Source organism: Bacillus sp. GbtcB10 (assembly GCF_019091365.1).
Lineage (GTDB): Bacteria > Bacillota > Bacilli > Bacillales > Bacillaceae > Bacillus > Bacillus altitudinis.
In genome coordinates this window covers 57672-115342 of record NZ_JAGXJP010000005.1, presented here as the reverse complement: position 1 = coordinate 115342, position 57671 = coordinate 57672, and the positions used below count along the sequence as shown (strand labels likewise).

General features: G+C 42.3%; 55 protein-coding genes (2 of these 55 cut by a window edge). 41 read left to right on the top strand and 14 right to left on the bottom strand.

The window, feature by feature from the left end:
* Window positions 1-132, top strand: partial view of a DUF1700 domain-containing protein gene (locus tag KVT11_RS17000; protein ID WP_017360400.1) — the final stretch only. 456 nt of this gene lie to the left of the window's left edge; 132 of the gene's 588 nt are visible here — the last part of the coding sequence; the start codon falls outside the window, past its left edge; it ends in the stop codon at window positions 130-132.
* Window positions 129-299, top strand: a complete 171-nt coding sequence (locus KVT11_RS16995; RefSeq protein WP_017360401.1) for a hypothetical protein — start codon at window positions 129-131, stop codon at window positions 297-299. Before KVT11_RS17000 ends, KVT11_RS16995 begins: the two co-directional genes overlap by 4 nt.
* Before the next feature lie 13 nt (window positions 300-312).
* On the opposite strand, the gene KVT11_RS16990 is transcribed toward KVT11_RS16995, so the two are convergent.
* Window positions 313-1530, bottom strand: a complete 1218-nt coding sequence (locus KVT11_RS16990) for a multidrug effflux MFS transporter (RefSeq protein ID WP_017358619.1) — start codon at window positions 1528-1530, stop codon at window positions 313-315.
* A 211-nt stretch (window positions 1531-1741) separates the two neighbouring features.
* On the opposite strand from KVT11_RS16990, the gene KVT11_RS16985 reads away from it, so the two are divergent.
* Window positions 1742-2278, top strand: coding sequence for a GNAT family N-acetyltransferase (locus tag KVT11_RS16985; protein WP_008342165.1), 537 nt, complete (start codon window positions 1742-1744; stop codon window positions 2276-2278).
* Window positions 2279-2335: 57 nt separating this feature from the next.
* On the opposite strand, the gene KVT11_RS16980 is transcribed toward KVT11_RS16985, so the two are convergent.
* A complete protein-coding gene (locus KVT11_RS16980) occupies window positions 2336-2542 on the bottom strand; it encodes a hypothetical protein (protein WP_008342164.1) in 207 nt (68 codons plus the stop codon).
* Between the two features lie 114 nt (window positions 2543-2656).
* On the opposite strand from KVT11_RS16980, the gene KVT11_RS16975 reads away from it, so the two are divergent.
* A complete protein-coding gene (locus KVT11_RS16975; protein ID WP_017358618.1) occupies window positions 2657-3193 on the top strand; it encodes a ribonuclease FAU-1 family protein in 537 nt (178 codons plus the stop codon).
* 37 nt (window positions 3194-3230) lie between these two features.
* On the opposite strand, the gene KVT11_RS16970 is transcribed toward KVT11_RS16975, so the two are convergent.
* On the bottom strand, window positions 3231-4844 hold the full coding sequence (locus KVT11_RS16970) for a S8 family peptidase (RefSeq protein ID WP_223255657.1): 1614 nt from the start codon (window positions 4842-4844) through the stop codon (window positions 3231-3233).
* A gap of 188 nt (window positions 4845-5032) precedes the next feature.
* Between KVT11_RS16970 and KVT11_RS16965 the strand changes: the two genes are divergently transcribed.
* The 3 genes from KVT11_RS16965 (at window position 5033) to KVT11_RS16955 (ending at window position 8229) form a co-directional block, all read left to right on the top strand.
* Window positions 5033-6517, top strand: a complete 1485-nt coding sequence (locus KVT11_RS16965) for an amidase (protein WP_116307366.1) — start codon at window positions 5033-5035, stop codon at window positions 6515-6517.
* Between the two features lie 45 nt (window positions 6518-6562).
* Complete coding sequence (locus KVT11_RS16960; RefSeq protein ID WP_079920288.1) at window positions 6563-7126, top strand: TetR/AcrR family transcriptional regulator; 564 nt, start codon at window positions 6563-6565, stop codon at window positions 7124-7126.
* A gap of 80 nt (window positions 7127-7206) precedes the next feature.
* Window positions 7207-8229 carry a quercetin 2,3-dioxygenase gene (locus tag KVT11_RS16955; RefSeq protein WP_035390571.1) on the top strand — a complete coding sequence of 341 codons (1023 nt, stop codon included), beginning with the start codon at window positions 7207-7209 and terminating at the stop codon, window positions 8227-8229.
* 278 nt (window positions 8230-8507) lie between these two features.
* On the opposite strand, the gene KVT11_RS16950 is transcribed toward KVT11_RS16955, so the two are convergent.
* Window positions 8508-8945, bottom strand: a complete 438-nt coding sequence (locus KVT11_RS16950; RefSeq protein ID WP_007498406.1) for a MarR family winged helix-turn-helix transcriptional regulator — start codon at window positions 8943-8945, stop codon at window positions 8508-8510.
* Between the two features lie 262 nt (window positions 8946-9207).
* On the opposite strand from KVT11_RS16950, the gene KVT11_RS16945 reads away from it, so the two are divergent.
* The 4 genes from KVT11_RS16945 (at window position 9208) to KVT11_RS16930 (ending at window position 13605) form a co-directional block, all read left to right on the top strand.
* Window positions 9208-10716 carry a class I adenylate-forming enzyme family protein gene (locus KVT11_RS16945; protein ID WP_116307368.1) on the top strand — a complete coding sequence of 503 codons (1509 nt, stop codon included), beginning with the start codon at window positions 9208-9210 and terminating at the stop codon, window positions 10714-10716.
* Between the two features lie 66 nt (window positions 10717-10782).
* Window positions 10783-12165, top strand: a complete 1383-nt coding sequence (locus KVT11_RS16940; protein ID WP_017358611.1) for an amino acid permease — start codon at window positions 10783-10785, stop codon at window positions 12163-12165.
* Between the two features lie 100 nt (window positions 12166-12265).
* Window positions 12266-12631, top strand: coding sequence for a VOC family protein (locus KVT11_RS16935; protein WP_008342155.1), 366 nt, complete (start codon window positions 12266-12268; stop codon window positions 12629-12631).
* A gap of 113 nt (window positions 12632-12744) precedes the next feature.
* Entirely contained in the window at window positions 12745-13605 is an 861-nt protein-coding gene (locus KVT11_RS16930; RefSeq protein WP_217609090.1) for an alpha/beta fold hydrolase, read from the top strand.
* A 39-nt stretch (window positions 13606-13644) separates the two neighbouring features.
* On the opposite strand, the gene KVT11_RS16925 is transcribed toward KVT11_RS16930, so the two are convergent.
* On the bottom strand, window positions 13645-15072 hold the full coding sequence (locus tag KVT11_RS16925) for an alanine/glycine:cation symporter family protein (RefSeq protein ID WP_046342539.1): 1428 nt from the start codon (window positions 15070-15072) through the stop codon (window positions 13645-13647).
* A 33-nt stretch (window positions 15073-15105) separates the two neighbouring features.
* Entirely contained in the window at window positions 15106-16086 is a 981-nt protein-coding gene (locus tag KVT11_RS16920; RefSeq protein WP_008342152.1) for a glutaminase, read from the bottom strand.
* A gap of 517 nt (window positions 16087-16603) precedes the next feature.
* On the opposite strand from KVT11_RS16920, the gene KVT11_RS16915 reads away from it, so the two are divergent.
* From KVT11_RS16915 to KVT11_RS16905, 3 genes are all read left to right on the top strand, one after another.
* The gene (locus KVT11_RS16915; protein WP_041091203.1) at window positions 16604-17890 is read left to right on the top strand and encodes an ATP-binding protein; all 1287 of its coding nucleotides are present in this window, start codon (window positions 16604-16606) and stop codon (window positions 17888-17890) included.
* A 4-nt stretch (window positions 17891-17894) separates the two neighbouring features.
* A complete protein-coding gene (locus KVT11_RS16910; RefSeq protein WP_217609089.1) occupies window positions 17895-18833 on the top strand; it encodes a response regulator in 939 nt (312 codons plus the stop codon).
* A gap of 193 nt (window positions 18834-19026) precedes the next feature.
* Window positions 19027-20118: an SEC-C metal-binding domain-containing protein gene (locus tag KVT11_RS16905; RefSeq protein ID WP_217609088.1), complete on the top strand. Its 1092-nt coding sequence runs from the start codon at window positions 19027-19029 to the stop codon at window positions 20116-20118.
* Between the two features lie 48 nt (window positions 20119-20166).
* Here KVT11_RS16905 and KVT11_RS16900 read toward each other — a convergent pair whose 3' ends face one another.
* Window positions 20167-21207 carry a DUF4352 domain-containing protein gene (locus KVT11_RS16900; RefSeq protein WP_017366547.1) on the bottom strand — a complete coding sequence of 347 codons (1041 nt, stop codon included), beginning with the start codon at window positions 21205-21207 and terminating at the stop codon, window positions 20167-20169.
* Window positions 21208-21673: 466 nt separating this feature from the next.
* Between KVT11_RS16900 and KVT11_RS16895 the strand changes: the two genes are divergently transcribed.
* A complete protein-coding gene (locus KVT11_RS16895; RefSeq protein WP_008342143.1) occupies window positions 21674-22603 on the top strand; it encodes an aldo/keto reductase in 930 nt (309 codons plus the stop codon).
* A 36-nt stretch (window positions 22604-22639) separates the two neighbouring features.
* Here the strand turns inward: KVT11_RS16895 and KVT11_RS16890 are convergent, their stop codons facing one another.
* Together KVT11_RS16890 and KVT11_RS16885 are read right to left on the bottom strand one after the other, a co-directional pair.
* Window positions 22640-23605, bottom strand: coding sequence for a sensor histidine kinase (locus tag KVT11_RS16890; protein WP_017366548.1), 966 nt, complete (start codon window positions 23603-23605; stop codon window positions 22640-22642).
* Window positions 23606-23616: 11 nt separating this feature from the next.
* Window positions 23617-24318, bottom strand: a complete 702-nt coding sequence (locus KVT11_RS16885; protein WP_017366549.1) for a LytR/AlgR family response regulator transcription factor — start codon at window positions 24316-24318, stop codon at window positions 23617-23619.
* A gap of 160 nt (window positions 24319-24478) precedes the next feature.
* On the opposite strand from KVT11_RS16885, the gene KVT11_RS16880 reads away from it, so the two are divergent.
* From KVT11_RS16880 to KVT11_RS16870, 3 genes are all read left to right on the top strand, one after another.
* Window positions 24479-25219 (top strand): ATP-binding cassette domain-containing protein, encoded by a 741-nt coding sequence (locus KVT11_RS16880; RefSeq protein WP_007498365.1) that lies wholly within the window; start codon window positions 24479-24481, stop codon window positions 25217-25219.
* On the top strand, window positions 25219-26400 hold the full coding sequence (locus tag KVT11_RS16875) for an ABC transporter permease (RefSeq protein WP_017358600.1): 1182 nt from the start codon (window positions 25219-25221) through the stop codon (window positions 26398-26400). Before KVT11_RS16880 ends, KVT11_RS16875 begins: the two co-directional genes overlap by 1 nt.
* Before the next feature lie 99 nt (window positions 26401-26499).
* Window positions 26500-26727 carry a hypothetical protein gene (locus KVT11_RS16870; protein WP_223255658.1) on the top strand — a complete coding sequence of 76 codons (228 nt, stop codon included), beginning with the start codon at window positions 26500-26502 and terminating at the stop codon, window positions 26725-26727.
* Between the two features lie 305 nt (window positions 26728-27032).
* Here the strand turns inward: KVT11_RS16870 and KVT11_RS16865 are convergent, their stop codons facing one another.
* A complete protein-coding gene (locus tag KVT11_RS16865; RefSeq protein ID WP_035390550.1) occupies window positions 27033-28094 on the bottom strand; it encodes a DUF4352 domain-containing protein in 1062 nt (353 codons plus the stop codon).
* A 539-nt stretch (window positions 28095-28633) separates the two neighbouring features.
* Here KVT11_RS16865 and KVT11_RS16860 point away from each other — a divergent pair.
* Both KVT11_RS16860 and KVT11_RS16855 read left to right on the top strand, forming a co-directional pair.
* On the top strand, window positions 28634-29062 hold the full coding sequence (locus KVT11_RS16860) for a cell wall hydrolase (RefSeq protein ID WP_008342138.1): 429 nt from the start codon (window positions 28634-28636) through the stop codon (window positions 29060-29062).
* 112 nt (window positions 29063-29174) lie between these two features.
* Window positions 29175-29957: a glucose 1-dehydrogenase gene (locus KVT11_RS16855; RefSeq protein ID WP_116307372.1), complete on the top strand. Its 783-nt coding sequence runs from the start codon at window positions 29175-29177 to the stop codon at window positions 29955-29957.
* A gap of 19 nt (window positions 29958-29976) precedes the next feature.
* Here KVT11_RS16855 and KVT11_RS16850 read toward each other — a convergent pair whose 3' ends face one another.
* Both KVT11_RS16850 and KVT11_RS16845 read right to left on the bottom strand, forming a co-directional pair.
* Entirely contained in the window at window positions 29977-31017 is a 1041-nt protein-coding gene (locus tag KVT11_RS16850; protein ID WP_017358596.1) for an acyltransferase family protein, read from the bottom strand.
* 213 nt (window positions 31018-31230) lie between these two features.
* On the bottom strand, window positions 31231-32223 hold the full coding sequence (locus KVT11_RS16845; RefSeq protein ID WP_210552294.1) for an LLM class flavin-dependent oxidoreductase: 993 nt from the start codon (window positions 32221-32223) through the stop codon (window positions 31231-31233).
* Between the two features lie 416 nt (window positions 32224-32639).
* Here KVT11_RS16845 and KVT11_RS16840 point away from each other — a divergent pair, with 416 nt between their 5' ends.
* The 15 genes from KVT11_RS16840 (at window position 32640) to KVT11_RS16770 (ending at window position 47811) form a co-directional block, all read left to right on the top strand.
* Window positions 32640-33242 carry a TerD family protein gene (locus KVT11_RS16840; protein ID WP_039166394.1) on the top strand — a complete coding sequence of 201 codons (603 nt, stop codon included), beginning with the start codon at window positions 32640-32642 and terminating at the stop codon, window positions 33240-33242.
* Window positions 33243-33262: 20 nt separating this feature from the next.
* Window positions 33263-33844, top strand: a complete 582-nt coding sequence (locus KVT11_RS16835) for a TerD family protein (RefSeq protein ID WP_008342133.1) — start codon at window positions 33263-33265, stop codon at window positions 33842-33844.
* Between the two features lie 41 nt (window positions 33845-33885).
* On the top strand, window positions 33886-34464 hold the full coding sequence (locus tag KVT11_RS16830; RefSeq protein ID WP_007498343.1) for a TerD family protein: 579 nt from the start codon (window positions 33886-33888) through the stop codon (window positions 34462-34464).
* Window positions 34465-34604: 140 nt separating this feature from the next.
* Entirely contained in the window at window positions 34605-35384 is a 780-nt protein-coding gene (locus tag KVT11_RS16825; RefSeq protein WP_008342130.1) for a TerC family protein, read from the top strand.
* Between the two features lie 82 nt (window positions 35385-35466).
* Window positions 35467-36660, top strand: coding sequence for an HpcH/HpaI aldolase/citrate lyase family protein (locus KVT11_RS16820; RefSeq protein WP_217609087.1), 1194 nt, complete (start codon window positions 35467-35469; stop codon window positions 36658-36660).
* Entirely contained in the window at window positions 36644-37975 is a 1332-nt protein-coding gene (locus KVT11_RS16815) for a phosphoribosyltransferase family protein (protein ID WP_217609101.1), read from the top strand. Before KVT11_RS16820 ends, KVT11_RS16815 begins: the two co-directional genes overlap by 17 nt.
* Window positions 37968-39077 (top strand): cysteine protease StiP family protein, encoded by a 1110-nt coding sequence (locus KVT11_RS16810; RefSeq protein ID WP_007498339.1) that lies wholly within the window; start codon window positions 37968-37970, stop codon window positions 39075-39077. Before KVT11_RS16815 ends, KVT11_RS16810 begins: the two co-directional genes overlap by 8 nt.
* On the top strand, window positions 39074-39889 hold the full coding sequence (locus KVT11_RS16805) for an HAD family hydrolase (protein ID WP_008342126.1): 816 nt from the start codon (window positions 39074-39076) through the stop codon (window positions 39887-39889). The genes KVT11_RS16810 and KVT11_RS16805 overlap by 4 nt, the downstream gene beginning before the upstream one ends.
* 70 nt (window positions 39890-39959) lie before the next feature.
* Window positions 39960-41576, top strand: a complete 1617-nt coding sequence (locus tag KVT11_RS16800; RefSeq protein WP_008342125.1) for a YceG family protein — start codon at window positions 39960-39962, stop codon at window positions 41574-41576.
* A 14-nt stretch (window positions 41577-41590) separates the two neighbouring features.
* Entirely contained in the window at window positions 41591-42685 is a 1095-nt protein-coding gene (locus KVT11_RS16795) for a toxic anion resistance protein (protein WP_007498324.1), read from the top strand.
* 400 nt (window positions 42686-43085) lie between these two features.
* Window positions 43086-44351, top strand: a complete 1266-nt coding sequence (opuAA, locus tag KVT11_RS16790; protein ID WP_017358586.1) for a glycine/proline betaine ABC transporter ATP-binding protein OpuAA — start codon at window positions 43086-43088, stop codon at window positions 44349-44351.
* A 10-nt stretch (window positions 44352-44361) separates the two neighbouring features.
* Window positions 44362-45207: a glycine/proline betaine ABC transporter permease subunit OpuAB gene (opuAB, locus tag KVT11_RS16785; RefSeq protein ID WP_024718999.1), complete on the top strand. Its 846-nt coding sequence runs from the start codon at window positions 44362-44364 to the stop codon at window positions 45205-45207.
* The gene (locus tag KVT11_RS16780; protein WP_008342122.1) at window positions 45207-46088 is read left to right on the top strand and encodes a glycine betaine ABC transporter substrate-binding protein; all 882 of its coding nucleotides are present in this window, start codon (window positions 45207-45209) and stop codon (window positions 46086-46088) included. The genes opuAB and KVT11_RS16780 overlap by 1 nt, the downstream gene beginning before the upstream one ends.
* Window positions 46089-46196: 108 nt before the next feature.
* Window positions 46197-47003, top strand: coding sequence for an alpha/beta fold hydrolase (locus KVT11_RS16775; RefSeq protein WP_254636512.1), 807 nt, complete (start codon window positions 46197-46199; stop codon window positions 47001-47003).
* An 85-nt stretch (window positions 47004-47088) separates the two neighbouring features.
* The gene (locus KVT11_RS16770; protein WP_017358584.1) at window positions 47089-47811 is read left to right on the top strand and encodes an SDR family oxidoreductase; all 723 of its coding nucleotides are present in this window, start codon (window positions 47089-47091) and stop codon (window positions 47809-47811) included.
* Window positions 47812-47858: 47 nt separating this feature from the next.
* On the opposite strand, the gene KVT11_RS16765 is transcribed toward KVT11_RS16770, so the two are convergent.
* Window positions 47859-48986: a M20 peptidase aminoacylase family protein gene (locus tag KVT11_RS16765; protein ID WP_193804039.1), complete on the bottom strand. Its 1128-nt coding sequence runs from the start codon at window positions 48984-48986 to the stop codon at window positions 47859-47861.
* A gap of 153 nt (window positions 48987-49139) precedes the next feature.
* Between KVT11_RS16765 and KVT11_RS16760 the strand changes: the two genes are divergently transcribed.
* From KVT11_RS16760 to KVT11_RS16750, 3 genes are all read left to right on the top strand, one after another.
* Complete coding sequence (locus tag KVT11_RS16760) at window positions 49140-50570, top strand: YfcC family protein (protein WP_007498311.1); 1431 nt, start codon at window positions 49140-49142, stop codon at window positions 50568-50570.
* 217 nt (window positions 50571-50787) lie between these two features.
* Complete coding sequence (locus KVT11_RS16755) at window positions 50788-51735, top strand: L-lactate dehydrogenase (protein ID WP_007498309.1); 948 nt, start codon at window positions 50788-50790, stop codon at window positions 51733-51735.
* 43 nt (window positions 51736-51778) lie between these two features.
* Window positions 51779-53401 (top strand): L-lactate permease, encoded by a 1623-nt coding sequence (locus KVT11_RS16750; RefSeq protein WP_072367519.1) that lies wholly within the window; start codon window positions 51779-51781, stop codon window positions 53399-53401.
* Between the two features lie 249 nt (window positions 53402-53650).
* On the opposite strand, the gene KVT11_RS16745 is transcribed toward KVT11_RS16750, so the two are convergent.
* The gene (locus KVT11_RS16745; protein WP_046342561.1) at window positions 53651-54640 is read right to left on the bottom strand and encodes a LacI family DNA-binding transcriptional regulator; all 990 of its coding nucleotides are present in this window, start codon (window positions 54638-54640) and stop codon (window positions 53651-53653) included.
* Between the two features lie 109 nt (window positions 54641-54749).
* On the opposite strand from KVT11_RS16745, the gene KVT11_RS16740 reads away from it, so the two are divergent.
* The 3 genes in view from KVT11_RS16740 to KVT11_RS16730 are tightly spaced (each overlapping or abutting the next) and all read left to right on the top strand, a layout consistent with a single transcriptional unit that may run on beyond the window.
* On the top strand, window positions 54750-56075 hold the full coding sequence (locus KVT11_RS16740; RefSeq protein ID WP_035703110.1) for a DegT/DnrJ/EryC1/StrS family aminotransferase: 1326 nt from the start codon (window positions 54750-54752) through the stop codon (window positions 56073-56075).
* Window positions 56050-56916 (top strand): HAD-IIB family hydrolase, encoded by an 867-nt coding sequence (locus tag KVT11_RS16735; RefSeq protein WP_024718989.1) that lies wholly within the window; start codon window positions 56050-56052, stop codon window positions 56914-56916. Before KVT11_RS16740 ends, KVT11_RS16735 begins: the two co-directional genes overlap by 26 nt.
* Window positions 56913-57671, top strand: the 5' portion of a protein-coding gene (locus tag KVT11_RS16730; RefSeq protein ID WP_007498302.1) for a Gfo/Idh/MocA family protein. It continues 288 nt past the right edge of the window; the window shows 759 of its 1047 coding nt (coding positions 1-759); the start codon lies at window positions 56913-56915; its stop codon lies beyond the right edge, outside the window. Before KVT11_RS16735 ends, KVT11_RS16730 begins: the two co-directional genes overlap by 4 nt.

Here is a 57671-nt window from a genome sequence, read left to right as displayed (position 1 = left end):
ATTCTTCTATTAGGTGTCGGATTATTAAGCGGCATAGCCACGGCGTATTTAACAAAGCTATTTGTGCAAGGGACTGTTCAAACCACTAAGGCATTCATGGGAATGTTTAAAAAGAAGGTCGTGAGAGTATGAACGTGAATGATTTAAAAAAGCAATGCATCAAATGGGGGATCATCTTCACCGTTGCCGGAGGAATTGTCATGGCAATTGGTTTTGGACTTTCAGGCTTTGACCTAGATGCATATCAAAATAATGACCAGTACAATGTGTTCCGCACGATCAATTGGAGCAAGCCATAAATGAAAGACCCGCTTATGCGGGTCTTTTTTTCGCTCTGGCAACAAAGAAAAAATAACAGCAGAGTGCGCCAAGGTCACAGAGCATAATAATCAGCCCCATTGGAAAGGCTGTTTGGCTTCCAGCTAAGCCGACAAGGGGTGTCATGCATGCGCCAAGAAGCATTTGTGCCACACCGATGAGGGCAGCGGCACTTCCAGCATGCGCACCGTGATGCTGCATCGCAAGAGAAGGAGCAGACGTGCCGACAATCCCAACGCTAGAGACCACAAAAAAGAGCGGAATGAGGATGCCATAAAGCCCTGCATCAATAGAGATCATCACACACAAGGTGACGCCTCCTAAAGCAGCTGTCAGCAGCCCAATGCGAAGGACTTTCTCCTCACCAATTTTCGCAGCAACGCGGGCAAATACTTGTCCGGCTGTGATGATGCCAAGACTATTCACCGCAAAGGCAGCACTGAAGCCCTGCGGAGAAAGGTTGAAAATCTCCTGCAGTACAAACGGTGATCCAGAGATATACGCAAACATGGCGGCGAAGACAAGCCCTTGTGAGAGAGCATATCCGACAAAGAGTCGATCGCTCGCTAGAATTTTCATCGCACCTAGGATCTGTTTGAAGCCTCCAGTCTGTCTGCGTTCCACAGGTAAGCTTTCTTTCAATGAAAACATCGATCTTAGGAGCATGAGTGCCCCGAGGATTCCTAGCAGAACAAACACACCCTGCCACGTCGTGAACCGTAACATTTGTCCGCCCACGATCGGTGCCGCAGCTGGAGCCACTCCGTTGACTAACATGAGCAAAGCAAAGAATTTCGTCATTTCTGAGCCTTCATAATGATCTCGTACGATGGCTCGTGCAATGACAATGCCTGCTGATCCAGCAAGTCCTTGAATCAGCCTTAAAAGAATGAATGTCCAAATTGATGTGACCACTATGCATAAAAGAGAGGCCGCAATAAAAATGATTAATCCAATCATGAGCGGCTTTCTTCTGCCGACTGTATCACTGATTGGACCTGCAATCAGCTGTCCAAGCGCAAGTCCAATCAAACAAGCCATGAGACTTAACTGAGACAGCGCCGTGCTTGCTTCAAAGTCACGGGCGATATTAGGTAAAGCAGGTAAATACATATCCATTGCCAGCGGTGCAAGGGCTGTTAAAGAGCCAAGAAGCGCGGCAAGGAGGAATCGATTTTTTTTCGATTCTTGGGGATAAGATAAAGAATTCATATGATGCCACTCCTTGTATACGTCCTCAAATCAGCATAATGAATCAAGCTTTCCATTTCAATCAAAATTTTCAAAGAAAATTTCGTGCAAAATAATTGATCTTTAAAAGAAGACTCTTTACATTGAATGAGTAGAGAAAAGAATCAGATCATAGGCATGCAGTGATTGCATGATACGTATATCCATTCATAGACAAACAGGAGGTGCTGGCATGGAGCAGCAAGAGTTGATCATTCGTCAAGCAGTGAGTGAAGATCATGAGGCGATCACACATGTGCTGATCAAATCATACGCACAGTATGAGCCTCAATTTACAGAGGAAGGCTGGCAAAATTATTCTGCAGCCTTGCGAGCGGCTGTAGATAACCCAAACATGGAGTTGATGCTTGTGGCCGAGCTTGAGGGCAAGGTCGTGGGGACCCTTCAAATGTTCCGATCATCAGAACAGGCATATGACAAGCCGGAGATGGGCATTACTTCAGCGATTGTCCGGTTTTTAGGGGTAGATCCTGATGTGAGAGGAAAAGGTATTGCAGAGTCATTGTTGCGTAAAAGTATAGAACTGACGCAATCGTGGGGCGAGAACGTCCTGTACCTTCATACGTCGGATAAAATGCAGGCCGCCATTCGTTTATATGAAAGAATGGGCTTTGAACGGGCACTTGATAAAGAATTTGTGAATCAAAATGGGACGCATGTGAAGAGCTATCAGTATGTGATCAAAAAAGAACAGCCGGCTGGCTCATAACACGCTGCATAAGAAGAGGAAGAGCATGTCCTGCATGGACGGGGCTCTTCCTCTTTCTCATGATACCCATACGTTCAGTGCCATATATGAAAAGCACCATGAGATTAATCCGAACATGACAAAGAATTTCAACACATGTTCATAAGGGGTCAGCTTTCGATCTCTTTTCGTTTTCACCAGCCGCCAGTAAAGGGCATAGCCACAAAAAACCAAGATGATTTGTCCGAGTTCTGCTACGGTTTCGATGATTGTGATTCCGTTCATTTGTTTTCACCTCACCATATGTCTTCCATAGGCAGCAGCAGTGAACCTTTATTTCTTCAAAAGAAAGCAGTGTATACTAGAATAAGAAGTAGATGCAGAAGGGGTTGTGACCGATTGTTTCCGCTATATGCAAATTCTTGGGATGACGTCATTGAGAGAAAAATCAAATACGATGATCAGGTTGTGGAACATACGTGTCAGCTGTTAGACGCACAGGAGCAGCAAGTCGTGTTGTTTCATAAAATTCAAGAACCATTTACAATGGTTGCTGGTGATGGCACTGTCACGATTCCAAAAGGGAGTTATACGACCGCCTATTATTGGACGGATCGGCCTTACAATGTCTATTTTTGGCGGGATGATCAAGGCAATGAACTTGGCTCTTATGTGAATATCGTCAGACATACATGGTTTGAAGAACGGACGGTTGTTTTTGAAGATTTATTGATTGATCTACTCGTTCTTCCGAATGGTGATTTCTTTGTTTTGGATGAAGATGAACTGCCGGAGAGTTTAGCTTCCTTTGAACACGGCTCGGTTCATCGAGCACTCCGTGATGTCATCCATTCGTTAGCGCACATCCTCGATCAAGTGAGGCTGGATGCGAAAGGGAAATATCATCACACCCTGTTTCAGAAGATGTTGAAATAGAAAAAACGATTCCTTGCTGAAAGGAATCGTTTTTTTATCAAACCTTGATCCGGTTGATTCGTTTTTGTAAATCAGTTTTTGTTTTAGATGCTTTTAGTTGTTTGACCGCACTTTGAGCGGTTGCTTTTGTTTTCTTTGTTCGTTTGGCTTCGGCTTTTTTGACTTTTTGTTTGGCATCTGTCACTTTCTTTTGATAGGCGACTTGTTTTTTGACTTTGTCGAGCCGGTTTTGCAGGCTTGTTTTTTCTTTGCCTTTGGATAGCTTTTTAATGGCCGTTTGGGCACTTTTAATCGAGCCTTGGGTTTTACTTTTTTCAGCTGATTTGACCTTCGCTCGTGCGTCACGAATATCAATGGCTGTTTGGACTTTTTTGACTCGGTCAGTGAGTGCGGTTTTTTGCTTGCTGGCAGTGAGTCTGCCAATTTTCGTTTTGGCTTGATCAACATCTGTCTGTTTTTTAGATGTTTCGGCTGTCTTGACTGCGCTTGTCGCAGCCTTTAAAAAGGTTGACTGCGGCACATATTGCACGCGGCCATAGCCGAATTGTGGATCTTTTCCTTTTGCACCAAGATCCACTGTATAGCTGCGCAATAAAGTGCGGAGCTGAACATTTGTTTTCTTAGGATGTAGCTGTTTTAAGAGCGCCAGCATCCCTGTGACATGCGGTGCCGCTTGTGATGTACCCGTGGCATACCAATATTCATTTTTCAAATAGGTACTGATGACGTTCTCGCCGGGAGCGGAAAATTCAATTCCTTTCCCCGTATTAGAGATGGAGGCGAGTTTGTCTTTGTCTGTCGTTGCGGAAACAGCAATGACGCTATTGTATGCGGCAGGATAACTAATCCCATTCTTCTTTCCATCATTTCCACTTGCAGCAACGACCAGCAGTCCTTTTTTGTATGCTTCATCAACTGCTGAACGTAAAATCGGAATGTTATCTTCAAAAGCTAGACTTAGGTTGATGATGTCCATCTTATTGCTAATCGCCCAATCAATGCCTCGGAGCAGACTGTATAAGTCGCCCTCTCCTTTTTTATCTAATACTTTTACAGCATACAGCTTCACACCAGAAGCGACGCCGACCGTACCGTAATCATTATTGAGCGCCCCAATTGTACCGGCGACATGTGTTCCATGTCCTTCATCATCTTTGTAAGAAGACGTGTAATCGACGAATGATTTACCGCCGGCTACCTTTAAATCTTCATGTGGGAAAATACCAGTATCGAGAACGGCTACTTTCACATTTTTCCCTGTCACGCCTTCTTTGATTGCTTGCTTTACATTGAGCTTCTGCAAGTTATAAGATTTTTGTACCAAAGCATCCTGACCAGTAGCAGCAGCCGTTTTTTTCACGGTAGAAGCAGCGAGTTTGACCCTGACGTTTTTTGAAACATAAGCGATGTTCGGGTCTTTTTTAAGTGAGGTGACAGCTTGCTCATCTGCTGTCACTGCTACAGCTGGAAGGTGTATGTATTGAGCGTTCACTTTTTCACTTTCTTGAATAGCCGTCTGTTTTCCTTTTTGATTTTTATAGACGATGATGACATCTGTTTCTTTTGGTGGTGCAACTGCCTGCGAATGGAAGGGCAAAGCAGTTGTCAAAGCAAGAAGAAACGCGATGACCACGACGATTTTCTTTTTCAAGGCAATGGCTCCTTGCATATGAGGTGACCTCCGTCTTTTTTTCTTTATTATATCGGAGAAATAAGATAGATGGTTAGAAGAATCATAGTCTAGAAAGAAAGTTTTTTTCACACGTATCCCGAAATTGAATTTCATAGAATTCTAGTAGACAATAGAGAGATCATAATATGAGAAAGAAGGACATGCCGATGAATGTAAAAGAGTATATGACGTATGATGCGACGGGACTGGCGTCACTTGTGCAGAAAAAGCAGGTCACGCCCGAAGAGCTTGTACAAGCTGCATTTGCTAGATTGGAAGAAGTGAATCCAGTACTAAATGCGGTGATTCAGACAAGGCGAGATCAAGTGTTCAAAGACATGAAGTCACTAGATGCGGATCAGCCGTTTGCTGGTGTTCCGTTTGTGTTGAAAAATATATCGCAGGGGCTGGAGCATGAACCTTTGACGGCGGGTGCTTTGCTGTTGAAGGATGTAAAGGCGCAAACAGATTCCCACTTTGTCCGTCGATTGAAGCAGGCTGGGCTCCTCATGATCGGTCATACGAACACACCTGAATTCGGATTGAGAAATGTGACAGAACCCTTTTTATATGGTCCGACGAGAAACCCTTGGAATGCTGACTATTCTCCGGGCGGTTCAAGCGGCGGGACGGCAGCAGCTGTGGCAAGCGGCATCGTACCGGCGGGTGGAGCGAGTGATGGCGGAGGGTCTATTCGGATTCCGGCATCCTTTACTGGTTTATTTGGACTCAAGCCAACAAGGGGGAGAACACCGGTCGGCCCGGGTGCAGGAAGGCAGTGGCAAGGAGCTTCCATTGACTTTACGCTCACAAAAACAGTTCGAGACAGTGCAGCCCTGCTTGATTTGCTTCAAGTCATTCAGCCAGAGGCTGCGTTCCAAACGCCATTATATGACGGTAGCTATCAGGAGGATTTGGTGAAACGAACCTCTTCTATGCGAATTGCTTACAGTGTAGACTCTCCAGTAGGCACGAAGGTGAGTGAGGAAGCAAAGCAGGCAGTCTTGAACACTGTGAAATGGCTGAGTGAACAAGGGCATCAAATAGAGGAAGCGAAGCCGGACATTGATGGTGTCCATCTGATGCAGCAATATTATGTCATGAACAGCGGTGAAATGTCTGCCTTATTTACCTCTCTGGCTCGTTCATTCGGGCGTCCGGTGAAGCCTGAGGAGACAGATATTGTGGCATGGGTACTGGCGGAAGCAGGAAAAAATGTGACAGCTGCTGCTTATACAGAAAGTCTTGATGCATGGGATATGGCCGCTGCAAAAATGGCCGCATTTCATCAAACCTACGATCTATATGTGACCCCAGCTACTGCCTATTCGGCTCCAAAGGTTGGCGAGCTGATGCATAACGATCAAGAAATTGCTGCATTGTTACGTGTGTCATCCCTTTCAATGCAAGCACAGCAGGATCTGATTTATGAAATGTTCCTCAAGAGTTTGATCTACACACCATTTACACAGCTGGCTAACCTAACCGGCCAGCCATCTATGAGTGTGCCAGTTCATCTCACAGAAGCAGGCATGCCTTTAGGCGTACAGGTGACAGCACCGAAAGGAAAAGAGGACTGGCTGCTCAGACTGGCGTCAGAAATAGAATCATCCTCATTATGGAAAGGAACGCATCCATTACTGAATCAATAATACAATGGCATCGACGTTGGTCTATGGAGGAAAGGAGTGTCACACGTGAGTACGAAGGACAAAATCATTCAAACGGCCGCACTTCTTTTACGTAAACAGGGGTATCATGCGACAGGGTTGAATCAAATCATTCGAGAGAGCGGCACGCCGAAAGGATCTCTTTATTATTACTTTCCAAATGGAAAAGAAGAGCTAGCCATAGCAGCCGTTGAATATATTAGTCAAAGGGTCATCGATCAAATTGAAGCAAGCTTTGCCTATTCTGATGACCCATATGTCGCCGTCGATCATTTTATGACAAATATTATTCGGGGTTTTATGGAGCAAGAAAGTGAAAGAGGGATACCGATTGTCTTACTGGCGGCAGAGTCAAAACCTGAACATACAAAACTTCATGCTGCATGCAAACAAGAAATGATCCGCTGGCAAGAGCTTGTCAAAAAAAAGCTGATGAATAGCGGATATGATGAAATAAAAGCGGATGAGCGGGCATCTCTCCTTCATTCAATGGTCATCGGCGGATTATCAATGACTACTGCATTAAAGCAAACGACACCTTTAGAGCACGTAAAATGTTACCTTAGACACTTATTTATGCGAGAAGAGTAAAATCTCTCGCATATTGCCTATCTATTATATCAATTGGTCTATATAATAAAGATAGTCAATTAGTCATGAGGAGTGATGGGATGTCGGAGCAACCACAATCGATCAAGCAATCCGAAGATACCTCTTTTTATACCGTGTCCGGTTCGGGGGAGCTGTATGGTTTGGAAAATCAGCTTGTACATGTGCTGGCAGAAGCAAATCAAACAAATCAACTGTTTGAGCTTGTCTTAATCACAGGTGGGAAAGGTGCTTACTTTCCGCTGCATTGTCATGAGACGCTATTTGAAACCATCTTTGTGCTGGAAGGGAAGCTGGAAGTGATACTGGACGGTAAAAAGTATATGGTGACGGCCTGCGATTATATTCATATTCCGCCCAAAACAATTCATGGCTATAGAATGCATAGTCACAAAACAAGGTTTATTTCTTATACACTGGGCGGACAAATGACAGATGTCTATCAGCAAATCGGAAAGAGGCTGTTGCAGAATGAATGGCCGATGACTGATCACCCATTTGATGCAGACAGCTTTCATCAGGCTGAAAAAGAAAGCGATATCATATTGATGCACGGCATTAGGGAGCTATCCAATACAACCAAGCCAGCTGTTTTGTTTCATAGTCAGCTCCCGCGCGCAGTGCAGCCATATGTGCTGGAGGCTGGTGAAGGAAAGCAATACATGGTCGAAGGTCAGCTTCATGAGCTGATTGCGACAACGGAAACAACAGGAGACGGATTTAGTTATTTTGTGATTGAAGGGACAAAGGGAAAAGGATTACGTTCGCATTATCATGAAATGCATACAGAAGCACTTTATTGTGTTGAAGGCAGAATCAATCTTCAGTTAAACGGAGAAAATATTTGCTTGATGCCAGGGGATTTTGCCTATATTCCTCCGAATACCGTTCACTTGTATGAATTCGTGTCTCATTCAAATAAAATGTTGGTTTTGCTGCTGCCTGGCTATATTGAGCAAGTGTTTGAACAATTTGAAGAAGCACAAAGTCCAGGTATGTGCCCTTATTTTATACAGGAAGGGAACATGATGGAGGGTGGGGAGACCTCTGCTCAGTATGATTTGGTGTTTGTCGAAGATAAATAGCTGTGTAACGCGTTACACAGCTTTGAATAAACAGCCTGTCGAATCAATCGGCGGGTTATTTTGTTTTCCCTTGTGGAACAGCATCCCTATTTACATGCATGAACCCTCGCATTCGGTGTCAGTCCTGCGTGCTGGTGCTCATTAATGTCACATTCACTCCGCGCCAGTACGTGTCCTTCCTAGACTGCAAAGGTTTTCTATCACGCTAAAAGAAAACAAAGGGCTAAAATAAAGTTCATTTTAGCCCTTTGTCAAAAATCTGAGGCTTAGGATAATTCCTAAGCCTTTAATGTGCGCTCGTCCATCATTTTTTCGATTAATTCAAAAAATGTTTTTTTATCTTCTTCTGATAGGTGATTGAACAGTTGATTGACAAGCAGCTGACGATTGTCGATCATTTGTCTGGCGATTTGTTCACCTGATTCAGAGAGTGTAATCCATACCGTACGGCGGTCATTGTTATTTCTAGAGCGGATAATCAGCCCTTCATCTTCTAAGTGATTGAGAGCGGTTGTTGTTGCGGAGGGAGATAATGAAACTTCCTGCAGAATATTTTTCACAGTACATGATTGATGGCGGTAGATGATGCGTAAAATAAACCCTTTTACATTCGTGACGTTTTTCGGGATATTCTCTTCATCTATTCGTTTCGTCGCCTTTAAATACTTTGTCAGTGCATGGTCTAACAAACTTGCCTCTAGCTCGAAATGTTGCATTCTCCATACCTCTTTTCCTATTGCATTCGCATTTTCCGATCAATTACTAGGTCTATCTTATCATAATAAGCATCATCATTTAAACCAAAATGGAAGACGGCTATAAAATTACCTATATTATCAATTAATAAAAGGAACAATTCCAAAATGAAATGATTTTACTTTCACCTCTTTTTATTTTAGAATGTGAATGAGATAAAATCTGCCAATCCAATTCACTGGAAATTGGCTATTGGACATCAAACGTTTGGAGATGAAGATATTGAATACTTTACAGGCATTACTAAACGACAGAATGGAACGCTCTTCACAAATTGAAGCGGTAACTGGCGGAGGTGTGTCTTATACATTTGAAGAATATGCAAAACGCATTGATCAGCTGGCGCATTACTTACATCGTAAAGGAATTCGAAAAGGTGACCGGGTGTGCTTTATTTGTCAAAACCATCATCACTTTTCTACGATTATGCTGGCAGCCATTAAAGCAGGTGCAGTCGCCGTACCGCTTAGCTGGCAACTTACCTCTTTTGAGCTAGAAGGTATCTTGAAAAAAGCAGAGCCAAAGGCTTTATTTTTTGACCGTGAATTCCGCGACATCATTGCGGCAGTGAATGTGTCTTTAGAAGATTGTCTCATGGTGGAATCTGGTGTCAATGCGAAAACAACACAGCTGTTTGAAGACATATTGGCGTCTAATGATGGCATTGATCTTGCTGAAGAGGTATCAGAAGAAGATTTGGCCATGATTTTATTCACCTCAGGTACAACAGGCAATCCAAAAGGCTGTATGGTCGGACATGGACGAATCTATCAATTTTTAACACGACGTGGGAATCGAGGATTTGATCTGAAAGGAAAACGGTACTTGGCAAGTCATCCGCTGTATCATATGAGTTCTATTAATCACTTGATTGCAGCTGCAATTGAAGGGTATACGTTAGTCTTCTTACATGATGCAACACCGAAACGCATTTTAGAAACGATTGAGAAAGAAAGAATTACGTTTATGATGGCTTTCCCATCAGCTTATACGTACATGCTAGAAGAAATGAAGCGCGGTTCGTACGATCTCTCATCTTTTGAAATTGCGATTTCTGGTGGTACGAAGGTACCGGTACGCTTAATTAAAGATTACAAAGAAGTAGGCATTCAGATGATGCATGGCTATGGAAGTACAGAAGCGTGGGTTGTGAGTGCGTGGCATCCAGCGATGGGCGAGGATAAGATGGGCTCTGCTGGTAAAGTGGATCCGGATGTAGAAGTCAAAATCGTGCATCCTGAGACAGAGGAGGCGCTCCCAGCTGGAGAAATTGGTGAGGTCGTCATGAGAAGCCCATTTTATTTCTTAGGCTACTATCATCAACCTGAAGCGACAGAGAAAGTGCTCAAAGATGGCTGGTTCCATATGGGGGATGCAGGCTATCTGGATGAAGACGGTTTTCTTTATATCACAGGGAGATACAAAGATGTGATTCTATACGGTGGGGATAATATTTATCCTGACCAAGTGGAAGAGGTCATTGATCAAATTCCAGGTGTAATTGAATCTGCTGTCATTGGGGTACCAGATGACTTATATGGTGAAGTACCAAGTGCGTATATCGTAAAAGACGAATCTGTCGATTTCTGCGAAGAAGATGTGGTGAATTACTGCAAGGAACGTTTAGCAGATTACAAAGTGCCATCCATTCATTTCACGCAGGATCTGCCAAAGAATAAACTTGGTAAAATCATGAAGAAAGATTTACGTGAATTGGTTGTGAATGCGTAGGACCTATTCTGCTATAATGAAATTTGAATGATTTTTTGTTTTTCTAACGTTTTGGAGGGAAAGGGTTTGCGACATATACTTCGTAAGAAACACATTCACGATTTGTTAGAACAGAGCAGACAGCAAAAGGTAAAGAAAACACTAGGCGGGCTCGATCTCACGCTCCTTGGCATAGGGGCTGTGATTGGGACGGGGGTCATGGTGTTAACCGGAATTACAGCAGCTAAAGATGCAGGACCGGCTGTTATTTTCTCCTTTGCGATCGCAGCGATTGTGTGCAGTTTAGCAGCACTTTGTTATGCAGAAATGGCTTCCGCGCTGCCTGTGTTCGGCAGTGCGTACATTTATTCATATACCACAATGGGTGAACTCGTAGGTCATCTCATGGGATGGACGTTATTATCTGTTTATATGCTGACTGCTTCAGCTGTAGCGAGTGGCTGGTCGAGTTATTTTAACAGTCTGCTGGAGGGGTTTGGAATCTCAATTCCACATCAATTTTTAGCTGGTCCAGAACAAGGCGGATATATGAATTTGCCAGCAATTATCATTGCTTTACTCATTGCGTGGATCCTATCTAGAGGAACGAAAGAAAGTAAAAAATTCAATAATATCATGGTGTTTGTGAAACTTGGCATTATTGTTCTTTTCATTGTAGTAGGTGGTTTTTATGTAGAGCCAGCCAATTGGCAGCCGTTCATGCCGTTTGGTACGGAAGGGATTATTGCTGGAGCCGCTGCTGTGTTTTTTGCCTTTTTAGGATTCGATGCCATTTCGGCTTCTGCAGAAGAGGTGAAAAATCCACAGCGGAACCTGCCAATTGGCATTATTGGTTCATTGCTCATTTGTACGATCATTTATATTGTCGTTTGTTTGGTCATGACAGGCATGGTGCACTATACGAAGTTGAATGTGACAGAGGCAATGTCTTATGTATTGCAAAGTGTCCATCAACATAGCGTGGCTGGTATTATTTCTGTCGGTGCTGTGATTGGATTGATGGCTGTGATTTTCGCCAATAATTATGCGGCAACTCGAATTGCTTTTGCGATGGGGCGGGACGGGCTCTTGCCTAAAGTGTTTTCAAAAACAAACAAAAGTGATACACCTGTTGCCAGTATATGGGTGATTGGCGGGATGACAGCTGTTATTTCAGGGTTTATTGATTTGAAGGATCTGTCCAACCTAGCCAATATCGGTGCATTATTAACGTTTGCGATGGTGAGCTTATCCGTACTCATTTTGAGAAAGACACATAAACAGCTGGAAAGGGGATTCCGGGTTCCGTTTGTACCGGTTTTGCCAATTATCTCGATGGGCTGTTGTGTGTTCCTGATGCTCAATTTACCAGGCCGGACATGGCTGTACTTCGGGGTTTGGCTGATGATCGGTGTCGTCATGTACGCAGCATATTCTAACAAACATAGTGAATTAGCGAAATCTGCTTGAGAAAAAGGTGCAAATCCGTTGACGATTTGTGCCTTTTTTCATACGATTTGGGATAAGCTATATAAGAGATAATGAACGGAACAAGAGGAGGATGAGGGAAATGATCAGCGTTAGTCCTTATATTGTCGTAGAAGACGTCAAAGAATCTCTTCAATATTATCAAGGAATTTTTGGCGGAGATATTCGTATCTTAAATGAACATCAAGACCGTGTATTGCATGCTGAGCTACACCTTGGAGAATCACTGCTCCACTTTTCAGATACATTTGGCCGCACACCAAAACCGGAGAATCTTCGATTGATCATGCAGTTTGACAATGAGGAAGAGTTAAAGGCTGTATACGAGGCGCTTGAAGCTGACGGAGATGTCCTTGTAGAATTACAGGATACGTTTTTTGGCGCACTTCATGGACAAGTACAAGATCGGAAGAATGGTCTGATATGGGTGCTGAATTATATGAAATAAATAAAGACCTTCACCCTTGTGAAGGTTTTTTTGTGAGTGTTTTTATTTTCTGAAAAATGGAAAATATGCTATGTTGGAAGAATGATAAGACATGGGGAAAGGGTGGAAAAGGAATGGATCAAGTTGAGTTTCAATATATTCAAACAAACGGCATAAAGCTCCATACAGCAATGGCTGGTCCTGAAGATGGCCCACTGCTGGTTCTGCTGCATGGATTTCCTGAGTTTTGGTATGGTTGGAAAAATCAAATCCTCCCCCTGGCTGAGGCGGGGTATCGTGTCGTTGTTCCTGATCAAAGGGGATACCATCTGAGTGACAAACCAGAAGGAGTCGAATCATACGTCTTAGACAAATTAAGAGATGATATCGTGGGATTAATTAAGGCGCTGAGCCCAAATCAAAAGGCTATTGTCGGGGGACATGATTGGGGCGGAGCGGTTGCTTGGCACCTTGCTTCAACCCGTTCTCAATATGTAGAGAAATTAATCATCGTCAACATGCCGCATCCGCGTGTGATGATGAAGGTTCTTCCGTTTTATCCGCCGCAGTGGAAGAAGAGCTCTTATATCGCATTCTTTCAGCTTCCAAATGTACCGGAGGCAGCCCTTCAAGAAAATCACTTTCAAAGACTGGATGAAGCCATTGGAATATCTGCTAGACCTCATTTGTTTACAAAAGAAGATGTCTCAAGCTATAAGTTGGCATGGACGCAACCTGGAGCCATTACGTCCATGTTGAATTGGTATCGAGCGATTAAAAAAGGCGGCTTTGAAAAACCGATTTCCAAACGAATTCTCGTTCCTGTCCGCATGATCTGGGGAATGGAGGACAAGTTTTTAAGCAGAAAGCTCGCAAAAGAAACGATTAAAATTTGCCCAAATGGACAGCTGATTTTTGTCGATGATGCCACTCATTGGATCAATCATGAGAAACCAGATGTCGTGAATAAGCTCATACTCGAATTTTTGACATAAAGAAATAAGCTCTGATCATATGACCAGAGCTTATTTGTTTTATCCGATTTGATTCTTTTTCAAGGAAACAGGTTCGTCGTCCCAGCATTCAATCTGTTCATTGTTCGGAACGGCGTTTTTATAGAAAACAGGATCTTTGCCTTCTTTTTTCTGTCGCATGTAATCCTTCAGTGCTGCAAAGGCGACTTTAGACAGCATGGTAATGGCAATGAGGTTGACGATGACCATGAGACCCATGAATAAGTCGGCCAGACCCCAAACGAGAGGAACAGTGGCAATGGCTCCGAATAGAACCATGCCAATGACAGCCACACGATAGATGTTGAGCCAAATTTTATTCGCTCCCAAGAATTCAATGTTCGTTTCACCATAGTAATAGTTACCGATTAACGTACTAAAAGCGAATAAGAAAATCATGATCGCTAGGAATCCAGAAGCCCAAGGCCCAATGTGCTGACTTAATGAAGCCTGAGTTAGCTCAATTCCTTGCAGATTGGTTGTTTTATACGCATCAGAGAACAGGACAAGAAAGGCTGTGCTTGTACATATAATTAACGTATCTGTTAACACACCAAATGCTTGGATTAACCCTTGTTTGACGGGGTGGCTCGTGACAGCAGTTGCTGCTGCGTTAGGGGCGCTACCCATACCGGCTTCGTTTGAGAAGAGACCGCGTTTAATCCCTTGTAACAATGCTCCACCTAGTGTACCGCCGGCAAACTGTTCAAATCCGAAAGCGTGCTTCACAATCGTACTGATGACACCTGGCAGTTCAGTAATATTTGTGACAATCACAAAGAAAGCAATCCCGATGTAAGCAACGGCAAGAACCACGACAATATATTCAGATGCTTTTGCAATCGCTTTGATCCCTTTGAAAATAATCGCTGCAAAAATAACAGCCATAACGATTCCGACAGTTAAGCGATCTAGACCAAAAGAGTTTTGAAAAGCGACGGTGATTGTATTTGATTGCACTGCGTTAAAGACAATCCCAAAAGAGATCGTGATCAGGATGGCAAATAAAATTCCCATCCAGCGCTTGTTTAACCCTTTTTCCATATAATAAGCAGGTCCACCGCGGAATCCTGTTTTATCTTTTACTTTATACACCTGAGCTAGTGTACTTTCAACAAAGCTCGAAGCAGAACCGATAATCGCTACGATCCACATCCAGAAGATTGCGCCAGGTCCACCGATCGCAATAGCGATAGCAATCCCTGTGATATTCCCTGTTCCGACACGTGCTGCCATACTGATGGCAAATGCTTGGAACGGTGAGATTCCCTCTTTTTCTTTTCTTCCTTCTTTTAGAACACGCAGCATTTCTTTCAGCATTCTGACTTGCAAGAAGCGTGATCTATATGTGAAGTAGACCCCTACTCCAAGTAACAGAGCAATGACAAGATAAGTCCAAATAAAATCATTTGTAGTTGTTAAATAAGATAGCAAAGCTTTTTCGTTCATAACATCACCTCTTCGAATTCATCACTGTTCTTTTTAAAAAATACTGAGATCCCACTCTTTGGCGAGTTTCTTCAGCATCATGACACCGGTAATACTATTTCCACAATCGTCAATGGCAGGACCATAAATGCCGATACCGCAGCCTGTCTGAAATGGGAATTCTCTTCTTGCGCTTGGCGGAACGCAAGCCATGATTCCTCCAGACACACCACTTTTGGCTGGAACGCCTACGAAAGCGGCAAAATTACCAGACGCATTGTACATGCCGCATGTCAGCATCAATGCCTTTGTTAGTCTTGCGATATCTTTTGGGATGACTTGGACTTGTTTAAAGGGATGGTAGCCATCACTTGAAATAATCAGTCCAATCAAGGCGATGTCCTCTGTTGTGACCTCAATGGAACATTGCTTTAAATACACTTCTAACGTGTCCTCGACATCTGATTCTAAGTAATTGGTTTCTTTTAAATAATAAGCAAGTGCCCGGTTGCGGTGTGCAGTTGCCCATTCTGATTGATAAACCTCTTCATTAACAGAAGGACGCTTCCCTATTAAGTTTTCGATTAAATCGAAAATATATGCTAGCTTTTCTGTAGAAGTCTTTCCAGGAAGGATGGAGGATACGGTAATAGCTCCAGCATTAATCATTGGATTAAAGGGCTTCCCTGGTTTATGCATCTCAAGGCGGTAGATGGAATTAAATGCATCACCAGTTGGCTCTACATCTACCCGATCCAAGACGTACGGAACGCCTCTTCCTAAACAGGCAGCTATAAAGCTGATGACTTTTGAGATACTTTGCAGGGTAAAGGGAACGTCCCAATCACCATAACGTACAGATGATCCATCTGGGCCTATCACGCTGATACCAAGTTGAGAGGAATTTACTTTTCCGAGTGCTGGAATGTAGCCAGCGTTCTGCCCGTTTTTGTAATACGGACGTATTTCTTCTGCCCATTGATCAACAGAAGACTGGCATGCGTGTTGTGTATTATTAGAAATTGCTGTTTTCATACGATTCCTCCAATCAAAAATCAAAAAGTACCCTATTGAATTGGCGGATGACAAAAAATGCGATCAAATAGGCACGAAAACATGTTACACATCTTCAAAGAACTTGTCATGCGCTGCTTGTACCACTCCTTTACACCTAAATATATGTTCAAATGAAGGCTTTGGCGGCGAAACAACAAAAAGGGTTTTTAGTGAAAATTCAGAAAACGCTTACATATAGTTTCACTAAAATTGTTCATTCAATTTATCTTGGAAACTACACAATCTGACGAAAATCTACAGAAAAACTTACAAATAAAAATCAGTCTGCTTGTAATTGTCTAAACAATTCCCATTATTGTAGACAATATCCAAATCGTAGAATAGCTGAAAGGTCACCATGCCTTCTCGGAGAATAGTCATAAAAAATGATTTTGAAGAGAGAAGTAGCCGTGAAAATAATTTTTTTGCTCATTGTGAAGCAAAGAGTCTCCTTGTATACTGTGGCTATGTAAACAGGGGAAGGGATGTCAGTCATTTGAGTTTAAACCAGCTTGTCAAAAAAGACGCATTTATTTTGATTTTTATGATCGTCATTGTGCCGCTTGCGGGAGAGCTGAAGTTTTATCCTGTGAATGAAACATTTCGTATTAGTTTTGGGGCACCTGCGTTTTTCTTTTGCTTATTACTTTTAAGAAAATCAAGACCATTGCTGCCAGGGTTTTTAACAGGCGCAGCCATTGTCCTATTTCGAGTAGGTTTAGATCTTATTCAGCAAAAAGCTGATCTGGCTCTGTCATTTTATCAGCAGTTTCCGAGCTTCTTTTTTTACTTTACTTATGCTTTTCTTTTCTTTGTTGTCCGTACAGGACGTTTCAAGCAGCGTTCCATTTTTATTGGGCTGATCGGACTGATGATTGAACTGCTTGCTGATTTTGTTGAGCTGTTTGTACAATTTTTAGTGTTTGATACAACCATGACTTTCTCAAAGCTGAGTGATATGATCCTCATTGCATTTGCTCACAGCTTCGTGGTCATCAGCTTTTTTAATATGATGAGGCTGTATGAGGCACAATCAAGAGAGAAACAAATCATGAAGCAAAATGAGCATATGATGATGGTCATTTCAAATCTATATGAGGAAACAGTTCATTTAAAGAAAACGTTAAATCATACAGAGCACATAACGCAAGAATCCTATCGGCTCTATCGTCTGCTGAATGAACATGAGGCAGGAAGGAAAGTGAGTCAAGAGCTGCTCAAGCTTGCAGGGGAAATACATGAAGTCAAAAAGGACAATCAGCGTATTTACGCTGGGCTTTCAAAGCTAATTTCCAAGGAGAATATGCAAGATTATATGAGGGCAGAGGATCTTGTTCAAATCGTGATTCGCATTCAAGAGAAATATGCGCTATCTCTCGGGAAGAACATTTCCTTTACATCTGATATAAAAGGCATTCACTTGCATGAGTATCATGTGTTCATTTTCTTATCGCTGATTAATAATTTAATGGCAAATGCAGTTGAAGCAATCAAGGATGATGGAGCCATCTCACTCGTATTAAAAGGGAGTCATGATAAAATAGAGATTCGGGTTGAGGATGATGGACCGGGTATTCCTGAGAAATTGAGAGAGATTGTATTTGATCCTGGATATACCTCAAAATTTGATGCATATGGAACACCGTCAACTGGGATTGGCTTATCCTATGTGAGAGAGCTGGTTCAAGAGCTGGACGGTCAAATCCAGATTGAGCAGAAAGAAACGAAGGGAACAGCTTTTCAGCTTGTCCTTCCGATAAAAAATTTAATACAGAGAGGGTGAGTGTATGCGATTTTTCATTGCAGATGATGATCGTGCAATACGCTCGATTTTAGGTCAGATCATTGAGGATGAGGATCTAGGAGAGGTCGTGGATGAAGCTGATGACGGCATTGGATTAGAAGCGCATTCATTGAACCTGAAAAAAGTAGACATCCTTCTGATTGATCTTTTAATGCCAGCTAGAGACGGCATTCAAACCATACGTCATATTCACCCTGAATTCAAAGGAAAGGTCATCATGATATCTCAAGTAGAAGCAAAAGAGATGATGGCAGAAGCCTATGAACTTGGAATTGAATATTATATTCATAAACCCGTCAATCGAATTGAGATTGTCAGTGTCATTCGAAAGGTCATGGAGCGGATCAAGCTCGAAAAATCAATTTACGATATTCAAGCTTCTCTTCGGCATGTGCTGCCATTAGAGCCAGTGATTGCTCATGAGACAGGTACTGGATCAAAGCGAAGAACGATGAAAGAGGCAGGGGAATTCCTCCTATCTGAATTAGGAATTGTCGGAGAGAGTGGCTCTAAGGATTTACTAGAGATATTGATCTACTTACATGAAACGCAGACAGCCAATTCTCATGAGGTGAATTTTCCACCATTAAAGCAGCTATTTATCAAAACGGCGGAACGAAAGCTTGGTCGTGGTGCGGTGGATGTGGAAGTGATGCGGGAAGTGAAAGCAGCAGAGCAGCGAATTAGACGAGCCATCCATCATTCCTTAAATCATTTCGCATCACTTGGGCTCACAGATTTTTCAAATCCTAAATTTGAGCACTATGCGTCGAAGTTTTTTGATTTCACTGATGTCAGCCAAAGGATGAAAGAAATGCAGAAGACTTCTTCATCTGCAGGGTCAACAGGCAGAGTCAATACGAAAAAGTTTGTGCAAATCTTTTATTTTGAAGCAAAACAGCTATTCGAAGGGATGAGCTGAGGGAAATCTATTGGAATGATTGGAGAAAATAAACAGAGACAGAGTGCTTTTGACTATGAGCCGCCTTGCTCTTTTAGACGTCTTTGTTATTTATCTGATCATTCTGATTTTTCTTTTTTCTTGAAAATAAAACTCTCCTGTGCAATCGTTTGTTAAAATAGTGAGGTTAGACTAGAATGTCGGAGGTTTTATTTTGGGAAAAATTAAACGAAATGCGCTCTGCCCATGCGGAAGCGGAAAAAAATATAAACATTGCTGTGGTCAAAAGTCAGGCGGAGAACAAACGTCTGAGCTTGTGTTTAAGGAAGCTGTACAAGTTCAAAAGGATTTAATGAATTATGCGTTCTCTAAGCATCAGAGAGCGATCAATCAATTCATTAATGAGTTTTCTTTCCTAGCAGATATGGATAAAGAAACGCAACAAATCTCAGTCTTTCATTTGAGTGTATGGGGCATTTTCTTCCGCCCATTAACAGATAAGAAAGAGACTATCTTCCAAGAATTCCTGACAAAAAAAGCAGAAGATATTACCCGTCCTAAAACAAGACAAGTGGTTGAATCTTGGACAGACATGGAGCCATCTTTGCTTTTATTAAATGAAAAAACGGACGAGTCTCTTTACTTTGAGAATATGGTGACAGCTGAGAAGGTTGAAGTTGATGTGAAGCCGGATCAAACAGTGCTCCCTGAGAAAGGTAGTCTTGTTCTAGGTTTCCCTGTTCAGTTTGAAGAAAAGGCAGAGTTTTTCATTCAATATACGATGTTTGCGAAAGAGTTTACTGATACGCTTCTTCTTCAAGTTCGCCAGCTCGTTGAAGCACATGAGGCAAACGGTGGAGCACGCAGCACATTTATGAGAGAAGCCTTCCCTGAAGTGCTGAAGTGTATGTTTGCGAAGCAAGAAGTTGAAGAAACAGAAGCGCCTGCTCAAACAGAAGGAAGTACAGTAGGACTATCAGCAGATCGGATGGACTGGGCTAGTGACGTTCAGATGGAAACAGCCAAGCTGATTGAAGACGGGATGAAAGAGCACGGTGACCAAAGCCTGACAGATGGCGCTTTAACAGTTTGGAAAGCTTACTGTGATCAGAAAGCACCTGTGATCCGTAAAGCGGCGTCATTTGCTGCGGGAATCGAATATTATATTCATTCACTTGCAAGCGATGCCCCGCTTTCTCAAGCACAAGTTGCTAAAAAGTATGGCATTAGTGCGTCCACTGTATCGAGCCGATTTAAAGACATTGAAAAAGCGGTCAAAGAAGAGCAAGAGACGACTGTATCATAGCATGAAAAAAGACGCGGCACCTTTCAAGGAGCCAGCGTCTTTTTTTCATCATCTTGTTTTAATAAAACCACTCATGTATTGCTCTGTATTATAATCATTGAGGTCAATTTTCCACTGACCATCTCCGTTACGTTTCATTTTCACTTCATACTCAGCAGGGCTTGAGACTGGAGGAAGCTTTTCAAACTCAGATGCGTACATATTCAAGCTTTTCTTATACAATTCTTCTTTCGAACGGATTTTGCCGTTGTAAAACTCATCTCTTTGTTTGTCTAGTTTGTCTTTTAAGTTAGAAGCATCAATACCGGTTACTTGAGCGACAACCTTCGCTTCGTCATCTGAGATGGTTTTCACACTTGTTTCCACTTTCGCTTTATCCTTCATTGTATTTTGCATGCGTTTGTACATGGATAAAATATCGCGGTCACTGACTTCGTTTCCGTATATGCCTGCACTTCTCTTGAAGTCTTTCACAAACATTTCGTGATATTTATTAACGACATCTGATTGATTGTCACCTGTTAATTCTGAGAATTGATCATTCTTTTTGTCAAAAACAATGATATCTGTATAAGCAGATAGTGCTTTTGCTGGGTTATCTAGCTTTTTCGCTGTATCCAGTATCTTTTCGCCATCTAGTTCAATTTCGATCGAATCGCTGTTTTTCTTGATGCTATCTTGGTACACGAACTGATATTTTTTGCCTTTATCTACTAGGAAATAAAGAGCTCCTGATAGTGATTTCCCTTTGTTCAATGACCCAAGATCAAGGCGGTCTTTACTGCCGTAGAATTTTAAATCAGAGACTTTGGCATCGTCCTGATAAAGGGTGAAATCAGAGTTATATAATGAAAGGGCTTTGTCACCTTTGTTCGTGATCGTCAGGTTGACTTTTAACACCAATTCATTGTCCCGCAGGGTAGTTGTTGAGTCTTCTGGTAACGTATATTCGTAGCTATTCACTTTTACCTCTGCTGTTTTTGTTGATTTTTGGTCAGCCTTTGTTGATTTTGCTGAGCTCTGGCAGGCTGCAGAGATGATCATCACGAATGAAATCATGAGGAGTGCACTTATTTTTTTAAGATTCACAGTTGATGCTCCTTTGCTTTTCTTTCGTCATTTTCTTCCCGCTATCTGACTAAGAAAAAAGAAACAGATAGAATGGTATATTCGGGTGTTAAAGGGGAAAATCTCCTAATGACGATTTGCACTATTCATTCTATCGAATTTCATTCGTGATGAGGAATAGGTTTTAGTCCCTATCTTTAATAGATTTTTACACAAATACCTATAAAAAACGGAATTTAATAAGTAAAATATACTAGTTAATAAGAATTAATTTATCTATTTATCATGGGTTTTAAATGTTTTTTGTATAAAATTCTTGAAATGGAGGTAGTTTTCATTTCAAAAGATGTGTTAGAATTCACATCGCAAAACTTTTTTCTTTCAAAGCGTCCACCTCCAGATTGATTTTCAGAGAGCAGAATACTTGAATGTTGAAAATGATTCATGGGAAAATAAGGATGATTAAGCAGATAAGGGAGATGAGCTTTTGAAAAAAGTAACGCTTGGACGAACTGATTTACAGGTGAATCCGATAGGGCTTGGAACAAATGCAGTAGGCGGGCATAATTTATTCCCGAATCTGAGTGAAGATGCAGGGCGGGAGCTAGTAGAAACAGCTCTTGATCATGGTGTCAATTTCTTAGATTCTGCTTTTATTTATGGGCTGGGCCGTTCAGAAGAATTGATTGGCGAGATCATTGCCAAAAGAGGCGGCAGAAAAGAACTGGTTCTTGCGACAAAAGGGGCTCATAAAGAAGTAAACGGACAAATTGAACTGGATAATAGCCGAGATTTCTTAAGACAGCAGGTCGAAGACAGCCTGAAGAGGCTGCAAACCGATTATATTGATTTGTACTATATGCATTTCCCAGACGGTCGCACGCCGCTGGATGAAGTAGCCGGTACTTTAAAGGAATTGAAGGATGAGGGGAAAATCCGGGCAATTGGGGCATCAAACCTTGATTTTGAACAGCTTCAAACCTTTAATCGAGATGGATACCTAGACGTGCTTCAATCAGAGTATTCTCTGCTGAAACGTCAGGCCGAGCAAGACCTTCTCCCATACTGCGTGGAGCATGGGATTTCCTTTATCCCTTATTTTCCATTGGCGTCAGGCCTGTTGACCGGGAAGTTTACAAAGGATGCGACATTTGATGATATTCGAGCAAAGGACCCGCTTTTCCAAGGTGATGCTTTCCTTCAAAACCTCGAAAAAGTAGACAAGCTGAAGGCCATTGCGCAATCAAAACATGCCGAAACAGCTCATGTAGCGCTGGCGTGGCTATTGGCGCAGGATGGCATTGATGCCATAATTCCGGGTGCAAAACGAGCCGAGCAAGTCTTACAAAACTTGAAAACAAACGATGTTCAGTTAACAAAAGAAGAAATCAACGAAATCGATCAGATCTTTTCATAATATAAAAAATAAGGTGCCAAGCAGCACCTTATTTTTTTATGCCATTGTGAGAGGAATCTTGATCACGAGCCTCAGGTTTGGAGAACGATACGTAAAATCAAGCGTGCCGTCTGCCTTTTCAACAAGCTGATGAATGATATAAGTACCCATACCTTGATGATCACCGCCTTTTGTCGAGCGGCCAAACGTCTTAAACAGATGATCTAATACGTGTTTTTCCATTCCCTTCGTACTGTTTTCACAATGAATCAAAAAGAGCCCGCTCCGTATGGAAGTCGTGATCGAGATGCTTCCCTCGTTCCCAGCTTGCTTCGCTTCAATGGCGGCGTCTAATGCGTTATCAAGCAGGTTGCCAGTAAAACTCACCTGATCCGCCTTAGAAAAAGGCAGAGAAGAAAAGGGTGCTTGAAGATCTAGTGAAAGGGCGATGTCCTCTTTTTCAGCCCGCTGGAAAAAGGAATGAAGGGTTGAGGCCAAATAAGCATTTTCCCCTTTGATCCAAGGGAAATGTTTCACATATTGCTGAATCAAATCTTTGATCTCATGCTCGTCATTCGATGCGGAAAAGGCATTTAAATGTCTAGCTGTTTCATGGTGTTTACTTCGCAGCTCAAGCAGCAAGTCATTGGTTCTCGACTCAGCATGAATCAGCTCTTGAAGCCGTCCATTTAATCGTTGCTCCGTTTGCATTATCTTGAAGGAAAGGAGATCGGCTGTCAAAATGATGATGACAGTTAAAAGATGGCTGAGCCCATTTCCGTGATTGAGAAAAAGTGAAATTCCTGAACAGGTGATGAGCACAAAAGCGCCTAATATCACGTAACCACTCATACCTAGCCAAAACCTTTTGTAAATGAAAAAGGTGTAAAGGCACATGATGCAAAAGGTCAGAAGCCACACCATGCTTGATGACAAAGGCAGAACAGCTTTAGCAGCAGCATGAACTGCAAGACCCAGCCAGATGAGCGTATATATGCGAAATCCAAGATAAAAAGCGTTCACGTTCGTTCTCCTTAAAAGTAGTATTTCTTAAAGTATTCTAATTGCTGCTTCGTCATCATGGCTTTTTTATCAGTCCCTTCAAAAGACACGATAAATGAATTTTTGGCATACGCCGAAAAGTTCTTAATGTAATGAATATTGATGATAAACGACCGGTGGGAGCGGATAAAGTCTTTCTCAGCTAAATCACCTTTTAACTCGTTGAGAGTTTGGTATGTTTGAATATCTCCTGTTGTTGTGACAATGGTCGTCGACCTGCCAGTACGTTCAACAAAGATGACATCCTTTTTTTGCAGTACATGGATATCTGATTGCTGCTTGATGAGAAGCCGTCCGTGAATGCTTTTCTCCTGCTTGGTGGACATGTAGCGCTCTAAAGATTTGGCAATTCGATCAGCTTGATAGGGCTTCATAATATAATCATGGACATTCAAATCAAAGGCATGAACAGCATACCCACTGTTTCCCGTCACAAATACAACATCTACATTCAGTGCATGAGAGTGAATAAGGTCTGCTAATTCATAGCCTGACATGCCAGGCATCTCAATGTCTGCAAACAATAGATCAATGTCGCCCTGTTTGACCTTCTCATATGCATCCTCCGCTGACTGTGTCACAAAAACGATGTCAACGGTATCCATTCTGCCGACAATGGCATGCAGCTTTTCTAAATCCACTCGGTAATCATCGACAAGACCTACTTTTATCATAAAAATCACCTATGACTCTTCTTATTATTTGTCTATTTTACCATTTGTTTTTTAAAATGGATCATTTCAAGACATAAAAAGGACGTTTCACGACATTTTTATGTCAGACAGGCGGTATTTTTTCTATCATAGACGTAGATAGTCGAAAGGGGCGAACCAAATGATTACTCTCAGCGATTGCAGTTGCTGGTTTACAGATAAGAAAAAAGTCGTAAAGGCGATGAAACATATGACGTTCTCCGTGAAGGAAGGAGAAGTTGTCGGCATCTTAGGAGAAAATGGTGCGGGGAAAACCACATTATTACGCGCCGTTGCGACATTATTGGAGCCTACTCATGGAACAGTCAATGTTGCAGGCTTTGATACAGTCAAAGAAGCAACTGAAGTGAAGAAGCGAATTGGGGTCTTATTTGGCGGCGAGACGGGACTTTATGACCGTTTGACGGCTCGTGAAAACCTTGAATACTTTGGGAAATTATATGGCTTAGATCAGCATGAAATCAAAGCAAGAATTGAGGATTTAGCAAAGCGCTTCGGGATGAGGCAGTACATGGATCGCAAGGTAAAAGGATTTTCAAGAGGGATGAAACAAAAGGTGGCGATTGCCAGAACATTGATTCATGACCCTGACATTATTTTGTTTGACGAACCGACAACAGGTTTAGATATCACATCGAGTAATATTTTCAGAGAGTTTATTCATCAGTTGAAACAGCAAAATAAAACGATTCTATTTTCAAGCCACATCATGGAAGAAGTCAGCCTGCTTTGTGACAGTGTCATGATGATTCATCAAGGGGAGCTCGTGTACAAAGGAACGCTTCCAGAATTATATGCACAGGAACAAAGTGAAGACTTGAATTACATCTTTATGTCGAAGCTCGCAAGGGGGAATGCATAATGTGGAAAACCGTCTTTTTAAAAGAAATGACAGATTCGCTCAGAGACAGGAAAACGTTGCTCTTAACAGTGTTGATCCCTCTTTTGACAATGCTCGGACTCGTGTTTTTCTACGAAAGCATGATCGCTGATCCAGGCGATAAAACGTATACAGTCGCAATCAATGAAAAGCTTCCGTCCGATATGAATGACATGATCAAAGAAGTGAAAAACCTGAAACTTGAAACATTTGATGACCCGCAGCAAGCCGTTAAAGACGGTGAGGCAAATGCTTATCTAGAAATGCCAAAAGATGCAGGCGATATGCTTCAGCATCAAACATCGTTTGCCATTAAAGTCCATGGGTATCCAACAGATGATGATTCAGTGATTGCGGTTCAAATGCTGCAATCATTGCTTGAACAGTATCAAAACCAAGTCGTAGAAAAGCGTTTGGCACAGGATCAGATCAAATCGTCAGTGATTCATCCATTTGAGGTGCAATCGGTTGATGTGCAAGAAGGAGAGGACGGGGATGGAGAAAACGGTGTGACCACCATGCTGCTGTCGATTCTCCTTCCAATGATTTTAGTGACCTCTGTGATCTCAGGTGCTTTGCCAGCTGCGCTTGATATCGTAGCAGGTGAAAAGGATAGAAAGTCAATTGAAGCTTTATTCCTGACACCGGCCAGCAGACTTCAGCTATTAATTGGAAAATGGCTAGCTGTTTCTATGTTTGGTATATTAAGTGGCATTGTGGCGATTGGCATGCTGCTGCTCTCTACATTGCTCTTTACAGAAAAACTGAAACAAGCGCTGAACTTCGGAGATCAAGTGTGGAGCATCATCGGTGTTATGTTTGCGGCATTAATTATTTTCTCATTCATGGTATCCATGATTGAACTGCTGCTCAGTGTCGTTTCAAGCTCAGTGAAAGAAGCACAGTCGTACATGTCCATGATTATTACACTAGGTGTGATTCCGATGTTTTTCACCATGAGAGCAGGCGCTACGCAGCTAGATACGTATTACTTTGCGATCCCATTCCTTAATATTCACGCACTATGCAAGCAATTGATGTTTGGCATCGTTGACCCAATGTCGATTGCCCTGACGCTCGGCTCCTCGGCGCTGACAGTGATGATTTTGTTTGTCATCGTGAGAAGTTTGTTTATGAAAGAGAAATGGATGCTTGCGAAATAGAAAGAACATTTCATTGATAGAAATGAAGAACTTGTAGATTTTTTCTACAAGTTTTTTGTTTTGTATGTTTAAGTGAGTGATAAAAAAGGACTGATAGAATTGAGAAATGCAATTGATAGAGCTTTAGAAACAGGTAGTTCTGTTGCACATTTATTCCAATCTGACTATGAAGGCGATGAAACTTATATTGCTTTAGTAGACGATGAGCAAAGGTTCGAGAAATTAATCACTCCTTATGTAGAGGAATACATACAAGAAGATGATGCAGTTGATCCGATTGACATCATAAAAGGATATGATGCTGAAAAGGGGAATTTATCTTCATAGTATGTTGTATCCTTTTGTCAGTATACGCCTTACAATAAGGAGGTGCGAAAATTGCCCGCAGCTTTCAGTTATGGAATCACCTGTTTCATCGCTTTTCTACTAATCATTTTCGTTCTCACCCATAAAAAACTAGAAAAAAAATTAGATCTCACAATTTTGATTGTAGTAGCCACCACATTATTGATGGTGAATGTCTTGTGGGTGTGGGTCACCATTTTCTTCCTTACTTGCTTGTATGTCGGAATCAAATATAGACATCAATCGAAAAAAGACTAAAGAAAACCCCCGGGAACCGGGGGTTTTCTTTAGTTCTTGATGAACTTTTCAACCAATGAGCTTGTTTTGTAGTCGTTCAAATCAAGTTTCCATTGGTCGATATCGTTTTTCTTCATGTTCACTTCTACTGTTTCTTCAGAAGATGATGGTCCTAATTTTTTAAATTCATCTGGATAGATAGAAAGTAGATATTTCTGTGCATCATCATAAGATGCTGTACGGTTTTTGCTGTAGAATTCAGTTGCTTTTTCTTTTAAACGATCGACAAGCGGGCTTGCATCAATTGGTGTAAGTGTCACAGTCACGACAGCTTTATCACCGCTGATTGATTTTGTTTTCGTTGATACTTTTGATTTTTCAGCTAATGTTTCTTTCACAGCTTTTAGAAGCTTATCAAGGTTTTCGTCTTTTGCTGAGCTAGATGAAATACCAGAAGAAGAAATGTAGCCTTGTTTGAATGATTTATCAAATTCGTTTACGACAGTTGATTTGTTATCACCTGTTAGTTTTTCGAAATCGTCATTTTTCTTACCAAAAATCATGACATCAATATAAGAAGAAAGGGCTTTTGCAGACGCTTGAAGTGTATCTGCCTTTTTCATCAAGTCTTTTCCTTTAATATCGAATTCTAGTGTTTTGTCATCTTTTTTCGATCCAGAACCAGGCTCTGTGTAGACAAGTTGATAGTCTTTTTCTTTATCAACTACATAGAAAAGACCACCTTTTGATACTTTACCTGCATTTAGAGAGCTTGAAGATAATACTTCGTTGTAGTCATCAGGAGAGATGGTAGACACCTGAGCGTCATCTTGGTAAAGCGTAAAGTTGCTTTTATCCACATTCAATGGTTCTTTGCTGATGTTTTTTACAGATACATTCACTTTTAGGACATATTGATCATCCTGAACAGATGTATCGTATTGAGGTGGTAAAGTGTACTCAGCACTTTCTACTTTTACTTCAGCTGCATCAAGGGATTTTTTTGTATCGCTTTCTTTCGCAGCAGTTTTGTCTTTTCCACCACTACAAGCAGCAGCGACAACAGTTACACACAAAATCAGAAGAAACAGGGATAATTTCTTTTTAAACATGAGATGTTTTCCTCCTCGGGTTTTATGGTGAATTTCATTGGAAAGCTTTAGTTCATATCATTCTTTTTGCACAAAAAGAAAAATACTGTATGTTTTTTACTGTAGAATGAAGCGAAAGTACTGTCAATACCTCAGTGCGTTCGAAAGGTTCATCCACTTCAAGTAGTAAAAATGACACTATGTTGAGAGGAGAAATGTGTATTTTATTGTTTGAAATCTCCTGTAAAAACTCAACATTTTATATTTTAAGGTTTTGAGTCGGATTATTGAATAGGTTCAAATGACTGTTTTTGAAGAAGATGTAGCAAATAGAAGGATTTTTATGACTTGTAAATGAGTCGTTAGTAATGAATATTTTTTCCTGTGATGTGTATGATCACTAGGTTTGTGTGTTGTTGACATAGAGACACTTGTCCAGCGAAATGTTGAGGTATTTAGACAGGCTCTCGACACGGAATGTGTCTTTTCCCTTCAAAATGGCAGTCATCTACACAGAAACCCTACATAAAATAAAAGAGAAATGAATGGGAGGTGGATGTATGGCAGTGGTAAGAGCGACAAGCTCTGATATTGATTTAATGGCCAGACTGCTGAGAGCCGAAGCGGAAGGTGAAGGGAAACAAGGGATGCTGCTTGTAGGAAATGTAGGCATCAATCGTTTGCGTGCCAACTGTTCTGACTTTAAAGGGCTGCGTACGATTCCACAAATGATTTATCAGGAGCATGCGTTTGAGGCGGTCACGCATGGCTATTTTTATCAGCGAGCACGAGAAAGTGAAAAGACACTTGCACGGAGGAACATTAATGGTGAACGATTTTGGCCTGCGAAATTCAGTCTTTGGTATTTCAAACCGCCTGGAAATTGTCCATCCACTTGGTACAATCAGCCGTTTGTGGCAAGGTATAAGTCACATTGCTTTTACCAGCCCACAGCTGAAACTTGCGAGAATGTTTATAACACCTTTTAGTTTGATGAACAGCACAATCCTTTGTATTCAAGAGGATTGTGTTTTTCTTTTTTTCAAAATGGGTAACCATTGTGTATCAACAAGATGAAGCACGTGATTGGAGGAAATGAAGATGTATCAAGATTTAAAAGGGAAAACAGCCATTGTGACAGGTTCTTCTAAAGGGATTGGACAAGCCATCGCCTTGAGGTTTGGACAAGAACAAATGAACGTGGTTGTGAATTATAAAGGCGATGAAGAGGGTGCTGAAGAAACAGTACAAGCCATTCAGCAGCATGGAGGTCAAGCGGTGAAAGTACACGCAGATGTCTCCAAAGAGGAAGGGATTCAGGCGTTAATGGATGCAGCGCTGGAGAATTTTAACGCACTAGATGTGTTCGTCAATAATTCGGGATTTAATGGTGAAGAAGCAATGCCGCATGAAATGACGTTGGAACAATGGCAAAAGGTCATTGATGTGAATATCACAGGCTCATTTTTAGGAGCAAAGGCAGCGATCGCCTATATGATGGAACATGATGTGAAAGGGTCAATCTTGAATATATCCAGTGTCCATCAAGAGATCCCGCGTCCGTTTAATGTTCATTACTCTACTTCTAAAGGAGGAATGAATATGATGACGAAGACGCTGGCTCTTGATTATGCCGTAGCGGGTATTCGGGTCAATGCGATTGCACCAGGTACAATGGCAACGGAATCAAATGACGACCTTCAAGACGAACAGAAAAAACAAAAGCAGCTTGAGAAAATTCCAATGAGAACGTTTGGCGATCCGAAAGAGATTGGGTCTGCCGCTGCATTTCTCGTATCGAAAGAAGCTGCCTATATTACAGGTACTACATTATTTGTTGATGGAGGAATGACACTTTATCCATCTCAATTAAATGATGAATAATAGAAAAACATCCGCCCCATTAGCCGGCGGATGTTTTTTCTTTGTAGCGGTGTGCTGACTTTGCTGGTTTGCCGAGCAGCATAGGATACTTGCTCAAGAAAGAGATACATGGCACCATGAGCAGCAATGTACCGATCGTATAAAAGAGCGTCCAAGAAAGCTGCGCTGTATCAGAGATATTGATGCCTAGTCCGTAATAAACAAATGCCTTCATGATATCGATACCGGCAAATTGCAGGACGAGAATCACAATGGAATGACGTCCGAGATACGTCAATATCGTGGACGTTTTCAATTTGAAGCTTAAATAAATAACAGCAGCTGAACCGAGCAGTGCACAAGCATAAAAAATGAATAGATCCCCATAGTCATTGACCCGCATATCAATTCGTGAATTAAAGCTTTGCATATATGCAGTCAGTACAAGCAGACCTGTACATAACAGAAGGGTAGGATCTGTTTTTAATTCCACAAACCATTGTTTTGCTAAAAATCCGATTGAATAAAACACAACAGCCGTTAACGCAACGTTGGCATTCCAAGGGAGACTCTGGTTTAACAATAGCGTGGAAGCATATCCGGCTCCACCGCAAAGGACGGTCAGTAAAATCAATACAGCTGGTTTTCCTTTTGTCAGACGATGCATCAAGAAAAACAACATTTCCACTAAAAAGAGCGTCGTTAAAAACCAGATGGCTGGGTTATGCGTCAGTCTTGCTTCATCGGCATTTGAAATGAAAATCCCTGTAAAAGGAACGAAGGGATCAATATCTGTTTGCCCCTTAAAGGCGAAAAATCGGGTCACCGTGAACCAGAAAACGTACGTAATAATGGAGAAATAGAGATAAGGTAAGAGCAAGCTTTTTGCTTTTTTCTGTATAAATGACATAGCAGGTTGTGAGGATGATCGAAACATCATACCTGATAGTAAAAAGAAGAGTGGCATATGAAAAGAGTATATAAATTGCTTGAATGAATCAGGAATGGGTACATGTGCCATAACGACGAGCAGAATGCCGATTCCTTTAGCCGCATCCACCCAGTCGAGTCGTTTATTCATGGCCAGTCATCTCCTTCCTTCTCAGCATTGTAAACCGTTACTTCATATGTACCTCTACTATATAAAAGGTACACCTACCATGCGTTTACAGTTCGCTAACGATTAGAAGACACATTTGCGATCAGATGACAGAAGGAAGCTTTTTGACATCTCGATGTTACATTTCCCATTTTTTATGACAATGTAAAAAAAGAAGCCAATGAAAGGTTGGCTTCAAAATAGTTCTGCGATTCGTTCAAAGGAACGCTGTTTTTCCATTGGATCAAATGAATTGTTTAATATCATGATCTCGTCCGTTTGATAGCGGTCCATTAAGATTTGTAGCTGTTCTTTCACTGTTTGCTTTGAGCCAACAATCATTCGCTGGCGGTTTTGTAACACTTTTTTCTTTTCTTGCTCAGTGTAATGATAGTTCTCTGCTTCTTCTATAGAAGGAACGCGACTGTCCAGCCCTTTTTCAACCTGAAGTAGCCATAAATCTGTACTGGTGGCAATGCGGCTTGCTTCCTCGTCTGTGTCTGCGCAGATCACAAAGACAGCAAACATAGACTGAGGCTGACGTGAGAAAACGGATGGAGAAAAGTGTGACCGATACGCTTCAAAAGCTTGCCGGCCTCGTGCAGGATGAATAAAATGTCCGAAAATATAGTTGATTCCAAGTGATGCCGCCTGGATGGCACTGTTTTCCCCGAGTCCAAGCAACCAGACTGGCGGATAAGAATCAACGAGCGGAGCCGCTTTCACTCCTGCATGCCGATGACCAGAAGGCAGGCTGTCAGATAAGTAAAAAAGTAGGTCCTCCAGCTGGCGGTCAAATTGAGATAGTTCTTTCTTCACGCCGTCTGTCAAAGCGAGTCTCGTCCGTTCAATTCCGCCTGGGGATTTACCAACCCCGATCTCAATCCGCCCAGGGTAAAGGGCTTCAAGCTGGCGGGTGACTTCTGCTACTTTAAAAGGGCTGTACTGCGGGAGTAAAATACCCCCAGAGCCTGTGCGCAAAGTCGATGTGTGTGAAGCAATATGTGCCATTAATATTTCAGGCGCTGTACTCGCGAGTCCTCTCGTGCTGTGGTGTTCAGCAAACCAATACCGCTCATACCCCAGTGTTTCCGCAAGCTTGGCCAGCTCTGTCGTATGAACCAATGTTTCTTGTGCGGATTGGCCTTTAGGGATGGCGACTTGATCTAATATATGAAGTGATGGCATCATCAACACCCTTTCATCAATACGTTGAATTCTATCCATAAGTATAAGGAAAGTCATGAACGGAAGGAAATGAAAGGGTTTATCACAGCTATGTAATGAATTTTCTATATCAACATATGAAGTGGATGCGCGCCCTGTTTTTAAGCGAGAGGCTGTGTAACGGGAACATTCGACAATGTTTCACATGAAACACTTCTTTTACGACATGAATCATTTTTGTCATGGATCTTTCTTTAAAAAAATATCATCATATTGAAACCTCTTTTATACATAGATCGTATATACTAGTAAATAGAAAAAAGAGTAAGAGGCTCCAATGTCATTTCATGAATTTTGTCGAATTTTCATGTATGATGATTTTAATAGGGTCCATCGCTTAATAAATAGATTTTTATTATGCTGGAGGAGTGATTGATTTGGCGATTACATTAGAAAAAGGTCAACGTATTGATTTAACAAAAGGAAAAGCAGGACTAACCAATATTCTAGTTGGACTTGGCTGGGACCCTGTGTCACAAGGCGGCGGTTTTTTTGGAAAGCTGTTTGGCGGCGGAGGCGGCGCTGATATTGATTGTGACGCTTCAGTGCTGATGCTGAAAAATGATAAGTTTGTTGAAAATAAAGATTTGATTTACTTTGGTAACTTGAAAAGCAAATGCGGAAGTGTTGAGCATACAGGTGACAACCTGACAGGTGAAGGAGACGGAGATGATGAACAAGTCCTCGTCAACTTAAGCAAGGTGCCAGGCAATGTGAATAAATTGGTGTTCGTTGTGAACATTTATGATGCACTTAGAAGAAACCAACACTTTGGTATGATTCAAAATGCTTACATCCGAATTGTTGACCGTTCAAACAATCAAGAATTAGTGAAATATAATTTGAAAGATGAATATGCAGGTAAAACATCATTAATCGTTGGAGAGCTTTATCGCCACGAGAATGAGTGGAAGTTTGTAGCTGTAGGAAATGGTACAAACGATGCGAAGCTTGCCGATATTACGAGAAACTACATTTAATTAGAAGGGAGAGGTTCCTAGTGGGAATTTCTTTAGCGAAAGGTCAAAAAATTGATTTAACAAAAACGAATCCAGGTTTAACAAAAGTAGTCGTAGGTCTTGGCTGGGATGTAAACAAGTATGATGGCGGACATGACTTTGATCTAGACGCAAGCGTATTCCTTTTAGATGCAGCAGGGAAAGCAAACTCTCCATCTGACTTTGTCTTCTACAATCAAACAACTGGCGGTGGCGGAAGTATCGTACATACAGGCGATAACCGTACAGGTGAAGGAGACGGAGATGACGAGCAGGTCAATGTTGATCTTTCAACTGTACCAGCAAGTATTGAGAAAATCTCCTTCGTCATTACAATCCATGATGCAGAAGCACGCAGCCAAAACTTTGGACAGGTGTCTAACGCTTACGTCCGTATTTTAAATGCGGCATCAAATGAAGAGCTCATTCGCTATGATTTGGCAGAAGACTTTTCAATTGAAACAGCGATTATTGTAGGTGAATTATACCGTCACGGCGGAGAGTGGAAATTCTCAGCTGTTGGATCAGGCTATCAAGGCGGACTTGCCCGCATTGCAACAGACTTCGGCTTAGATATCGGGTAACGCCCGTTTTCATATTTTCAGGAGATAGGAGAGATACGAATATGGCGATTCAGCTTTCAAAAGGACAACGTGTCGATTTAACGAAAACCAACCCAGGGCTGACAAAAGTGATGATCGGACTTGGCTGGGATACGAATAAATATTCAGGCGGAGCCGAATTTGATTTGGACGCTTCGGCTTTCTTAGTAGATGCAAACAATCGTTGTCAACAAGACACAGACTTTGTGTTCTATAATAATCTGCAGCATCCAAGCGGCAGTGTCACTCACACCGGTGATAACCGTACGGGTGAAGGAGATGGAGATGACGAGCAAATTCTCGTTGATTTCTCGAAAATTCCTGCTAACATTGATCGTATCGGAATTACAGTTACGATTCATGATGCAGAGGCGCGCAGCCAGAATTTTGGACAAGTCTCTAATGCATTTGTTCGTGTTGTAAATGAAGAGGGCGGGGAAGAATTGATTCGTTTTGATTTAGGGGAGGACTTCTCAATTGAAACAGCTGTCGTCGTATGCGAACTATATAGACACGGCAGCGATTGGAAGTTTAACGCAATCGGAAGCGGATTCTCTGGCGGACTTGCAGCTCTTTGTCAAAATTATGGGTTAGAAGTGTAAATAGAAGAAACAACTTCATTCAAGAGGCGCTGCCAATGACTCATATGAGGGTATTTTCCAAAGTGAGAAAGAAACAGCGATCAAGAATAACAGCAGGCGAAAGCCTGCTGATGCTTCTACACTTATAGGAGGAAAACCAGTTGGACATTTTGAAACATATGTTGGACACGTATGCCTCGTTTTTTGATTGGCATATGTGGGCAGAGGTATTAACAGACCCTGTCTCTTGGGGGCTTATTGGGACCCTTGTCGTGCTTGAAGGTTTGTTGTCAGCGGATAACGCACTTGTATTAGCTGTTATGGTGAAACATTTACCTGAAAAGCAGCGTAAAAAGGCATTAACCTACGGATTAATTGGCGCTTATTTCTTCCGTTTTCTATTTATTGGCGTAGGGATGTTGCTTATTAAGTTTTGGTGGATTAAGGTTCTAGGCGCTGCATACTTAGCTTGGCTGGTCATTAAGCACTTCTGGTTAGGTGACGGAGATGACGAAGCGAAGGAATTGAAAAAAGAAGGCTGGATGATTCGTGTATTTGGCGTCTTCTGGGCAACTGTTATTTCTGTAGAAATTATGGACCTTGCCTTCTCGGTAGACAGTATTCTTGCTGCATTTGCTGTATCTGAGGAAGTATGGATTCTTCTTTTAGGTGGAATGCTTGGAATTCTCATGATGCGTACAGTGGCACAATTATTCCTTGTGCTCATCGACCGTATACCAGAGCTTGAGAATACGGCATTTATTCTCATTGGAATTATTGCCATCAAAATGGGCTTAAGTGCTGCTCATATTGAAATCCCGCATCTTGCATTCTTTGCGATTATTATCCTAGCGTTTATCGGAACGTTTATTGTTCATAAAATCAATAAGAAGAAGCATCAAGGTGTAACAAACGAAGCTGCGGCTTCAAAAGAAGAATAGGACGATCAAAAAGGAATGGAGTTGACTAGCGGCTCCATCCTTTTTTGAATCATCAAGTCATTACAACAGGAGGTGGCACTGCATGCGATATTTTCGTTTTTTATCAGAGACGAGGCAGCACGATATTTTTTTTAAGCGGCCGGCGGCAGTTCATTCATTGACGCCAAGGCATGTACTTGCGCATGCATTAGGTGCTACTTTGTATATGCCTGCGACAAGACAGGATGTAGCAGACATGCTGCTTTCGCAGAAATATGAAGCGCTTTGCTCTGTTGTGTTTTGCTTGGAGGACGCCATTGGTGATCAGGAAGTGGACATGGCTGAACAGAATATAGTGGCACAATTGACCTGCCTTTCTGAGACAATTCATCACTCTCCAGAAATGGCTGAGCAATTGCCGCTTTTATTTATTCGGGTTCGTTCGCCCAAACAGCTGCTCAAAATGGCAGATTTGCTCGGTTCCTCTCTTCATTTACTGACTGGTTTTGTGTTTCCAAAGTGCTCCGTTCACAATGCAAAGGAATATGTAGACAGTTTGAAACGAGCTTCAGCACAAACTCAGAAAACACTATACGGAATGCCCATTTTAGAAACACCAGATTTATTAGAAAAAGAAACGAGATATCAGGTGTTGTCTGAGTTAAAGCAGATCATGCTGAATGATGAGGAATATATTTTGAATATTCGCATTGGGGCAACGGATCTGTGTGGATTATACGGCATTCGCCGTGATCGCGAGACCACTATTTATGAGATCAGAGTCATTGCTGAGTTGATCACAGATATCATCAATTATTTTGGTCGTTCATTTGTGATATCAGGTGCTGTATGGGAGCATTTTGGACCGGCACGAAAAGAACAAAATCCATTCATCCGTGCAATTTCTAAGAGCGGTGAGTTTTCCTCATCTGAACTCGATCATATGCAAGGTCTGCTCAAAGAGACAAGGCTGGATGTGGTAAATGGTATTCATGGCAAGACAGTCATCCATCCAACACATCTCAAGCCAGTTCAAAGCATGTACGTTGTCACAAAAGAAGAGTACATGGATGCATTAAGTATTTTAGAGCATGCAGATGGTACAGTCGGCGTGATGAAGAGTACCTTCTCTAATAAAATGAACGAAACGAAGCCGCACTATCGCTGGGCGGAAAACATTTTAATGAAGTCAGACATTTACGGGGTGTTTCATGAAAATAGAAGCTATATCGACATACTCACAGAAGCAGAAGCCGCATACGCTGAACATCTTGGAACATATGGAGGTGGAGCTTAACCTCAAAGAGGGTACGCTTCAGCTTGAAAAAGAACATCTTTTTGACATGGCGGCACGGGTGAACAAAAAGAGAGCCTTTTTATTTGTTAGTAAGGTGCTCGGGAAACATATGCCTGTTCACCCGTTGAAACCACTCCTCGTCTCAGGTCTTTTGGGAATGGCTTATGCAAAAGAACAAACAGGCAAGACGCCCCCGCACCAAGACTGTGTAGTAGATGCTCTAAAAACGGATGATCATGTTAAGTTAACTGAAGCCTATGCTGCGCTCAAAAAAGAGAAGCTTTCGGCGGTAAACGAGCCGATTGTGATCGGCTTTGCTGAAACGGCAACTGCGCTTGGTCATGGTGTGTATGACGTCATAGAAGGAGCATCTTACATTCATACGACACGTGAACAGCTGTTGGATCTTGATCCTTCACTCGTATTTGAAGAGGAACATTCTCATGCGACAGATCAGCTTTGCTACGCAGATGACGCCTTACTTCGGACGGATCGCCCGATTGTGCTAGTAGATGATGAGGTCACGACAGGCCGGACAAATATGAATATCATTCGGGATCTGCACGCAAAGCACCCTAGATCCTCTTATACGATTCTATCCATTTTAGATTGGAGAACAGAGGAGCACGAGGAAGCGATGCTTCAGCTGCAAGAGGAGCTAGGGGTAAATATCACATCATTATCTTTATTAAAAGGGCAGATGATGTTTCGGGGGACAACGCTGGATGAACCTGCTTATTCGTATGAAATTGCTGCGCAAGAGAAAAGACCTGAACTCTCTTTTCATTCTCTTCAATCCTTCTTTAAGCAAGTGCCATATTCACTTTCCCATGCAGTCAATCCGGCGGGGCATTCGCCGTATATCCATGAAACAGGTCGTTTCGGTTTAAGCACAGCGGAAACGGACACCATTGATCAAGCAGCTGCTGAGGCTGGGCTGAAGCTCCAGCAAGAGCGAAAAGGAAAACAGACACTCTGCTTAGGAACAGGAGAATTGATGTATGTGCCGATGAGACTTGCAGCTCATATGGGCGAAGGTGTCCTTTTTCATTCGACGACAAGAAGTCCGATTCATCCGGTTGAAAAGGAAGGGTACGCCGTTCAAAACGGATTCGCATTTTTGAGTCCAGAGGATGCCCGCATTCAGCACTACGTGTACAATATCCCTAAAGATCAGTACGATGATGTCTTTTTGTTTTTTGAGAAAAAGGTGTCTCAAGAAGCTTTGATGCCGCTGATCCACTTATTTGCTGAGCGGCATGTGAAGCATGTGCATATTGTGACTTTATCAGATGAGGTGAAGGTGAATGGCTAACGTGTATACAAAGATGGGAAGCTATCCAGAGCAGGACGTAACCTTCTTACTCAAGGATTTATCGTCGATTGAGATGGAGAAAAGTACTGAGGAGCGGGAGCGCTCTATTCAAAGCGGTGCCCATTACTCAGAAATGCTGCCAATTGAATATAAGCCGACGGCATCTTATATGGACTTATTCTATCAATCTCTTGAAGAAAGTAAGCAAAAGGTAGCGGAAGCCGTAGCGGTTGTCGCAGAACAAATTGTGAAAAAGCGAGGATTTCAAACCGTTCTGTGCAGCTTGGCACGGGCCGGGACACCAATCGGGGTGCTCATTAAACGGTATATCAGAAAGACGTATGGTCTCGATTTGCCGCATTATAGCATCTCTATTATTCGTGACCGTGGAATAGATGAAAATGCGCTGCATTATATCCTCAAAGAACATCCCGGTTTTGAGATTGCCTTTATTGACGGCTGGACCGGAAAGGGTGCTATTTCTAAAGAGCTTCAACAAGCGGTGCTTGATTTTGAACAGAAATATGGAATTCGTCTTTCGAGTGAGCTAGCTGTGCTTGCTGATCCTGGTTATTGTACGAGTGTTTACGGAACGAGAGAGGATTTCCTCATTCCAAGTGCCTGCTTGAATTCAACGGTATCTGGCCTAGTTAGTCGAACGGTGCTAAACAACCGCTGGATCCATGCCGATGATTTCCATGGGGCCAAGTATTATGAAGAGCTCATTGATGAGGATGTCTCTAATCTGTACGTTAATACAATTGAAGAAGCATTTTCTGAACTTAATGCAAATGTACAAGAGAAAGCAGAGACCCTGCTCGCACAAGGAACGCCTCCTGACTGGCGGGGGATGACCTCCATTGAAGCAATTGGTCAGGAGTTCCAAATTGACAATACGCATTTGATTAAGCCGGGCGTCGGTGAGACGACCCGTGTGCTGCTCAGAAGAGTTCCTTGGAAAATACTCATTCAGCCAGGATCTCGGGAAAAGCTCAAGCACATTTTACTACTCGCAGAGGACAGAGGCGTGCCCGTGATTGAATATGCCAACATGTCCTACACATGCTGTGGGCTCATCCGCCCGTTGGAGCAATCGTCATGAAGAACATGGCATTTGCCAGTGACTTAGACCGGACACTGATATACTCACATCGAATGCTGGAGCAGTATGCATACAAGGGAGCATACGAATTAATTGAGGTGCTGGACGACCGGCCGCTTTCCTATGTGTCGATTGAAACGAAAGCATCCTTACAGGCAATTCATCAAGCAGGCTGGTTTATCCCAGTGACGACAAGAACGACAGCACAATTTGAACGAATCACTCTCTTTCAGCAAGAGATCAAACCAGAGTATGCCGTCACGACAAACGGCGGCTGTATCCTTCATCATGGCAAGCCGCTTGAGGAGTGGCAGGCGATTGTAGATGAGAGACTGCAAGAGTGTATGCCGGTGAGAGATATGCTGAGGGCGATCTCTGAACTTCCGGTTGCCGCTTGGGTGAAACGTACTCGAACAGCTGAGGGAAGATTTCTTTATTTAATTATGAAAGACGAGTTTCTTTCTCATATTCCGCTTGCTGAATTAAGGCTGTGGGGTGAGGAGAGAGGCTGGCAGGTTTCCCTTCAGGGCCGGAAGCTATATTTTATTCCAAAGCCGCTCAATAAGTGGGCTGCTGTTGCTTTTCTAAAAGAAAGGCTACACCTTGAATATGTTTATGGAGCGGGCGACTCCTTGTTAGATGCTGATCTCATACGTCAAGCAGATAAAGGCTTCGCTCCGAGTCATGGGGAAGTCTTAGATGCTGAGCTATCGTTTGAACCGACGACAGCCTCTGGCATGGCGGCGGCAGACGAAATCGCCGCTTCTGTCGCAAAGAAGATGAACACGGCAAAAAAGCCTTCGATTCGATAGCAGAAGTAGAAGGCTGAATGATATGATAGTAGTAGCTTTCGAGAAAATATAGGAGAAAGGAAGGAGCGGCGTGAACTATAAAGAAATCAATGTAACCCAGACACGGGCGAAACAGGAAGCCTGGAAAAACCTGCTGAAAAAGCCGCTCCCTGAACGAGACGGCTACGTCAAGGACGAGCACACCTTATCCTTGCCGCGTCTCGCTGCCCGCGTCCTTGGAACTCCGCATGATGCAACCGATTATTTTATTTATTTACATGAATTATACGAAACTGACGGCATGCATATTTTAAGTGAAACCCTCAACCGGCATATTGAGCCGGAGCACTTTCAAGCGCTCCAGCGGATTCATATGATCAATCAGGAAGAAAAGGGATTGTCCGTGAATCGATTTGTGGCTTTCTTAGACGGTGAACAGCTCATTGTCCGTCATCCAAACCCAGTGATGAACCGGCATATTCGCCTTTCGTTAATCCAGGTGTTTGAACATTTCAAGCAGCTGCATGAAGGGGGATTCCAGCATCCTGATTTCCGCCGTGTGCTGCTAGATGTAGTGAAGTTTTCAAATAATCATCTAGGACCATGGCTGAAGGAAGGAAATTTGGAAGAAAAAATGCCAGCTGTCATTTGGTATGGAGAGGCGAATAAAAGTCAGCTTTATTTTCTTTACTATGTCATGCTGATTGGCTGTGATGTGGTGCTGTTTCATCCAGAAGGCAAGGATCAATTTCGTGAATTAGATCCAGAAGAAAAGCTGACTTTTATTGATCAGTATCCAGGGACGTCAAAGCTTGAACCGTTCCCTACTGAAAAGCCTGAGAGGAAATCAACGGTGGCGTACCGTTCGACAAGAGAGCTTGAAGAGGTACTTCACACAGAAGATTCCATGCTGTATAAGCCATGGCAATTCAGAGATCATACTCCTCATTCTATTACGCTAAAGACAACGTATGATGAGCTGTTTTTAATTGCGAAGGAACGGTCGTTTATCCGCCCGAATTTCAAAGCAGACCGTGACACCATACAGATTCCGAATCTTTTTGCGAAGATGATGGGGGTGACGAGAGACAAGCGAGAATATTGGGACCGTATCCACACGCTAATGGAGGGGAAAGAAACGAAAACGATCCGTCATTTCCCTTTCACACAAGAAGTGTCTTCGAATTATCAATTTCATTATCAGCATGCACTTTCTAAAGCAGGAGAGGTTGACCCTGATTTGTTAATGAAAAGCAATGTGTGGCAGTTCTCGCATTTGTATGAGGGCACGCAGCGTGCGATCGCAGAGGCCATTTCTCGCATATGTCAGCATCCGAAGCTGTTAAAAGAAGGCCATGAGACCGAATTAGATGTGCGTATTTATTTATTCAAGCAGCTTTTGCATATGAACCAAGATGTAATTGAACTCATTCAAACCTTTGATTATGCCCAGACTGTGCCGAAAGTGATTTTATACCATACGGAATATAATGGTGAGCTGACTCGTTCTGATGCGGCTGCCCTGATTTTCCTAAATGAAATGGGTGTGGATCTCTTCGTCTATCATCCCGCCGGCTATCAGTGTATAGAGCGGTATATAGACGATCAATTATTTGATACACATTGGCTTGATGAAATGGTCATGAACCAAGAGTTTAAAGAGCCGTCCATTGTGAGAAAGTTATTTCAATCCATTAAAAACCGATAAGGAGATCAAAGCTTATGACAAATACAAACGGAAATGACATCATTTCAATTGATAAAGAGGAAATCACGATTGAAAAGGCAGACGATATTCGCGTTCAGCTGCGCAATGAACCAGAAGTCCAAAACATTGCGAGACAGATTGATGCCAAAAATCAGCTTGAACTGCTTGAATACGGGAAACAGCCGGCTGTCGAAATCTCTAAGTTTTCTGACCGTATTCTCTCTATGATGCGTTCAACAAGTGTCACAGACTCAGGAACGATGCTTACACAGCTTGGAAAAATTATGGATCGTTTTGATAAAAATGATTTTGACGAGCCAAAGGGCGGTTTGTTATCAAAAATCTTTAAACGCGGCGGCAGCATGATCGAAAAGATTTTCAGCAAATATCAAACGCTCGGTGCAGAAATTGAAAAAATCAATGTGGAAATCAGTAAATACAAAGATGAAATGACCAAATCGACGGTTACGCTTGAAGAAATGTATGAGCATAACATTCAATACTATATGGAGCTTGAAAAGTATGTCGTCGCAGGGCAAATGAAGATCGAAGAATTAAAACAATTGGTTCCTTCTTATGAAGAAAAAGCGGCGGGGGGAAACCAGCTGGCACAAATGGAGCTGGATACGCTTCGTAATGGGATTCAAGCGCTTGAAGAGCGTGTATATGATCTTGATATGGCACGGATGGTGGCACTTCAAACGGCACCGCAAATCCGTTTGCTGCAGCGTGGTAATACGAAATTAATCGGGAAAATTAACTCTGCCTTCATCATTACGATTCCGATTTTCAAAAATGGAATCATTCAAGCGGTAACAGCGAAGAGACAAAAGCTTGTGGCTGATTCCATGAGTGAACTGGACAGAAGAACGAATGAAATGCTGAAACGAAATGCTGAAAATATCTCAAGTCAAAGTGTTGAGATTGCTAAATTATCAGGTCGTCCAAGCATCGACATTGAAACGATCGAATCATCCTTCAATACGATTGTACAAGGGATGAAAGAGACGAAGCAGATTGAAGAAGAAAACAAACGATTACGTGAGGACGGAACAAAACGTATGCTTGAGCTTCAAGATAATATTAAGAAAGCTGCCCTAGAGTCCTAAAAAAACAGGCTGTCTGTAACGAAAGTTGCAGGCAGTTTTTTCATGAATTTGATTAAAATTTGAGGAAAAAGGTTTTTATGTGACCTTTTTCGGGTAAATCCTGTTCAGGGGCACGGTTCACCCATGAAAGAAAAAGTCCGCTATCACAAGGATTCGACTTATTTTTTAGCACAATAAGGAATTTCCAGTAAAATATTGTCTGGTGAGAGAAAATACCCCGTAAAATATGTAGTTTATGAAGCATTCTATAGGATTTACGAGTAATACGGCGTATAAACTGTAATCACCAGACCTCTATATGGAATTCATACATATTGTACGGAAATAAGCGAATTCTAAAGATTGTTCGCATCATAACGCTTATGTTACGGTTATAAAGATGCTAATTTGGAGGGAAAAAATGAATTCTGAAGAGAGAAAGATCAAAATCAAGATAAATAATGTATCTAAAATTTTCGGTAAAAATGCTAAAAAAGCATCTCAAATGCTTGAAAAAGGGAAGACAAAAAGAGAAATCCTAAAAGAGACCGGCGCAACAGTTGGTGTCAATCGAGCAAATTTTGATGTGTATGACGGCGAGATATTTGTCATCATGGGGCTATCAGGGAGCGGAAAGTCCACACTTGTGCGGCTGCTAAATAGGTTAATCGAACCAACCTCCGGAGAAATTTATATTGATGGGGATATGATAACAAATATGTCAAAGGATCAATTGCGTGAAGTCAGACGGAAAAAGATCAGCATGGTCTTCCAAAACTTCGCATTGTTCCCGCATCGTACCATTCTGGAGAATACAGAATACGGGCTTGAATTGCAAGGTGTAGAGAAAGAACAGCGCCGCTCTAAAGCGCTTGAATCTTTAAAGCTTGTTGGACTTGAAGGTTTTGAAGAGCAGTACCCAAATCAATTAAGTGGCGGTATGCAGCAGCGTGTTGGATTGGCACGTGCACTAGCTAATGACCCTGATATTTTGTTAATGGATGAAGCATTCAGCGCACTAGATCCATTAATTCGTAAAGACATGCAGGATGAATTGCTTGAGCTTCATACGTCTGTAGGAAAAACAATTATTTTCATCACGCATGATTTAGATGAAGCGCTTCGTATTGGCGACCGCATTGTCCTCATGAAAGACGGGAATATCGTTCAAATCGGAACACCAGAAGAAATTCTGATGAACCCATCGAACGAGTATGTTGAACGTTTCGTTGAAGATGTAGACCTTTCTAAAGTATTAACCGCTGGTCATATTATGAAACGTGCAGAAACAGTTCAGATTGATAAAGGGGCACGTGTTGCGCTCACGCTCATGAAGAACCTTGGTATTTCGTCTATCTATGCAGTAGATAAGAAAAAGCATTTATTAGGTGTTATTTCTGCACAAGCAGCGAAAAAAGCGGCAGAAACGGGTGCGTCGCTAGAAACTGTTCTTGATAAAGAATTTACGACAGTATTGGAATCAACGTATTTAACAGAGATCTTTGACGCGGTGTCTGATGCGAACATTCCAATTGCCGTTGTAGATGAGAAAAACAGAATGAAGGGTATTGTGGTCAGAGGTGCATTGATTGGTGCATTATCAGGTAATGATGAATATATCAACATGTCTTCTAACAAGCTAGAGGAAATTAAAGCACAAGAGCCTTCTGCACAGGAGGTAGAATAAGATGTTTAGTATGAGTGATTTACCTAGAATTCCGTTCGCGGATTATATCGATCAATTTGTTGACTGGTTAACATTAACCTTTGGTGGTTTCTTTGATGGCATCACAAATGGATTAGCTGGAACAGTAAATGGTATTGTAGCTGCACTTGGCGTCATTCCATCCATTATTTTAACGCTTATCTTTGCCGGCATTGCTTGGTGGATCAGTACAAGAGGAGTTGCTCTTTTCACACTTATTGGATTCTTACTGATCGACTATTTAGGCTACTGGCAGCCAATGCTGCAAACACTTGCGCTCGTTCTGACAGCTGTGGTCATTTCTATCGTGATCGGGGTTCCGATCGGTATTTGGGCATCACAGAAGGAAACAGTGCGTAAAATTGTCACACCTATTTTAGACTTAATGCAGACAATGCCTGCATTCGTTTATCTTTTACCAGCAATCTTCTTCTTTAACATCGGAGTAGTACCTGGCGTTGTGGCATCGGTTATTTTCTCTATGCCGCCAACGATTCGTATGACCATTCTCGGGATTAAACAAGTACCATCTGATTTAATTGAAGCAACAGAAGCTTTTGGTTCAACGACATTCCAGCGTTTGTTCAAAGTTCAGCTTCCACTTGCTACAAAAACCATCTTAGCTGGGATTAACCAAAGTATCATGCTTGCTCTATCCATGGTCGTCATTGCGGCAATGGTTGGTGCACCAGGACTTGGTTCGGAAGTATATAGTGCAGTAACGCAGCTGAAAACAGGGATTGGTTTTGAAGCTGGTATTGCCATTGTTATTGTAGCGATCACACTGGATCGTATTACACAGAACATTAAAACGAAAAAAACCAGGGGGAATGCTTAATGTGGAAAAAGTCTCTCTACATTGGGATGACCGCCCTGCTTGTCTTTTTACTAGCGGCTTGTGGTGCACAATCAGATTCAAATGCAAGTGCAGCACAGCAGGTCAATAAAACGATTATCGGGATTGATCCGGGTTCAGGTATTATGGCCTTAACCGATCAAGCGAAAAAGGATTACGGTTTAGAGGATTGGACGGTTGTATCTGCCTCAAGTGCAGCGATGACAGCGACATTGAAGAAATCGTATGACCGTAAAAAACCGATTATCATCACTGGCTGGAATCCTCACTGGATGTTTTCCCGCTACGATTTGAAATATTTAGATGATCCGAAAAAATCATATGGTGACGAAGAAGAAATTCACACCATTTCTCGTAAAGGATTTGCGAAGGATCAGCCGGAAGCAGCCAAAATGCTCAGTCAGTTTAAATGGTCTCAAGATGACATGGGTGAAGTGATGCTTGATATTCAGGATGGCGTCAAACCAAAGGATGCTGCTGTTAAATATGTGAAAAAGCATAAAGATCAAGTAGCGAAATGGACAAAAGGCGTGAAAAAGTCAAACGGTGACAAAATCAATCTTGCCTACGTTGCGTGGGATAGTGAGATTGCAAGTACCAATGTGGCCGCAGAGGTATTGCGTGAACTTGGCTTTAAAGTGACCTTGACTCAGGTTGAAGCGGGCCCAATGTGGACAGCAATTGCAACCGGAAGTGCTGATGCATCATTATCTGCATGGCTTCCAAATACGCATAAAACGTATGCAGCGAAGTTTAAAGGAAAATATGATGATCTCGGTACAAGTATGAAGGGTCTTCGCATGGGTCTCGTTGTTCCGACTTATATGAAAAACGTCAACTCGATCGAAGATTTGAAAAAATAGCCAATTGTATAACAGTTCCCTTATAATAGAAGGGAGCATATGGAAAAAGCAGTCTGCTCAAAAAGCGACTGCTTTTTCTTATATATAAGGATGGTGGATGAGTTGTCGATGGTGGAAAAACCAATGATGATTTTCCTGCACGGTGGAGGCGTAAGCAGCTGGATGTGGCAGGAGCATATGGAAATATTCAAGGAAACGTATGAATGCTATACCCCTGATTTTATCGGACACGGGACAAGAGCAAATGAAACGTCGTTTTCCATGCGAGGAAGTGCTCTTGAAATCATTTCATGGATAAAGGAGCATGCACATGGTCGTACAGTCATTCTAATTGGCTTCTCTCTAGGTGCACAGGTAGTCGTTGATGTGTTATCGAGAGAGCCAGACATCGCAGACATCGCCATCATCAATAGCGCCCTTGTGTTGCCATTACCATGGCTCTATTTGATGGTAAGGCCCATTTTACCTCTTACATATCCGTTATTAAAGAAAGATTGGTTCATCCAGCTGCAAGCAGAAAAGATGGGACTTCCAAACGAAGTACTGGATCATTATGCAGCGGATTCCAAACAATTGCAGAAGAAGACGCTGCTTACGATGTTTCAAGAAAACCTTCATTACAAGCTCCCTGACACGTTTCAACAAGCGAAGGCACGGATTCTTGTGACAGTGGGAGAAAAGGAAAAGGGCATTATGACTAGGTCAGCAGAAAAGATCACGAATGCACACCCGAATGCAGCCGGGTTCATCGTTCCTGACATTGGACATACGTTTACTTTTGAAAAGAAAGAACTTTTTGTCGACATGATCAAAAGCTTTATAGAAGCGCGTGCGTTACCAGCGGAATTAAAGGAAATAAGGAAGCTAGGCCATTTAGAAAGTGAAGATGAGCATAAAAGGGGCAGGCATGTATAAGACATTGTATGATATAGGTATAAAACGCTTACAGATGAATGGGTGTATGGATGGAAGCTCGTAAGTGAGCCATGAAGGAGGAAGCATGAGTAAAAACTATATCATATTTGGTGCGAGTCAAGGATTAGGGGATGCCTTTGTAAAAGGTCTTCCTTCAAGTGGAGATACAGTATGGATTGTGTCACGAAGTGAACCAAGCAGTTTGAACATAGACGATGGGGTGCGTAGAATTTGGCTGAAGATCGATTTATCAAGCCAAACCCATATCCCTTTTATGCTCGAAGCATTGAAGAATCAAACAATTGATGTACTCATTTATAACGTAGGTTTATGGGAGAAACGCGGCTTTGAAGATGATTATTCTTTCGATCATGATCAACCGGAGGATATCGCTCATTTAATCAATGTGAACGTTACCTCAACGATTACCTACATCCAAGCTCTGCTTCCGCACGTAAGGACATCTGAGAATGGAAAGATCATCGTCATTGGTTCTACTGCGGGACTTGACCATACGAATTTGTCTCAGGTTTCTTTTGTTGCTTCTAAATTTGGGCTTCGTGGTATTGTGAACGCACTAAGAGAGCACGTGAGGAAAGATAAAATATCCGTTACCTGTATCAATCCAGGGGAGCTGGCGGCAGAAGTTCCGTACGAAGATGGCGCTGAAAAAGCCATTGCTATGTATGATGAAACGAGAATACCTGTACAAGATATTGTCGAGCTGGCGAGATGTGTTATTCATCTATCCAGGGTGTCCTGTGTGAAAGAAATCAATGTACCAGCAATGACAGATGTGAATGCGTAAAATAAAGGAGACCACCCGCTTCAGGAAAGACGGGTGGTTTTTTTATTTTACGATGAATGCTGCTGAAGTGTTTCGTATACAGCTTCCGTCAAAATCTCAATACCTGTAAAAATGGCGGAGCGATCGAATGTCATATAAGGGTGATGAAGCCCAGGTTTTAAATCACAGCCTAAACCGAGCATCGTCGATTTAATATGAGGAAGCTTTGCTGCATAAAAATGAAAGTCCTCTCCGCCTGTCGTCACGATCGGTGGATCGAGCTGTTCTTTGCCTAGCACTTGCTCTATGGCATGTGACATGATCTCCACAGCTTCTTCATTTAATGTCGCAGCTGGAAGACGATGATCCGTTGAAAGTGTGATAGAGGCGCCAAAAGCATCCGCTACAGAATGGCATGCTCTTTCAATTTCCTTTTCTAATTCATCCATCACTTCGTTTGTCTGTGCCCGAACGTCGAGTGTAAAAGAGGCCTTGCCAGGTATGATGTTGGAGCTGCCGCCGCCTGCATTTAAATTGGTCATTTTCACAGAATGGGCGACTCGTGGATCGACATGGATATGTGCTAGTCTCTGCACAAGCGTAGATGCAACTTCGATGACGTTGACCCCAAGGTGCGGGCGTGCACCGTGTGCTTCCTCCCCTAGAATGGTCCCGACGTAATGATTACTTGATCCGTGCAAAATGGCAGGAGCGCAGCGTCCGTTTAAGGTTTCTTGAATTGGGCGCACATGCACCCCGTATAAATAATCGACGTCAGCTAACACACCTTTTTCGATCATCTTTAAAGCGCCGCCTCCTCTTTCTTCGGCAGGCTGAAAAATGAATCGGATCGTGCCACTTGGAAGTTCTTTTTCTTTCAATGCCATGAATGTCCCAAGTGCCATCGTCATATGAGCATCGTGTCCGCATGAATGGTTGGCTTGAAATACGCCATCTACTTCCTGCCACAATGCGTCAATATCGGCTCTCACAGCAACCACTGGTGCGCCTTCCCCAATTTCACCGATTACCCCTGTACAGTCTTCAAATGTTCTCGTTTTACAGCCTAATTTCTTTAATAGAGCTTCAATATAAGCTGTCGTATTTGTCTCTTCCCAGCTGATTTCTGGATGGGCGTGCAGATGTTCAAAGATGTCTGTCACGGTTTGTTTCATCTCGTTTGTCAAAGTTGTCATGAGAAGCCTCCTTGCTGACAGATAATCTGCCAAAACATTCTTTTAGTGAAATAATATTGATCTTAAATATCATCAGTGTTTATAATATAACACATCATTTGATTATTCTGAAAATTAAGTGAAATTCCGATCGGGACAAAGGGGTTTTGACAGATGAAAACAGCGACAGTATCAGCACCTGAGAAACAAAAAAGAAAACTTCAGATGCCGGATGCGTATGTACTCTTATTTATGATTGCTTTAATTTGTACGATCGCAACGTATTTTGTACCAGCCGGTGAATTTGATCGGAAAACGTCAGGAGAAATCACAACAGCTGTTCCTGGCAGTTATCACCGTATTGATCAATCACCAGTTAGTCCGGTTGGTTTTTTTACAGCGATTCAAGAAGGGATGGTTGGTTCATCCTCTATTATTTTTCTGATTCTTTTTACTGGAGGAACCATTGCGATTTTGGAAAAGACAGGTGCCATTAACGGGATGATTCACAATGTCATCAGCCGGTTCCAAACGAAACAGCTATTGTTTATTTGTATTGTTGGTGGATTGTTTTCTGTACTTGGGACGACCGGAATTGTGGTGAATTCGGTCATTGGCTTTATTCCTATTGGAATCATTGTGGCACGTTCTTTAAAGTGGGATGCAGTGGCGGGAGCGGCGGTTATTTACATCGGCTGTTATGCAGGTTTTAACGCAACCATTTTGTCTCCATCTCCATTAGGTTTATCACAAACGATTGCAGAACTGCCGATTTTTTCTGGTATTGGGCTGCGTGTCATCATTTATCTTTGTTTTCTCCTATCTAGTATTGTGTACATCTATTTATATACAAAACGCTTGAAAAATAAAGAAAAGGGAAGCCTGCTTGGTGACGAGTGGTTTCCTGCTAAAGGGCTTGGAGGAGCTGATGCGGAATCTGTGGACAAGCCTGAATTCACCGGCAGACATAAGCTGATTTTAGCGGTGTGTGGTTTGTCGCTTGGGGGTTTTTTGTATGGTGCGCTTCAGCTTGGCTGGACTGATAAGGAAATGGCTGGTGTGTTTATTTTCATGGCAATTGCTGCTGGCCTGCTTGGCGGATTAGCTGCCAATGATATTGCAAAAACGTTTATTGTCGGCTGTCAAAGCCTTGTATACGGCGCACTCATTGTCGGCATGGCACGCTGCATTTCAGTCATTTTGGAAAACGGCAAGCTGCTTGATACTGTGGTGAATGGGCTTGCGAGTATGCTGACAGGGTTTAGTCCAATCGCTGGTGCGATCGGCATGTATATCGCCAGTGCGCTCCTTCACTTTTTGATTTCATCAGGATCAGGGGAAGCGGTTGTCTTTATACCGATTCTTGCGCCGCTTGCTGATTTAATGGGTATCACGAGACAAGTAGCGGTAGAAGCAGTGATGCTCGGTGAAGGGGTGGTCAACTGCGTGAATCCGACTTCAGGTGTGTTGATGGCTGTCTTGGCTGCAAGTGGGATTCCTTACGTGAAATGGCTGCGTTTTATGGTGCCGCTTGCGCTCATTTGGTTCGTCATCGGCCTTGTCTTTATTTGTATCGGTGTCATGATTAATTGGGGACCTTATTAAATAAGAGAGAAGCCACCAAAGAGTGTTTGGTGGCTTTTTTCTTATGAGAACATGTATGGGGACAGCGGTTTAAAACCACAATATGAGTGTTCACAAAATGGCTACATTATTTTTTTGAGCAATCCCCTTGCAAAAGTTTGTGAAGTGTTGCACAATAAGAATGTGAAATACTTCACATAAGAAAAACAACCTAGTTTTACTCAGGAGGATGAGATAAATGACAAACGAAAAAGTAAACAAAGTAGCACTTATTGGAGCAGGTTTTGTCGGCAGCAGTTATGCCTTTACATTAATAAATCAAGCAATCACAGATGAATTGGTAGTCATCGATTTGAATCAAGATAAAGCAATGGGTGACGTCATGGATTTAAACCACGGGAAAGCATTCGCCCCGCATCCTGTGAATACTTGGTATGGAGATTATGAGGATTGTCAGGATGCTGACATTGTATGTATCTGCGCTGGTGCAAACCAAAAGCCAGGTGAAACGAGACTTGATCTTGTTGAGAAAAATTTAAATATATTTAAAGGCATTGTAGACAATGTGATGAAAAGCGGATTCGATGGTATTTTCTTAGTTGCTACGAACCCAGTTGATATTTTGACATATGCGACTTGGAAATTCAGCGGACTACCAAAAGAACGAGTGATTGGCAGTGGAACAACGCTTGATACGGCAAGATTCAGATACATGCTTAGTGAGTACTTTGAAGCAGCGGCGCACAATGTGCATGCGTACATCATTGGAGAGCATGGGGATACAGAGCTTGCTGTTTGGAGCCATGCGAATATCGGAAGTGTACCGATCACAGAACTAATGAAGAGAAATGACCAATACAAACAAGAAGATTTAGACGACATCATGGAGAATGTCCGTCATGCCGCTTACCAAATCATTGAGAAAAAAGGCGCCACTTATTACGGCGTAGCGATGAGTTTAGCTCGTATTACTAGAGCCATTTTGCACAATGAAAACAGCATTTTGACTGTCAGCACTTATTTAGATGGAGAATACGGAGCAGAAGATGTCTACATTGGTGTACCTGCCCTCGTGAACCGAAATGGTGCAACAGAAGTGATGGAGCTCGCACTGAACGACACAGAAAAAGAAAAATTCGCACATAGTGTGAATGTGTTAAAAGAGATTTTAGCTCCTCATTTTTAATCAATCAAAGGCAACCTATCTGAGCAGAAAAGGATGAATCACTATGTGGCAGCAAATATATGATCCGTTTGGTAATGAGTTCGTCAGTGCATTGGTGGCCATGCTTCCAATCTTGTTTTTCCTACTAGCATTAACTGTATTTAAGTTAAAAGGGGTATTAGCCGCTTGTTTTACCTTGATCGTCAGTTTTGTAACAGCTGTTTTCTTCTTTCATATGCCAATTGAAAAAGCATTATCTGCTGTGGTGCTCGGTGTATCTAATGGGCTGTGGCCGATTGGATATATCGTCATCATGGCCGTATGGCTCTATAAAATTGCTGTGAAGTCTGGAAAGTTTGATGTCATTCGTTCTAGTATTGCAGGAATTTCTCAAGATCAACGGTTACAGCTCTTATTAATTGGTTTTAGTTTTAACGCATTTTTAGAGGGAGCCGCTGGATTCGGTGTACCGATTGCGATTAGTGCCGCTCTTTTAACAGAGCTTGGGTTTAAACCACTAAAAGCCGCCATGCTCTGCTTGATTGCAAATGCTGCGTCTGGCGCTTTTGGTGCAGTAGGTATCCCGGTTATTACAGGGGCGCAAATGGGAAATATGACGCCGCTTGAGCTGTCTCAAACCCTTGTGTACACCATTCCGTTTATTTCTTTCTGTATCCCGTTTCTGCTGATTCTCATTGTAGACGGCTTTAAAGGGATCAAAGAAACGCTTCCAGCCTTGCTTGTTGTGAGTGGAAGCTACGCGATTCTGCAGGCTGTTACAATGGTCACCATGGGTCCTGAGCTTGCCAATATTATTTCAGCTTTAGCGAGTATGGGAATTCTGGCACTATTTCTTCGAAAATGGCAGCCAAAACACATTTACCGTGAAGAAGGCGCGCCGGCCATTGAACAAAAACAAACGTTTAGCGGAGTTGAGGTGCTGAAGGCTTGGTCTCCGTTTTATATCTTAACGGCTGTCATTACAGTATGGAGTCTGCCTGCATTTAAAGCATTGTTTGCTGAGGGAGGCCCGCTTAATTGGACAACCATTTTAGTGAAAATGCCGTTTCTGCATCAGCAAATTGTGAAATTACCACCAATTGCCCAAACAGAAACACCGATTGATGCGATCTTTAAAATTGATGTTATTAGTGCAACAGGTACCGCCATTCTAATTGCGGTGATGCTGACAGGGTTGTTCAGCAGACATATTACATTAAAAGAAGGGGCTGCCTGCTTAAATGCAGCGGTCAAAGAGCTTTGGGTCCCTGTTCTTACGATTTGTTTTGTCATGGGCTTTGCCAACTTGGCGAACTTTGCAGGCCTAAGTTCTGCTATCGGACTAGCACTTGCTAAAACAGGCGATTTATTCCCGCTTGTCAGCCCAGTGCTTGGCTGGATCGGCGTGTTTATTACGGGATCTGTTGTGAGTAACAATGCCTTATTTGGTAACCTTCAAGCAGTCACCGCTTCTCAAATCGGCTCTCAGGCAGGTTTGTTAATCGGGGCAAATACGACCGGTGGTGTAATGGCGAAATTAATTTCTCCACAATCTATCGCTATTGCAACAGCAGCTGTTGGAGAAACAGGTAAAGAATCTGAGCTCTTCCAAAAAACAGTGAAGTACAGCTTCATTTTGCTCGGCATCGTATGTATATGGACATTCATTCTTGCTCAATTTATATAGGTTGATCGATTGATTGAAAAATGAAAGACTGAGAGATTTCTCAGTCTTCAGATTGTTAACAAAGGGCTAAAATGTACTTTTTTTAGCCCTTTGTCTTCTTTTCAGCGTGAAAGAAAACCTTTTCAGTCTAGGAAGGACGAGCACTGGAGCGGAGCGAATTCGGCATTCGTGAGCACCAGAGCGCAGGACTGACAAAGAATGCGAGGGTTTGTCTACACGCTGAGATTGAGAGATTTCTCAGTCTTTTTTTTATGTAGATTCTCGTGTGACAAGCCGAGTAGGTAGCTGAATATGTTCACGTTGTAATGGTTTTTGATCTTGCAACAGCTGAATCATTTGTTTGACAGACTGCTGGCCAAGCTCGACGATAGGGATGTCGATGGTCGTGATCGTTGGAGCTGTCACCTCGCAAATGTCTTGATTGTCATAACCGATCACCGCTAAATCTTTAGGAATGTCATATCCATATGAAATGGCTTGTTTAATGAGGCCTGCTGCCACTTGATCATTGCCGGTGAAAATCGCATCCGGCGCATCCGGCATCCTGTGGATTAAGTCCATTAAACGAAAGCCGTCCTCAATGGTAAAAGCCTCGCCGAACAGCCAATCTTCTTTAAGCGGCAAACCGTGATCAGAAAGCGCATCAAGATAGCCTTGTTTTCTTTGTTTTTGCGCTTCACTGCTTTCTGTATCAAAGCAAAATCCAATGGATGTACGCCCTGATTGAATCAAGTAGTCAACCGCTTTATAAGCAGCTTCCCGCTCATCATATCCGATAATCGGAATGTCTGCTGTTTGATGATACTCATTTGCCATGACGATCGGGCCGTTTGATAAAAATGGCTCGATTGTTTCCCACTTATTTTCTAACGCCCCCAATATGACACCATCTACTTCTTTTCTTTTTAATAATTGAAGCCCTTCAAGTTCTACTGATTCTTGATAAAACGTTTGGAGCACGATGGCTTTATACCCTTGATCCAGTGCTTCCTTTGAAATGCCTTTAATCAATTGTGCAAAAAAAGGATGGTCCACAGCTGGAACAGACACAGCAATGGTTTTTGTCTGATGTGACCGAAGGGTGCGGGCTGCTGAGCTTGGTGTATACTCCATTTCCTTCATCACCTGTAAAATGTGCTGGCGCTTTTCTTCTGATACATATGGATGGTTGTTCAGCACCCGAGAAACAGTGGTCGTTGAAACCCCGCAGCGTTTGGCAATTTCATAAATTGTACACATATTAACAAATCCTTTACACAAAGTTATTGTTCTGAAATCGATAACATCATTTACAATGTGAAACAAGTTAAATATTAACAAATGGAATTGATTAATTGGAGGGAATGGAATGCAAATATTGACGAAGATATCAGGTAAAAGCAAGGATTATCTACCGTTGCTGGATATGATCAATCAAGGTGTTCAAGTAAAGGCTGATTCAGTTGAAAAGAATCTAGCGAATGATAAGCTTGCTGCGTTCCTTGAGCAAGATATTGCGCGTACGGGTTTGGAAAAAATTCTCTTCCATTATAAACAAAATAAGGAAAAAAAGATACCGTTCCTGCCGGTCGATAAACTGATTTCGGAGGATGAGATCGATGATATTATGCAGGTGCTGAAAGAAGTATTAAGTTCAGGCCGTTTTACATCAGGCCCTTATATTCCAAAGTTTGAAAAGACGCTCGCAGCGTACTTAGGGAAAAAATATGTCATTGCCACATCAAGTGGAACAGATGCCTTGATGATCAGTTTAATATCAGCAGGCGTCCATCCTGGAGATGAGGTCATCCTACCTGCTAACAGCTTTGCTGCAACAGAAAATGCAGTGCTTGCGATTGGTGCGGTTCCAGTCTATGCCGATATTGATCCAGACACCTACTGCCTAGCGGCGAATGAAATAGAAAAGCATATCACAGATAAGACAGTATGTATTCTCCCGGTTCATTTGTATGGAAAGCAAGCGGATATGAAGGCCATTTCGACGATTGCGAAACGGCATGGTCTATCGATCATTGAGGATGGCTGTCAGGCGATTGGCAGCAGCGGGCTTGGGGCATTTGGGGATGGACTTGTTCTCAGCTTTAACCCGTACAAAAACCTTGGAGTTTGCGGGAAGGCAGGAGCCATCGCAACAAATGATGAAGCCCTAGCAGAAAAATGCATGGAAATCAGCTATCACGGTTTTGAACCAGGAAAGAAAAACGTGAAGCGCAGTGACTATGGCTTTAATTCTAAGATTGATAACTTACAGGCCGCAATCGGGCTAGAACGAATGAAATATTTAGGTTTACAAAACTTTAAACGTTTTTACTTGGCAAAGAGATACATAGATCAGCTGCAAACGCTGGAAGATGAAGGCTATATAAAGCTTCCGAAGCTGACAGACGATCATGTATGGCATCTATTCCCGATCAGAGTGGTGAAGGGAAGCCGAGATGAGCTGGCAGAGAAATTACTGGAAATGGGCATAGAAACAGACGTCTATTACCCAATCTTATCGCATCAGCATCAAACGAATCTTGTTTCTCAAAAGTATAGACAAACGGAACTACCACATACGGAAAAAGCCGTACAGCAATTACTCCACTTGCCGCTTTACCCAGGAATGCCGCTGCAAGATCAGGAGAAAGTCATCGAGGGGGTCCATCATGTTATCAAATCTTCCATTCAATAAAAAGCTTGTGCATCAACCGCAACATCCGCAGTGGATCGTCTTCTGTGATTTCGATGAGACCTATTATTCTCACGGAATGACCGAGGAGCAGAGAGAGGATGTAAAACGGCTGGAAGCTTTTGTGGCAGAAAAGAGCGAAGCCGGACAGCTCATGCTGGGCTGGGTGACGGGAAGCAGCCTCGATTCTGTTACGAGCAAAATGGAGAAAGGTGGTTTCTATCAATTCCCGCATTTTATTGCGTCGAATTTAGGAACTGAAATCGTGTATACATCAGATGGGAAATTTGGACAGCCGGATGCAGAATGGATGAAACGGCTTGATGCACAGGGCTTTTCAGACGAAAAAATTGAAGATATTCTGCAAGCCGTACGTGAAAAGGGGATCACCCTTAGGCCGCAAACGCAGCTAGGCAGCTCTGGGTATAAAAAGAATTTCTATTATCAGGAGCAGGATGAACGAACAGATCTCCATCATCTATCGTTCATCCAAACACTTGCGAAGGAGCGGGGTGTGGCGGTGAACATCAATAAATGCAACCCACTTGCGGGTGACCCTGCGGATTGCTATGACGTTGATTTTTTACCAGTTGGAACAGGAAAGGATGAAATCGTTCGGTTTATGCTGAATCAATATAACCTGTCAAAAGATAAGGGCTTTGCTTTTGGTGATAGTGGGAATGACCTGCGGATGCTTCAATCCGTCACGCACGGCTTTCTTGTCCAAAATGCAACAGCCGAAGCCAAACGGCACCATCATCAAATTTGTCATCATGGGTATGCAAAAGGAATCTATGAAACATTGAAAACAGTGATGTATAAACATGAGGAGGCACATTCATGAAGAAAATTGGAATTGTTGGAGCAGGGAATATTGCAAAAGCACATGCTAGAGCATTATCAACGATCAAAGGTGCAGAATTATCTGGGGTCTATGACTTGCACGAATCCGTCGCACAAGGATTTATTAAACAGTACGGCGGACGGGTGTATGCCAGTATCGAAACACTAGCGGATGCATCAGATGGATTGATCATTGCTTCCCCTAACTTCTGTCACAAGGACCATGCCCTTCAGGCGCTTAGAGCAGGACAGCCGATTTTATGTGAAAAACCGATGGCTGTATCGTTAAAAGAAGCGAAGGAAATGGTGGAGACAGCCAAACAGTTCCAGGTTCAAGCCAGTATGGGCTTTAACTATCGCTATTTATCTTTTGTGAATATTTTGAAGAACTTGATTGCCAATGGTGAATTAGGACGCGTTTTGACAGTACGGACACATTTTAAGAAAAATAGTGCCCTTAGAAGAAAGACATTTTCGTGGAGAGACAGCGGCGAAAGTCTGCGTACAAGTGGTGCATTAGGAGATTTAGGGATTCATTTGATTGATATGCTGTGGTACTTATTTGGCAGTGAAATGAAAAAAGAATCCCTTAATACGAAGATGCTGACACATGTAAAGGAAAAAGAAGAGAAAAAGGTACAGGTTGATGACCATACCGAAATTTTTGGACAAATGGAGAATCAAGTGTTCTTTCATTTGGTGACGTCCAAAAGTACGCAGCCCGAGGAATGTGGATTTAGTGTAGAAGTGGTGGGG

Excerpts from the sequence above, each read along its gene's own strand:
- KVT11_RS16995 (WP_017360401.1), top strand. The coding sequence starts at position 129 with ATGAACGTGAATGATTTAAAAAAGCAATGCATCAAATGGGGGATCATC.
- KVT11_RS16990 (WP_017358619.1), bottom strand. The coding sequence starts at position 1,530 with ATGAATTCTTTATCTTATCCCCAAGAATCGAAAAAAAATCGATTCCTC.
- KVT11_RS16985 (WP_008342165.1), top strand. The coding sequence starts at position 1,742 with ATGGAGCAGCAAGAGTTGATCATTCGTCAAGCAGTGAGTGAAGATCAT.
- KVT11_RS16980 (WP_008342164.1), bottom strand. The coding sequence starts at position 2,542 with ATGAACGGAATCACAATCATCGAAACCGTAGCAGAACTCGGACAAATC.
- KVT11_RS16965 (WP_116307366.1), top strand. The coding sequence starts at position 5,033 with ATGAATGTAAAAGAGTATATGACGTATGATGCGACGGGACTGGCGTCA.
- KVT11_RS16955 (WP_035390571.1), top strand. The coding sequence starts at position 7,207 with ATGTCGGAGCAACCACAATCGATCAAGCAATCCGAAGATACCTCTTTT.
- KVT11_RS16950 (WP_007498406.1), bottom strand. The coding sequence starts at position 8,945 with ATGCAACATTTCGAGCTAGAGGCAAGTTTGTTAGACCATGCACTGACA.
- KVT11_RS16935 (WP_008342155.1), top strand. The coding sequence starts at position 12,266 with ATGATCAGCGTTAGTCCTTATATTGTCGTAGAAGACGTCAAAGAATCT.
- KVT11_RS16930 (WP_217609090.1), top strand. The coding sequence starts at position 12,745 with ATGGATCAAGTTGAGTTTCAATATATTCAAACAAACGGCATAAAGCTC.
- KVT11_RS16925 (WP_046342539.1), bottom strand. The coding sequence starts at position 15,072 with ATGAACGAAAAAGCTTTGCTATCTTATTTAACAACTACAAATGATTTT.
- KVT11_RS16920 (WP_008342152.1), bottom strand. The coding sequence starts at position 16,086 with ATGAAAACAGCAATTTCTAATAATACACAACACGCATGCCAGTCTTCT.
- KVT11_RS16910 (WP_217609089.1), top strand. The coding sequence starts at position 17,895 with ATGCGATTTTTCATTGCAGATGATGATCGTGCAATACGCTCGATTTTA.
- KVT11_RS16885 (WP_017366549.1), bottom strand. The coding sequence starts at position 24,318 with ATGATAAAAGTAGGTCTTGTCGATGATTACCGAGTGGATTTAGAAAAG.
- KVT11_RS16880 (WP_007498365.1), top strand. The coding sequence starts at position 24,479 with ATGATTACTCTCAGCGATTGCAGTTGCTGGTTTACAGATAAGAAAAAA.
- KVT11_RS16875 (WP_017358600.1), top strand. The coding sequence starts at position 25,219 with ATGTGGAAAACCGTCTTTTTAAAAGAAATGACAGATTCGCTCAGAGAC.
- KVT11_RS16865 (WP_035390550.1), bottom strand. The coding sequence starts at position 28,094 with ATGTTTAAAAAGAAATTATCCCTGTTTCTTCTGATTTTGTGTGTAACT.
- KVT11_RS16860 (WP_008342138.1), top strand. The coding sequence starts at position 28,634 with ATGGCAGTGGTAAGAGCGACAAGCTCTGATATTGATTTAATGGCCAGA.
- KVT11_RS16855 (WP_116307372.1), top strand. The coding sequence starts at position 29,175 with ATGTATCAAGATTTAAAAGGGAAAACAGCCATTGTGACAGGTTCTTCT.
- KVT11_RS16850 (WP_017358596.1), bottom strand. The coding sequence starts at position 31,017 with ATGAATAAACGACTCGACTGGGTGGATGCGGCTAAAGGAATCGGCATT.
- KVT11_RS16845 (WP_210552294.1), bottom strand. The coding sequence starts at position 32,223 with ATGCCATCACTTCATATATTAGATCAAGTCGCCATCCCTAAAGGCCAA.
- KVT11_RS16830 (WP_007498343.1), top strand. The coding sequence starts at position 33,886 with ATGGCGATTCAGCTTTCAAAAGGACAACGTGTCGATTTAACGAAAACC.
- KVT11_RS16820 (WP_217609087.1), top strand. The coding sequence starts at position 35,467 with ATGCGATATTTTCGTTTTTTATCAGAGACGAGGCAGCACGATATTTTT.
- KVT11_RS16815 (WP_217609101.1), top strand. The coding sequence starts at position 36,644 with ATGGAGGTGGAGCTTAACCTCAAAGAGGGTACGCTTCAGCTTGAAAAA.
- KVT11_RS16810 (WP_007498339.1), top strand. The coding sequence starts at position 37,968 with ATGGCTAACGTGTATACAAAGATGGGAAGCTATCCAGAGCAGGACGTA.
- KVT11_RS16805 (WP_008342126.1), top strand. The coding sequence starts at position 39,074 with ATGAAGAACATGGCATTTGCCAGTGACTTAGACCGGACACTGATATAC.
- KVT11_RS16795 (WP_007498324.1), top strand. The coding sequence starts at position 41,591 with ATGACAAATACAAACGGAAATGACATCATTTCAATTGATAAAGAGGAA.
- opuAA (WP_017358586.1), top strand. The coding sequence starts at position 43,086 with ATGAATTCTGAAGAGAGAAAGATCAAAATCAAGATAAATAATGTATCT.
- opuAB (WP_024718999.1), top strand. The coding sequence starts at position 44,362 with ATGAGTGATTTACCTAGAATTCCGTTCGCGGATTATATCGATCAATTT.
- KVT11_RS16780 (WP_008342122.1), top strand. The coding sequence starts at position 45,207 with ATGTGGAAAAAGTCTCTCTACATTGGGATGACCGCCCTGCTTGTCTTT.
- KVT11_RS16775 (WP_254636512.1), top strand. The coding sequence starts at position 46,197 with ATGGTGGAAAAACCAATGATGATTTTCCTGCACGGTGGAGGCGTAAGC.
- KVT11_RS16770 (WP_017358584.1), top strand. The coding sequence starts at position 47,089 with ATGAGTAAAAACTATATCATATTTGGTGCGAGTCAAGGATTAGGGGAT.
- KVT11_RS16765 (WP_193804039.1), bottom strand. The coding sequence starts at position 48,986 with ATGACAACTTTGACAAACGAGATGAAACAAACCGTGACAGACATCTTT.
- KVT11_RS16760 (WP_007498311.1), top strand. The coding sequence starts at position 49,140 with ATGAAAACAGCGACAGTATCAGCACCTGAGAAACAAAAAAGAAAACTT.
- KVT11_RS16755 (WP_007498309.1), top strand. The coding sequence starts at position 50,788 with ATGACAAACGAAAAAGTAAACAAAGTAGCACTTATTGGAGCAGGTTTT.
- KVT11_RS16750 (WP_072367519.1), top strand. The coding sequence starts at position 51,779 with ATGTGGCAGCAAATATATGATCCGTTTGGTAATGAGTTCGTCAGTGCA.
- KVT11_RS16745 (WP_046342561.1), bottom strand. The coding sequence starts at position 54,640 with ATGTGTACAATTTATGAAATTGCCAAACGCTGCGGGGTTTCAACGACC.
- KVT11_RS16740 (WP_035703110.1), top strand. The coding sequence starts at position 54,750 with ATGCAAATATTGACGAAGATATCAGGTAAAAGCAAGGATTATCTACCG.
- KVT11_RS16735 (WP_024718989.1), top strand. The coding sequence starts at position 56,050 with ATGTTATCAAATCTTCCATTCAATAAAAAGCTTGTGCATCAACCGCAA.